The organism is Streptomyces sp. NPDC019531 (assembly GCF_044903305.1).
Lineage (GTDB): Bacteria > Actinomycetota > Actinomycetes > Streptomycetales > Streptomycetaceae > Streptomyces.
Window position 1 is genome coordinate 1 of the sequence record NZ_JBJDQL010000053.1, and the last position, 57113, is coordinate 57113.

General features: G+C 71.2%; 48 protein-coding genes and 3 pseudogenes. 20 read left to right on the plus strand and 31 right to left on the minus strand.

Annotation, left to right across the window (positions count from 1 at the left end; translation table 11 throughout):
* The first annotated feature begins 103 nt into the window (after positions 1–103).
* A complete protein-coding gene (locus ACI2L1_RS38795) occupies positions 104–985 on the plus strand; it encodes a GNAT family N-acetyltransferase (RefSeq protein WP_404744154.1) in 882 nt (293 codons plus the stop codon).
* Here the strand turns inward: ACI2L1_RS38795 and ACI2L1_RS38800 are convergent, their stop codons facing one another.
* Both ACI2L1_RS38800 and ACI2L1_RS38805 read right to left on the minus strand, forming a co-directional pair.
* Positions 986–1921 (minus strand): NAD-dependent epimerase/dehydratase family protein, encoded by a 936-nt coding sequence (locus ACI2L1_RS38800; protein ID WP_404744155.1) that lies wholly within the window; start codon positions 1919–1921, stop codon positions 986–988.
* Between the two features lie 54 nt (positions 1922–1975).
* Positions 1976–2758, minus strand: a complete 783-nt coding sequence (locus ACI2L1_RS38805; protein WP_404744156.1) for a GNAT family N-acetyltransferase — start codon at positions 2756–2758, stop codon at positions 1976–1978.
* A 142-nt stretch (positions 2759–2900) separates the two neighbouring features.
* Between ACI2L1_RS38805 and ACI2L1_RS38810 the strand changes: the two genes are divergently transcribed.
* Together ACI2L1_RS38810 and ACI2L1_RS38815 are read left to right on the plus strand one after the other, a co-directional pair.
* Positions 2901–3380, plus strand: coding sequence for a nucleoside deaminase (locus ACI2L1_RS38810; RefSeq protein WP_404744203.1), 480 nt, complete (start codon positions 2901–2903; stop codon positions 3378–3380).
* 113 nt (positions 3381–3493) lie between these two features.
* Positions 3494–3595 (plus strand): annotated as a pseudogene (locus ACI2L1_RS38815) (class I SAM-dependent methyltransferase); the annotation flags it as partial.
* A 180-nt stretch (positions 3596–3775) separates the two neighbouring features.
* Here the strand turns inward: ACI2L1_RS38815 and ACI2L1_RS38820 are convergent.
* A complete protein-coding gene (locus tag ACI2L1_RS38820; RefSeq protein ID WP_404744157.1) occupies positions 3776–4435 on the minus strand; it encodes a chaplin in 660 nt (219 codons plus the stop codon).
* Between the two features lie 245 nt (positions 4436–4680).
* Here ACI2L1_RS38820 and ACI2L1_RS38825 point away from each other — a divergent pair, with 245 nt between their 5' ends.
* Positions 4681–6270 carry an alpha/beta hydrolase gene (locus ACI2L1_RS38825; RefSeq protein ID WP_404744158.1) on the plus strand — a complete coding sequence of 530 codons (1590 nt, stop codon included), beginning with the start codon at positions 4681–4683 and terminating at the stop codon, positions 6268–6270.
* A gap of 11 nt (positions 6271–6281) precedes the next feature.
* Here the strand turns inward: ACI2L1_RS38825 and ACI2L1_RS38830 are convergent, their stop codons facing one another.
* A complete protein-coding gene (locus tag ACI2L1_RS38830; RefSeq protein WP_404744159.1) occupies positions 6282–6710 on the minus strand; it encodes a MarR family winged helix-turn-helix transcriptional regulator in 429 nt (142 codons plus the stop codon).
* 67 nt (positions 6711–6777) lie between these two features.
* On the opposite strand from ACI2L1_RS38830, the gene ACI2L1_RS38835 reads away from it, so the two are divergent.
* Both ACI2L1_RS38835 and ACI2L1_RS38840 read left to right on the plus strand, forming a co-directional pair.
* Entirely contained in the window at positions 6778–7206 is a 429-nt protein-coding gene (locus ACI2L1_RS38835; protein WP_404744160.1) for a PaaI family thioesterase, read from the plus strand.
* 76 nt (positions 7207–7282) lie between these two features.
* Positions 7283–8380: a chemotaxis protein gene (locus ACI2L1_RS38840; protein ID WP_404744161.1), complete on the plus strand. Its 1098-nt coding sequence runs from the start codon at positions 7283–7285 to the stop codon at positions 8378–8380.
* 32 nt (positions 8381–8412) lie between these two features.
* On the opposite strand, the gene ACI2L1_RS38845 is transcribed toward ACI2L1_RS38840, so the two are convergent.
* Positions 8413–8826 carry an SsgA family sporulation/cell division regulator gene (locus ACI2L1_RS38845; RefSeq protein WP_404744162.1) on the minus strand — a complete coding sequence of 138 codons (414 nt, stop codon included), beginning with the start codon at positions 8824–8826 and terminating at the stop codon, positions 8413–8415.
* 453 nt (positions 8827–9279) lie between these two features.
* On the opposite strand from ACI2L1_RS38845, the gene ACI2L1_RS38850 reads away from it, so the two are divergent.
* Entirely contained in the window at positions 9280–10710 is a 1431-nt protein-coding gene (locus tag ACI2L1_RS38850; RefSeq protein ID WP_404744163.1) for a PP2C family protein-serine/threonine phosphatase, read from the plus strand.
* Between the two features lie 39 nt (positions 10711–10749).
* On the opposite strand, the gene ACI2L1_RS38855 is transcribed toward ACI2L1_RS38850, so the two are convergent.
* Positions 10750–12243: a hypothetical protein gene (locus ACI2L1_RS38855; protein WP_404744164.1), complete on the minus strand. Its 1494-nt coding sequence runs from the start codon at positions 12241–12243 to the stop codon at positions 10750–10752.
* A gap of 242 nt (positions 12244–12485) precedes the next feature.
* Here ACI2L1_RS38855 and ACI2L1_RS38860 point away from each other — a divergent pair, with 242 nt between their 5' ends.
* Entirely contained in the window at positions 12486–13625 is a 1140-nt protein-coding gene (locus ACI2L1_RS38860; RefSeq protein ID WP_404744165.1) for an aminoglycoside phosphotransferase family protein, read from the plus strand.
* Positions 13626–13895: 270 nt separating this feature from the next.
* Positions 13896–15848 (plus strand): N-acetylmuramoyl-L-alanine amidase, encoded by a 1953-nt coding sequence (locus ACI2L1_RS38865; protein WP_404744166.1) that lies wholly within the window; start codon positions 13896–13898, stop codon positions 15846–15848.
* Between the two features lie 171 nt (positions 15849–16019).
* Here the strand turns inward: ACI2L1_RS38865 and ACI2L1_RS38870 are convergent, their stop codons facing one another.
* The 6 genes from ACI2L1_RS38870 to ACI2L1_RS38895 form a co-directional block, all read right to left on the minus strand.
* The gene (locus tag ACI2L1_RS38870; RefSeq protein ID WP_404744167.1) at positions 16020–16517 is read right to left on the minus strand and encodes a hypothetical protein; all 498 of its coding nucleotides are present in this window, start codon (positions 16515–16517) and stop codon (positions 16020–16022) included.
* Positions 16518–17977: 1460 nt separating this feature from the next.
* Complete coding sequence (locus tag ACI2L1_RS38875) at positions 17978–18220, minus strand: DUF397 domain-containing protein (protein ID WP_328744573.1); 243 nt, start codon at positions 18218–18220, stop codon at positions 17978–17980.
* A gap of 95 nt (positions 18221–18315) precedes the next feature.
* Complete coding sequence (locus ACI2L1_RS38880) at positions 18316–19482, minus strand: thiolase domain-containing protein (RefSeq protein ID WP_404744168.1); 1167 nt, start codon at positions 19480–19482, stop codon at positions 18316–18318.
* The gene (locus ACI2L1_RS38885; protein ID WP_404744169.1) at positions 19479–20522 is read right to left on the minus strand and encodes a thiolase domain-containing protein; all 1044 of its coding nucleotides are present in this window, start codon (positions 20520–20522) and stop codon (positions 19479–19481) included. Before ACI2L1_RS38885 ends, ACI2L1_RS38880 begins: the two co-directional genes overlap by 4 nt.
* Positions 20519–21463, minus strand: coding sequence for a Zn-ribbon domain-containing OB-fold protein (locus ACI2L1_RS38890; RefSeq protein ID WP_404744170.1), 945 nt, complete (start codon positions 21461–21463; stop codon positions 20519–20521). Before ACI2L1_RS38890 ends, ACI2L1_RS38885 begins: the two co-directional genes overlap by 4 nt.
* 116 nt (positions 21464–21579) lie before the next feature.
* Complete coding sequence (locus ACI2L1_RS38895) at positions 21580–22380, minus strand: crotonase/enoyl-CoA hydratase family protein (RefSeq protein WP_404744171.1); 801 nt, start codon at positions 22378–22380, stop codon at positions 21580–21582.
* 177 nt (positions 22381–22557) lie between these two features.
* Here ACI2L1_RS38895 and ACI2L1_RS38900 point away from each other — a divergent pair, with 177 nt between their 5' ends.
* Together ACI2L1_RS38900 and ACI2L1_RS38905 are read left to right on the plus strand one after the other, a co-directional pair.
* Positions 22558–24174 (plus strand): acyl-CoA synthetase, encoded by a 1617-nt coding sequence (locus ACI2L1_RS38900; RefSeq protein ID WP_404744204.1) that lies wholly within the window; start codon positions 22558–22560, stop codon positions 24172–24174.
* A 144-nt stretch (positions 24175–24318) separates the two neighbouring features.
* Complete coding sequence (locus ACI2L1_RS38905; RefSeq protein WP_404744172.1) at positions 24319–26190, plus strand: sulfatase; 1872 nt, start codon at positions 24319–24321, stop codon at positions 26188–26190.
* Positions 26191–26236: 46 nt separating this feature from the next.
* On the opposite strand, the gene ACI2L1_RS38910 is transcribed toward ACI2L1_RS38905, so the two are convergent.
* Positions 26237–27733 (minus strand): acyl-CoA synthetase, encoded by a 1497-nt coding sequence (locus ACI2L1_RS38910; protein WP_404744173.1) that lies wholly within the window; start codon positions 27731–27733, stop codon positions 26237–26239.
* A gap of 59 nt (positions 27734–27792) precedes the next feature.
* On the opposite strand from ACI2L1_RS38910, the gene ACI2L1_RS38915 reads away from it, so the two are divergent.
* Positions 27793–30189, plus strand: coding sequence for a penicillin acylase family protein (locus ACI2L1_RS38915; RefSeq protein WP_404744174.1), 2397 nt, complete (start codon positions 27793–27795; stop codon positions 30187–30189).
* Positions 30190–30192: 3 nt separating this feature from the next.
* On the opposite strand, the gene ACI2L1_RS38920 is transcribed toward ACI2L1_RS38915, so the two are convergent.
* The 7 genes from ACI2L1_RS38920 to ACI2L1_RS38950 all read right to left on the minus strand — a co-directional run bounded on the left by ACI2L1_RS38920 (position 30193) and on the right by ACI2L1_RS38950 (position 39506).
* Entirely contained in the window at positions 30193–31746 is a 1554-nt protein-coding gene (locus tag ACI2L1_RS38920; RefSeq protein ID WP_404744175.1) for an acyl-CoA synthetase, read from the minus strand.
* The gene (locus tag ACI2L1_RS38925; protein ID WP_404744176.1) at positions 31743–32852 is read right to left on the minus strand and encodes a nitronate monooxygenase; all 1110 of its coding nucleotides are present in this window, start codon (positions 32850–32852) and stop codon (positions 31743–31745) included. Before ACI2L1_RS38925 ends, ACI2L1_RS38920 begins: the two co-directional genes overlap by 4 nt.
* Positions 32853–33019: 167 nt before the next feature.
* Entirely contained in the window at positions 33020–34591 is a 1572-nt protein-coding gene (locus tag ACI2L1_RS38930) for a phytoene desaturase family protein (RefSeq protein WP_404744177.1), read from the minus strand.
* A 54-nt stretch (positions 34592–34645) separates the two neighbouring features.
* Positions 34646–36895 (minus strand): tetratricopeptide repeat protein, encoded by a 2250-nt coding sequence (locus ACI2L1_RS38935; protein ID WP_404744178.1) that lies wholly within the window; start codon positions 36893–36895, stop codon positions 34646–34648.
* A 62-nt stretch (positions 36896–36957) separates the two neighbouring features.
* The gene (locus ACI2L1_RS38940; protein WP_404744179.1) at positions 36958–37803 is read right to left on the minus strand and encodes an oxygenase MpaB family protein; all 846 of its coding nucleotides are present in this window, start codon (positions 37801–37803) and stop codon (positions 36958–36960) included.
* A 9-nt stretch (positions 37804–37812) separates the two neighbouring features.
* Complete coding sequence (locus tag ACI2L1_RS38945; protein ID WP_404744180.1) at positions 37813–39024, minus strand: acyl-CoA dehydrogenase family protein; 1212 nt, start codon at positions 39022–39024, stop codon at positions 37813–37815.
* Between the two features lie 107 nt (positions 39025–39131).
* Positions 39132–39506, minus strand: coding sequence for a ferredoxin (locus ACI2L1_RS38950; protein ID WP_404744181.1), 375 nt, complete (start codon positions 39504–39506; stop codon positions 39132–39134).
* A gap of 96 nt (positions 39507–39602) precedes the next feature.
* On the opposite strand from ACI2L1_RS38950, the gene ACI2L1_RS38955 reads away from it, so the two are divergent.
* Positions 39603–39980 (plus strand): DUF6479 family protein, encoded by a 378-nt coding sequence (locus ACI2L1_RS38955; protein WP_404744182.1) that lies wholly within the window; start codon positions 39603–39605, stop codon positions 39978–39980.
* 49 nt (positions 39981–40029) lie between these two features.
* Here ACI2L1_RS38955 and ACI2L1_RS38960 read toward each other — a convergent pair whose 3' ends face one another.
* Both ACI2L1_RS38960 and ACI2L1_RS38965 read right to left on the minus strand, forming a co-directional pair.
* Positions 40030–41763, minus strand: a complete 1734-nt coding sequence (locus ACI2L1_RS38960) for a glycoside hydrolase family 15 protein (RefSeq protein WP_404744183.1) — start codon at positions 41761–41763, stop codon at positions 40030–40032.
* A 203-nt stretch (positions 41764–41966) separates the two neighbouring features.
* Positions 41967–43601 (minus strand): MFS transporter, encoded by a 1635-nt coding sequence (locus tag ACI2L1_RS38965; RefSeq protein WP_404744184.1) that lies wholly within the window; start codon positions 43599–43601, stop codon positions 41967–41969.
* Between the two features lie 150 nt (positions 43602–43751).
* Here ACI2L1_RS38965 and ACI2L1_RS38970 point away from each other — a divergent pair, with 150 nt between their 5' ends.
* Positions 43752–44747, plus strand: a complete 996-nt coding sequence (locus ACI2L1_RS38970) for an Lrp/AsnC family transcriptional regulator (protein WP_404744185.1) — start codon at positions 43752–43754, stop codon at positions 44745–44747.
* 168 nt (positions 44748–44915) lie between these two features.
* Here the strand turns inward: ACI2L1_RS38970 and ACI2L1_RS38975 are convergent, their stop codons facing one another.
* Entirely contained in the window at positions 44916–45797 is an 882-nt protein-coding gene (locus ACI2L1_RS38975; RefSeq protein ID WP_404744186.1) for an LLM class flavin-dependent oxidoreductase, read from the minus strand.
* A gap of 180 nt (positions 45798–45977) precedes the next feature.
* Here ACI2L1_RS38975 and dhaK point away from each other — a divergent pair, with 180 nt between their 5' ends.
* From dhaK to ACI2L1_RS38990, 3 genes are read left to right on the plus strand one after another with little or no spacing between them, the layout of a single operon-like run.
* On the plus strand, positions 45978–46970 hold the full coding sequence (gene dhaK / locus ACI2L1_RS38980; protein WP_404744187.1) for a dihydroxyacetone kinase subunit DhaK: 993 nt from the start codon (positions 45978–45980) through the stop codon (positions 46968–46970).
* Between the two features lie 37 nt (positions 46971–47007).
* Positions 47008–47607: a dihydroxyacetone kinase subunit DhaL gene (dhaL, locus tag ACI2L1_RS38985; protein WP_404744188.1), complete on the plus strand. Its 600-nt coding sequence runs from the start codon at positions 47008–47010 to the stop codon at positions 47605–47607.
* Positions 47600–48010 carry a PTS-dependent dihydroxyacetone kinase phosphotransferase subunit DhaM gene (locus ACI2L1_RS38990; RefSeq protein WP_404744189.1) on the plus strand — a complete coding sequence of 137 codons (411 nt, stop codon included), beginning with the start codon at positions 47600–47602 and terminating at the stop codon, positions 48008–48010. The genes dhaL and ACI2L1_RS38990 overlap by 8 nt, the downstream gene beginning before the upstream one ends.
* A 207-nt stretch (positions 48011–48217) precedes the next feature.
* Here ACI2L1_RS38990 and ACI2L1_RS38995 read toward each other — a convergent pair whose 3' ends face one another.
* Positions 48218–48850 (minus strand): TetR/AcrR family transcriptional regulator, encoded by a 633-nt coding sequence (locus tag ACI2L1_RS38995; RefSeq protein WP_404744190.1) that lies wholly within the window; start codon positions 48848–48850, stop codon positions 48218–48220.
* Positions 48851–49002: 152 nt separating this feature from the next.
* On the opposite strand from ACI2L1_RS38995, the gene ACI2L1_RS39000 reads away from it, so the two are divergent.
* Entirely contained in the window at positions 49003–49764 is a 762-nt protein-coding gene (locus ACI2L1_RS39000; protein ID WP_404744191.1) for an SDR family NAD(P)-dependent oxidoreductase, read from the plus strand.
* Positions 49765–49807: 43 nt separating this feature from the next.
* On the opposite strand, the gene ACI2L1_RS39005 is transcribed toward ACI2L1_RS39000, so the two are convergent.
* Positions 49808–50503, minus strand: coding sequence for a glycoside hydrolase family 75 protein (locus ACI2L1_RS39005; RefSeq protein ID WP_404744192.1), 696 nt, complete (start codon positions 50501–50503; stop codon positions 49808–49810).
* Between the two features lie 350 nt (positions 50504–50853).
* Between ACI2L1_RS39005 and ACI2L1_RS39010 the strand changes: the two genes are divergently transcribed.
* On the plus strand, positions 50854–51840 hold the full coding sequence (locus ACI2L1_RS39010; protein WP_404744193.1) for a fibronectin type III domain-containing protein: 987 nt from the start codon (positions 50854–50856) through the stop codon (positions 51838–51840).
* A gap of 166 nt (positions 51841–52006) precedes the next feature.
* The gene (locus tag ACI2L1_RS39015; RefSeq protein ID WP_404744194.1) at positions 52007–52558 is read left to right on the plus strand and encodes a hypothetical protein; all 552 of its coding nucleotides are present in this window, start codon (positions 52007–52009) and stop codon (positions 52556–52558) included.
* A gap of 37 nt (positions 52559–52595) precedes the next feature.
* On the opposite strand, the gene ACI2L1_RS39020 is transcribed toward ACI2L1_RS39015, so the two are convergent.
* The 6 genes and pseudogenes from ACI2L1_RS39020 to ACI2L1_RS39045 all read right to left on the minus strand — a co-directional run.
* The gene (locus ACI2L1_RS39020; protein ID WP_404744195.1) at positions 52596–53138 is read right to left on the minus strand and encodes a PadR family transcriptional regulator; all 543 of its coding nucleotides are present in this window, start codon (positions 53136–53138) and stop codon (positions 52596–52598) included.
* Positions 53139–53160: 22 nt separating this feature from the next.
* Entirely contained in the window at positions 53161–55176 is a 2016-nt protein-coding gene (locus ACI2L1_RS39025; protein ID WP_404744196.1) for an FAD-dependent oxidoreductase, read from the minus strand.
* A gap of 630 nt (positions 55177–55806) precedes the next feature.
* Positions 55807–56175: a hypothetical protein gene (locus ACI2L1_RS39030; protein ID WP_404744197.1), complete on the minus strand. Its 369-nt coding sequence runs from the start codon at positions 56173–56175 to the stop codon at positions 55807–55809.
* A 107-nt stretch (positions 56176–56282) separates the two neighbouring features.
* Entirely contained in the window at positions 56283–56552 is a 270-nt protein-coding gene (locus ACI2L1_RS39035) for a DUF3040 domain-containing protein (RefSeq protein WP_404744198.1), read from the minus strand.
* Between the two features lie 28 nt (positions 56553–56580).
* Positions 56581–56862, minus strand: a pseudogene (locus ACI2L1_RS39040) (cation/H(+) antiporter); the annotation flags it as partial.
* Between the two features lie 5 nt (positions 56863–56867).
* Positions 56868–57028 (minus strand): annotated as a pseudogene (locus ACI2L1_RS39045) (cation/H(+) antiporter); the annotation flags it as partial.
* Positions 57029–57113: the final 85 nt, after the last annotated feature.

The following is a 57113-nucleotide window of genomic DNA, read 5'->3' on the forward strand; positions in this document are numbered from 1 at the left end:
GCGCCGCCATGCGCGGCACCGCATATCCCGTTGCGCCGGTCGGACCCCGGGGGCTAGCTTCAACCGCTCGCCGTTCCCACCCGCGCTGTGACGGAGACCCTGCTTGTCCTTCCACATCACCTCGCTCGCCGATCCCCAGGCGACCGCCTCCAGCCGCCGTCTGGCCTGGCTTGCCTCGGACGACGACGGCGTGCCGCTCGGCTCCGCCTTCCTGCGGCTGTTCACCAAGGAGGGGCAGGAGCACCTCGCCGAGCTGGAGCTGGCGGTGCACGGCGCCGAGCGGCGGCGGGGTGTCGGGACCCGGCTGCTGGACGCCGCCGTCGGCGCGGCGAAGGCGGAGCGGCGTCGGTCGGTGATCGCGCAGGCCGTACAGGGCTCCCCCGCCGATCTGTTCCTGGCCGCGCGGGGCTTCCGCCAGGTCCTGGCACTCACCTACGCCCGGCTGACGCTGGCCGACCTGAACAGCGCGGCAATCGATGCCCTCGTCGAACTCCCGCACCCCGGCTACCGGTTGACCGACTGGGCGGGCATCGTGCCGGACGCGCTGGCACGGTCGTTCGCCGACTCGCGGCGCGCGATGGACGACATGCCGATGGAGGGCACCGACTTCGGCACGGTCGCCTGGGACGTGGACCGGGTCGTCGCGGCGGCCGAGGCGGTCGCGCGGCGCGGGGAGCTGCTGCACACGGTGGCCGCCGTGGACGAGACGGACGGCAGCGTGGTCGGTTTCTCCGAACTGGTCGTGCCCGGCGACGGGTTGGGCAACGGCCGGCACTACGGCACCGCCGTGCTGCCCGGGCATCGCGGCCGTGGACTCGCCCGCTGGATGAAGGCCGCCTCCATCCGGCACGCACGCGAACGGCACCCGGAACTCGCCGCATTGTGCACCGACACCGCGGAGAGCAACGCGCCGATGCGCGCCGTCAACGACGCCCTCGGATACGTACCGACGCACAAGGCCGTGGAGTACCAGCTCGACCTGTGATCACCGGGTCGTCGCCGCCCGCAGTGCGGCCAGACCGTCACGGCTGGACGGGTATGCGGGTGTCCAGCCCAGCTCCCGCTCGGCCTTGGCGGCAGACACCCTCATGTTCGCCTGGAACATGGTGTGCGCGTACGACATCGGCCTGGTCAGCCACAGCGGTACGGTCATCGGCTTCGGCAGCCCGAACTCCTCGGCCACCCACAGCAGATGGCCGCGGAATCCGATCGGGGTGCGGTCCACGATGTTGTACGCCTGGCCCGGGCGCCCGTGTTCGACGGCGGCGGCCACCGCCCGGCCCGCGTCGGTGAGCTCGACCCACGGCAGGACCCGGTCGTGGTCGGCGGGGACGGGCAGCTGCCGCTTGCGCAGCAGCTCCAGGATGGTGTCGGTGCCGCCGGGGCCGTAGAAGGCTCCGAAGCGGAGTGCGACACCCTCCAACCCCGGTGTCCCGAAGGTGAGCTGCTCCTTGGCGCGCATCCCCGCGAGGTGCCGCTCCAGCTCCGGAGTGGTGCCCCGGGGGCCGTAGTCGTCCTCCTCGGTGATCAGGTGGTCGCCGAAGTCGCCGTAGCCGTATCCGAAGACCATCGACTCGGCGACGAAGCGGCGGGCCCCGGTGAGCTGGGCGGCCTCGATCAGGTGGGCGGTGCCCTCGGTCCGCAGGGCGTCGGTGGCGTGCATGTCGCGGTGACGCATGGGCGGCTTGCGCAGGGCGGTCGCCGCGTGGATGACCGTGTCGAAGTGCTGTCCGTCCACGGCCCGCAACAGTGCGTCACGGTCCGTGAGGTCGGCCTGGACGCCGTTGCCCCTGCTCCGGCCGAGTCCGGTGACCTTGTGGCCCGCGTCGGTCAGGGCCTTGGCGATGTGGCGGCCGAGGACGCCACTCGCGCCGGCGAGGAGGATGTTCTGGTTCTGGTTCTGGTTCTGGTTTGTCGCCATGCCGATGCGACGGATCGGGCGGCCCCGGATGTGACATCCGGGCCGTAAGAATTCTCAGCGCCGGGGCTGGTACACGTGCGGCTGCGTCGTCGTCAGCGGTTCGAAGCCGAGGCGTTCCAGGATGGGCCGGCTCGCGGCCATGGCGTCGACCTGGAGATAGCGGTATCCGCGTTCCACGGCGGCGCGGGCGCGGTGGGCGACCAGGGCCCGGTAGATCCCGCGGCCGCGCCAGCCCTCGACGGTGCCGCCGCCCCACAGACCAGCGAAGCGGGTGCCCGGCACGAGCTCCATGCGGGCCGCGCTGACCGGCACCTCACCGGCGAGCGCCACGACCGCGACCACCGTGTCCGGATCGTCCTGAAGACGGGCGAGCAACTGGTGCCGCAGCCGAGAGCTGTCGGTACCGAAGGCCTTCTCGTGCACGTCCGCCACGAGATCGACGCCCGCCTGATCGGTGACCGGAAGGAAGCGGATCCCCTCGGGCGGCTCGACGTCCAGACTGAGCCCGGCGACCTCGGCGATCATCAACGTCTCCTCGGGCTCGGCGGTGAACCCGGCCGCCCTGAGCCGTTGTGCCAGGTCGAAGGGCAGGTCGTGACCGTACAGCTTCCACTCGAACTCGCGTCCGAGCTCCGTGTAGTACGCCACCTGCTCGGAGATCGCCCGATCGGCGCTCGTCTCGTCCAGGTCGGACCAGACGACGCCGTTCCAGCCGTGCTCGGCGGCGACCTGGCGGACCACCCCGCCGGTCCGCTCCACTCGGGCACCGGGACCGTCCGGCTGTGCGCCTTCGCGCATGTCCCGGTCGAAGAGAGCGAGTACCGCAACATGATCCATGTGCCCACTTCATCACCCGGAGGCCATGGCGGCAATGTTGTTCCCGGTCGCCGGGCACACGGACGGCCCGCTGTCCGAGGGGACGGCTGCTCGGGTGCCGGTGGTTCCGGCCATAGGCTCGTCGCGAGGAGGGCCGTACATCGTGGTCGTGAAGGACACCGAACTGCCGTATCTGTACCGCTGCGTGGAACTGGCCGCCGAAGCGCTGGAAGCCGGGGACGAACCGTTCGGTTCGGTCCTGGTGGGCGCGGGTGGCGAGATCCTCGCCGAGGACCACAACCGCGTGGCCTCCGGCGACCGCACCCGGCACCCCGAGTTCGAACTGGCCCGCTGGTCGGCGGCGCACATGACGCCCGAGGAGCGGGCCGCGGCCACCGTGTACACCTCCGGCGAGCACTGCCCGATGTGCGCGGCCGCCCACGCCTGGGTGGGCCTCGGACGCATCGTCTACGTCGCCTCGTCCGAGCAACTGACCGAGTGGCTCACCCAGTTGGGCGTCCCGGCACCGCCGGTACGGACCCTGCCGGTCAACGAGGTCGCCCCGGGAGTGGTCGTGGAGGGCCCGGTGCCCGAGCTGACGGAGCGTGTGCGGCGGTTGCACCGTCGGTTTCACGGCCAGTGACGACGATCTCGCGGGATGCAGCTCCGCCGCCCCGGTGCCTGCGATCGATATGGATCCCGGACCAGGTCGAAGGCCCGATCTCCTCCAACCGGGGGAGGCGCTTGCCCGTGCAGTCCGCGCTCATGGAGAACATGCCGACGTACCGCATCGGAGGGACCTCGCGTTGGCCCGGCTGTCCCGTGACATCGGACGCCGTCACGGAGGTCTTCCCCCCTCACGCTGCGGGGACTCCGGGATGGTGCTGCTCACGGCGGTGACGGCAGGCAGCCGGGGGTTAAGGGCGGTCGTACCACGAAGGCCCGCTGGGGTGGGCTCGTCGTACGGCCAAGGCGTCACCCGTCGTCGTACGGCCGAGGCCCGGCCGGTGGTCGTCCGGTGGGGCCTTCCGTCGTGCGTCAGCGCGTCCCTAGTGGGCGGAAGCGCCGGTAGACCGCGGCCCCGCCGAGGACCAGGGCGGCGCCGCCGACTCCGGCGGGCAGGATCTGGTCCGTACCGGTGTGGGCGAGGGCGCGCCCGGCCTGCGGCAGGTCGGGGGCGGCCGGTGCCGGTCCGGGGCCGGGCTTCGTCGGCCGTTCGGGGGCGTCGGGGAGGTCGGGGAGGTCGTCCCCGGGCGTGTTCACGGACTCGTTGCCGTCGGACGCGTTGCCGACGCCGACCACGTTCGCCGAGTTCCCGCTGACGTTGAGCGGCAGATGGACCGGGAGCCGCACCTCGTTGCCGGAGAGCACGCCCGGTGCCTCACCGACGTCGCCCGCGGCCTTCGCGCCCTCGCCCGCCGGCATGCCTCGGGACACGGACCGGCCCTCGCCGTGGGAGTCCTCGTTGACGCATGCGTTGCCCGCGGCGGGGTTCAGCAGCCCCACCACGTCCACGGTGTTCCCGCACACGTTCACCGGAACGTGCACCGGGAGCTGGACGGCGTTGCCGGAGATCAGCCCGGGCGAGCCTGCCGCGGCGCCGTCCGCCGCACCTCCGGCGTACGCCGGCATCGTCACGGCCATCGCCCCGGACGCGGCGGCGACGGCGATCACACCGTTTCGGGTGACCCGTCTCATAGGTTCCCTGCCTTCCAGACATGGACGCGGGCAATCGCCCGCACCGCATAAAACGCAGGTGAACCATCGGAGTTATGGCTCATCGGCCTTTCACCCCATCGAGCGACATGGTTGTCGAACGTGCGGCAAAGCAGACTCATCGGCATCGAGCGGGCACAGTCCGTGATCCCCCTCGCCCGGAGGCGTGCCGCCGGGAGGCCGCTTATCGTGATCGAGGGCGCCGATGGGCGTCCTTGGAGGCATGGATGCTCGCCAAGGTGACGAGGCGGCGATGCGCTCTCTCCGGAGCCGTGGGACTCGCCCTGCTCGGTGCCGGACTGCCGACCGTGGCCGCGGACGACTCCGGTCCCGACCTGTCGCGCTTCTACCGTCAGAAGATCAGCTGGTCGAAGTGCGTGGGCATGGAGACCCCCGCCGACCTCCAGTGCGGAAAGGTCACCGTCCCCCTCGACTACTCCCGGCCGCGTGCCGGGACCCTCGACCTGGCCCTCGCCCGCTACCGGGCCACGGCCAAACACAAGCGGGGCTCGGTGGTACTGAACTTCGGCGGTCCCGGCGGCGCGGGCGTGCCAGGACTCGCGGCCGGCGGCGACGACTTCATGGGCCTCACGGACGAGTACGACGTGGTGTCCTTCGATCCGCGCGGCGTGGGCCGGTCCTCCCCCGTCAGCTGCGGCGACGGCACCGACGAGGCGCTGGCGGCCACGGACGAGGAGGCGGCCCTCGACAGGGACCCGCGGACCGTCCTGGGGAGGTTGCGCAAGGCCGCCGCCCAGTGCGCCGAGCACTCCGGGCCCGTGCTCCCGCACATCGGCACGGTGAACGTCTCCCGTGACCTGGACGTCATCCGTCAGGCCCTCGGCGACAAGAAGCTCAACTACCTGGGCTTCTCGTACGGCACCCGGCTCGGCGCGGTGTACGCGGCCCAGTTCCCGAAGAAGGTGGGCCGGTTGGTGCTCGACGGTGTCGACACGCTCACCGAGCCGGTGTCCGAGCAGGGCGTGGCGGGCGCCGCCGGGCAGCAGACGGCGCTGGAGGACTTCGTCGACTGGTGTGTGAAGGACATCGCCTGTCCCTTCGGCACCGATGCGCGCGGCGCCCGGGAGCAGGTCGTACGGCTCGTCGCGTCGCTGGACGAGGACCCTGTGCCGACGGGAGTCGGGCCGGCCTTCACCGGACAGGACCTGGTGGGCGCCATCAGCCAGGCCCTCTACAGCCAGGAGCTGTGGCCCTCGCTGGAGCGGGCGCTCGCCGAGCTGGTGGAGCAGGGGGACACCACGGGCGTGCTCGGCTTCGCGGGCGGCGGCTCGTTCCCGTTCTTCCGCGGCTCCGACTCCCCCACCGGTGACCCGACGAACAGCCCCCTCACCGACGCGGAGGACGTGCCGTTCGACAATCTTGCGGCGGCGCTGATGGCGGTCAACTGCGCGGACGACCCCGACCGTCCCGGCGCCGACCGGATCACCGGGGACCTCGCCCGGCTGCGGGCCGCCTACGAGGAGGCGTCACCGGTCTTCGGCCGCTACCGGCTCACCGAGTACCTGTTGTGCTACGGCCGCCCGAAGGGCAGCGACTTCATCCGCGAGAAGGTGCGCGACGTCCACACCCCGAAGATGCTCCTCGTGGGCACCCGCGGCGACCCGGCGACACCGTACCGCTGGGCCGTTGAGACCGCGAAGCGCCTCGGTGACTCGGCCGTGGTCCTCGACAACAAGGGTGAGGGGCACACCGGTTACGGCTCCTCCAAGTGCGTGCACCGCAAGGTCGACGACTTCCTGCTGTACGGCAGCCTCCCGCCGAACGGCAGCTCCTGCGGGCCCGAACACGACGACTGAGGGGCGCCCGCTCAGGGCTCCCAGTGAGCGAGCCGGTTCATGGCCGCGGCCGCTCCGGCGAAGCCGTCGGCGCCGAGCAGCCCCCTCAGTTCGGCGTTGAAGCGGTCGATCTCCGGCTGGGCGGCGCGCAGGGCCTCGGCCCCCGCTTCGGTCAACTCCAGGACCACCGCCCGGTGTTCGCGCGGATGCGGCTCCTTGGCGACCAGCCCCGCCGCGGTCAGCCGCCCGACCAGCCCGGTCACGGCCGACTCACGCAGTCCGAGCGTACGGGCGAGCCGCTGCTGGGTGACACCCGGCTCGTCGCGCACGGCGAACAGGGCGCCGAGCTGGGCCGTGGTGATCCCCGCGGCGGCCAGGCAGCGCCGGTCCGCGGTGGTGCGCAGACGGTGTGCGGCGCGCTGGAGCAGGAAGTAGAGGCGCTGGTCGTCGGGGGCGGGCATGGGCCGATGTTGACAGAGGCGGCGGATTCGCGCCAGGCTCACTTCATCAGTGAAGTGAGGTGTGAGGATGAATCAGACCCTGGATCTGGAGCTCGCCAGGAAGGTCCTGGCGGCCCAGCCCTTCAGCACCCTGGTCGGCGCCCGCCTGACGGCCTTCGGGGACGGTGGGGCGATCCTCGAATGCGACATCCGCGGCGACCTGCTCCAGCAGCACGGCACCGTGCACGGCGGGATGCTCGGCTACGCGGCGGACAACGCGCTCTCTTTCGCGGCGGGCTCCGTGGCCGGATCCGCGGTGACCACCGCCGGTTTCAGCATCGACTTCCTGCGCCCCGCCCGCGGCGCACTGCTGCGGGCCCGCGCCCAGGTCGTACGGGCGGGCCGTACCCGTGTCGTGTGCCGCTGCGACCTCAGCACCGTGGACACCGAGGGCACCGAGACCCTGTGCGCGGTGGCTCAGGGTTCGATCGCGGTACTGGAGCCGATCCGGGCATGAGCCGCCGGAACTCGACCGGATGCCCGATCAAGTTGCCCCAAATGCCTGATCGGTGAATCGGTCCTATGGTGCTCTTATGGAGCACGCACTCAGCCCTGCGACCCTCTCCGAACTGCGGCGCCCGCGCGCCTACCCGGCGGTGTCCGTACTGACGCCGACACACCGCCGTGAACCCGAGAACACCCAGGATCCGGTCCGGCTGCGCAATGTGGTGGCCGAGGCCAAGAAGCAACTGGAGACCGACCCGGCGGTCCCCCGCGAGCGGCGCATCGACGTCGCCAGCCAGCTCGATCAGGCTCTCGCCGAGGTCGACCTGGCGCACGCCGAGGACGGGTTGGTGATCTTCGCCGCTCCCGGCGAGCACCAGGTGTGGTCCCTCGCCCGTGCCGTACCGGAGCGCGTGGTGCTCTCGGACACCTTCCTGACCCGCAACCTCGTCTCCGCCCAGGCGTCCGAGCGGCCGTTCTGGGTGCTTTCGGTCTCCGCGGACCGGGCCACTCTGTGGAACGGCGGAGTCGACCGGGTCACCGAGCACCGCGCCGGCGGCTTCCCTCTGACCAGGACCCGCGAGAACTTCGACGCCGAGCGCCTGGAGCGGATCGGCGACATGCCGAGCACCTTCCGGGACGAGGGCACGCGGCATTTCCTGCGCGAGGCCGACACCGCGCTGGGGAGACTCCTGCCCGAGGACCCGCGGCCGCTGTACGTCACCGGCGAGACCGCGGCCCTGTCCGCGCTGGACGACGTCGGCAGCGTCACGAAAGACGCCGTGCATGTCCCGCACGGCGGACTCGCGCACGGCACCCCGGACGCGGTGTGGCAGGCGGTCCGGCCGCTGGTCGCCGCGGAGGCCCGCAAGAGCACCGACGCAGTGACCCGCGAGCTCGAATCGGCGCGCGGGCGGCGGGCGTTCGCGGCCGGTGTCGACGAGATCTGGCAGAGCGCCCGGCAGGGCCGCCTGCGCCTGCTGGCCGTCGAGGAGAACTACCGGGTGACGGTCCGTGACCAGGGCGGCGACCACCTCGTACCGGCCGAGAGCGGCGACCTCGACGCCCGTGAGGACATCGTGGACGAGATCGTCGAGCAGTGCCTGGAAACCGGCGCCGACGTCCGCTTCGTACCGGACGGCACGCTGGGCGGCGCCGACGGCATCGCGGGGGTACTGCGGTACTGAAGGGCACCGCAGACCAGGACGCCGTAGGCCGCTCAGACGCTCCCGAAGAGAGCGCTGAGCCCCCGCTCGACGGCCTCCTCCAGGTTCTCCTGTCCGGCGCCCACCACGGCGTAGGTCCGCAGCAGGAAGCGGCGCAGGGTGGGCGTGTCGAACTGGAGGAGAGCCAGTCCGTAGGGCGAGTGGAACTCCACGACCGTGGTGTCCCGGCCGCACGGCCAGATGTGCACGTCCCCGCCGCCGGCCGGACCGCTCAGCCCCTCCTCCAGCAGGGCACGGGCGAAGGTCCAGGTCACCCCCTGCCCGTCCAGGGACACCTCTGACGGGAAGTCGACGCACACGGCAAGCGGGTCGGCGGAGCAGTAGCGCAGCGTGGCGGGGACGGGCAGTTCCTGGTCCTCCGCGGTGACGAGTCGGGCGCGGGCGGGCTGCTCGAAGGTCGTGTCCATGGTCGGTCTCCACTGCGGGTGAGAGGTCGGCCGGTTGTGCCGATGTGTTGTTACGACCTCGCAGGTGCCGTTTGCATTACGCCCGAGCGGGGGTGAATTCATGTGACCTGCGTCACGTTGATATTCCCGGCCGCCCGCGATCCGCGCCCCCTGGCACGGTCCGATCTCCCTGTGCCAGACTCCTTAGAACACAGGGCCGTCGAACACATAAATGAGCACCGGGTCGACCACCCCGACGATCCGTCAAGTCACGTATGCCGCCTACGACTTGAGCCACCGAACGGCGTAGACAACACGCCCCGCGCGAGCACTCCGTGAAGACTGTGGCATATGCCAGAAGCACCACCGAATCGGGTGTTGCCGAATCCCTTACAGCGCGTCGCGGCCTGTGCAACAGTCGTAACGGTCCCTCCGTCCCGCCTTGGTCGAACCGTCCCCGCATCGGAGTGCGTCATGCCGTCCCACCTCTCCGCGGACCGCCCCGCCGCCCAGCCGCCAGGACGCGGCTCGGTCGACGCGCTCATCTCGCAGGCGCGGCGGCTCAAGGGTGACGTGGACGCCGTACGACGGGACGCGCCCAGCGACGGTTCGGACCCCCAGGAGCGCTGGCAGCGCGCGCTGTACGACCTCGCGATGCATCAACTCAGCGACCTGGACGCACACTTGGCGCAGTTGAGGGACGGCCCGCCGCCCGTGCCGTCGGCCCCGGGGGCGGAGTCCGCCGCGCGAACCGCGCCGTCCGCTCCCCGGCGCCGTTCGTTGCTCAGCCGGGTCGGCAGCGCGGAGTGGAACCTCCTTACGGACGAGGCGAGTTGGTCCGGGGAGCTCTACCAGATCCTGGGCCGCGACCGCGGCGCTCCCCCGCTGACCCTCGACGAACTCCCGTCCCTGGTCCTCGACGAGGATCGGCCGAGACTGACGGCCATGGTCACCGACTGCCTCGTGGACGCCCAGCGCATCGACGGGGAGTTCCGCGTCGTACGCCCGGACGGCGAGGTGCGCACCGTCCATATGATGGGCGAGCCCGTGCTCGACGCCGACGGCAGCACCGCCTCGATGTGGGCCGTACTGCGGGACGTCAGTGAACTGCGCCGCAGCGAGCGGGCGGTGAGCGAGACCCACAACTCGTTACAACGCCACCGACAGCGCGCGCAGAGCGAGCACCGGCTCGCGGTCGAGCTGCAGGAGTCCGTGCTGCCGCCGTGGCGCGGCTCCCTGCGGCTCCCGCACCGGGGCACCGAGACCCTGGACCTGGCCGCCCACTATCTGCCGTCCTCGACGAGCGCGCTGATCGGCGGCGACTGGTACGACGCGCTGGAACTCGCCGATGGCGACACCCTCCTCAGCGTCGGCGACCTCACCGGTCACGGCGTCGCCGTCACCTCGGGCATGGCGACCCTGCTCGGCGCCGTACGCGGAATGGCGATGGCGGGCACCCAACCCGGTCAACTGATGGCCCTGCTCAACCAGTTGCTCGACGCCACCGTGCAGCCGGCCCTCGGCAGCGCCGTCTGCTGCCGCTACCGACCCGCCACCCGCACCCTGGTCTGGGCGCAGGCCGGTCACCCCGCCCCGCTGCTCTTCCGAGGCGGGACGGGGCGCAGGCTGAACTCACCCGACGGCGTGCTCCTCGGTGCGACCTCCGGAGCCGTCTACGCGCAGGCCGAGGAGACCCTCGAACCAGGCGACCTGCTCCTGCTGCACACGGACGGACTGGTGCGAGGGCGCAGCGGTGGGGCTGCCATGAACCAACTCCTCGAACTGGCCCCCCGTTTCGGCGGGGCACGCACCGCGCAGGACTGTGTGCGTTTGGTCATGGAGGAGTTCGGCGAGACCGAGCGCGAGGACGACGCCTGCGTACTCATCGCCAAGGTGATGTCATAAAGGGATTGTTACGACAGCACGGGACCCCTGTGCCCGTGCTCACGCCCGTGCGCTGTTGCCGCCCCTTCCCTTCGGCTTCGGAAGCGCCAGCCGGATCTCCTCGCGCAGTTCGTTGATCTTCGGGTAGCTGGAGTACTCGGCGGTGAGCCGGTACATCTGGCGCAGCCGGTCCCAGGTGCGGTGGGAGGAGTTGGAGCCCATCGACACCAGCGCCAACCGGGCGTACCGGTCCGCCTGTTCGGGGTCGTCGGCGATGAAGCAGGCCGAGGCCATCGACAGGAAGTCGAAGATCTTCGACCGCTGCCGGCCGTCGACCCGCAGGGCGAGGGCCTTCTCCGCGTAGTGCTGCGCGTGCGCGGCCGCACCCGGCTCGTGCTCCGCCAGTGTGCGGTAGGCCAGGGCCTGCATGCCGTACAGATCCTCCTCCTTGAAGGTCTGCATCCAGCTCGGCGGCGGTACGTCGCTCCGGTCCGAGACGAAGAGGTCCTCCGCCTGTCCGAGGGTGCGGCGCATGGCCTGGCCTTTGCCCATGGAGGCCTGTGCCCAGGCCTCGATGGTGTAGAGCATCGCCCTGGTGCGGGGCAGCACCTGTTCGCCGGAGCCGGACTGGGCGAGTTTCATCAGGTCGAGTGCGTCGTCGGGCCGGCCCAGGTGCACCATCTGGCGGGCCGCCCGGGAGAGCGCCTCGCCGGCGCGGGGCCGGTCACCGCCCTCTCGCGCGGCATGGGCGGCGATGACGAAGTACTTCTGGGCCGTGGGTTCGAGGCCGACGTCGTGGGACATCCAGCCCGCCAGGACGGCGAGGTTGGCGGCGACGCCCCACAGGCGCCGCTGGAGATGGTCGGGGTGCCGGTAGGCGAGCATGCCGCCCACCTCGTTGAGCTGGCCCACGACCGCCTTGCGCTGCAGGCCGCCGCCGCGGGCCGCGTCCCAGGCCCGGAACACCTCGACCGAGCGCTCCAGTTCCTCGATCTCCTGCGACCCGATGGGGGCGGCCTCGTAGCGGTCGAACCCAGCGGGGTCGGCATGCAGGGGATCGTCGAACTGGGGGGCATCGGCGGTGAGGGTCGGATCGATGTGCAGCCAGTCGTGCATGGCGCTGCTTAGTGCGGATCCTGCGGTGAGCGCGACACCCGCGCCCACCAAGCCGCGTCGGTTGAGCATGAGGTCCATTCCCGTGAATTCGGTGAGGACCGCGGCGGTTCGGTCGGGCGCCCACGGCATGCCGTCGGGATGTTCCGCACTCCCGTCGCCCTGCCGTTTCCCCGTACGCCCGTGCCGGACCAGACCGAGGTCCTCGATGGTCACGACACGGCCGAGACGCTCGGTGAACAGAGCCGCCAGCACCCGCGGCACGGGATCACGCGGGATCTCTCCCATGTCGATCCACCGCCGCACCCGCGAGGTGTCGGTCGAGAGCTGGGGGTGGCCCATGGCCGCCGCCTGCCGATTGACCAGCCTCGCGAGTTCACCCTTGGACCAGCCGGCCAGGCCGAACAGGTCCGAAAGTCGGGTGTTGGGTTGTCCGCTCACGTCAAGCCCCCAGGTTCTCGGCTGAGTTGACAGTAGCCCCGTGTCAGTTGCTCCGGGACTATTCGCCAGGGTTCGCCAGGGTGCGCCAGATGGTGTGCCACTGCACATCTGGTGTCAGGTAGGAACGCGCCACCCCGACCCGGTCACCGACGGACATTCCCCAGGGTGCACCTGAGGGGCCGGGCCGGGTAGCGCGTGTGGTTCTCAGGCACAGCAGGCACACGAAGGGATCTGTCTCGCCCATGTACGCAGCATCGTCCTCCGTGTCCGCCCCGCCCCGGTCGCCGCTTCTCCGCCCGGCGGGCGGCGGCCCCTACCTCGACCCCGCGCGGCCGGCGGCCCCCGTACCGGGTACGGGCAGGACGCGGCGCGTACCGGGGCTCGGCACCCAACCGCTCAGCGGGAGACTCGACTTGTCCGGCCCACAGGGCGCCCAGCTGCGCACGGCGATCGCGTCGGTGCACCGGATCTGCCCGGAGTTCGCGCCGGTGCAGGTGCTGCGCCGCAGCGGACGCTCCGTGCTCCTGGTCGGTACGACGGGACGCAGCACAGCCGTCGCCAAGTGTTTACTCGACCATTCCCCGGTGTGGGCCGAGCGGATCCGGCACGAGATAGCCGCCTACCGCTCGTTCGTCCGGCACCGTCCTCCGGTGCGCGTCCCCCGCCTGATCGCGGCGGACCCGGACAACTGCACCCTGGTCATCGAGCGGATGCCCGGCCGGGTGGCGGCCCTGCACCGGCACCCTGCGGAGGCTCCGCCGCGGGCGGACGTCAGGGCGGCACTCGGCGCGGTCTGCCGGCTCAACGCCTGGCGGCCTCCGGCGGGCACCTTCGACGCCCCGCTCGACTACGCGGCCCGGATCTCCCGCTTCCACGAGCTGGGTCTGCTCACCGACCGGGACATGGGGGACCTCCAGAAGCTGCTGCACGGCATCGCGGCGACCGCGGGCCGGCAGGGCATGGGCCAGTTCTGTCACGGCGATGCTTTGCTCTCGAACATCCTGCTCTCACCGGCCGGTCCAGTGCTGGTGGACTGGGAGCACGCGGGCTGGTATCTGCCGGGGTACGACCTGGCGACGCTGTGGTCGGTCCTCGGAGACGCCCCGGTGGCCCGCCGTCAGATCAGCCAGATGGCCCAGTCGGCGGGTCCGGTCTCACGGGACGCCTTCCTGGTGAACCTGATGCTCGTACTGACCCGTGAGATCCGTACCTACGAGACGGCCGTGCAGCGTTCGATGCACGACACGACCCCGGCGGCACCGGGCGTGGCCCACCCGGGTGCTGCGCCGTCCGGCGAGGAACAGCGGCTGCTGCTGAGGCGGCTGCACGACGACTGCCAGCTGGCCCGTCGGGCCGTACGCGCGGCGGTCGGCACTCGCTGACGGGGACGGTGGTCCGCGGTGCGCCCTGTGAAGCGGCGCACCGCGGACCTTCGTATGTGCGGGGTACCTTCGCGAATCCCGGTCAATGGTGTACGCCACTGACGCTCCGCAGGCCCACGGGGTCGCCGCCACGAAACTCCCGTGCACCTCGATTGACATGGGAAATCACCTGCCGCTGGGCATGATTGACGGATCGTCGGCAAGCCGGTAGCACTGACGCACGCCCGGCCCCGCACGACTCATCGTGTTCGATCGTCCCAGGAGGCTGCCTTGCGAGGATCCGTCACCGACACCGACAGAGCCACCCGGAGAGTGGTCGGCGCGCTGGCCGGCACCGTCCTTCTGCTGCCCCTGCTCGGCGCGGCCCCGTCGCAGGCCGGGGACGCCTCGGCCGGGCTGCAGCGGGCCTTCGCCTCGGCGGCCGCCGAGTACCACGTGCCGCAGAGCGTGCTCCTCGGCGTCTCCTATCTCCAGTCCCGCTGGGACGGTCACGCCGGGGCGCCCAGTGTGACCGGCGGCTACGGCCCGATGCATCTCACCGACGCCCGTACCGCGCTCGCCTCGGCACCGCACCATGGCGAGGGCACGGAGGACGCCCGCGGTGACAGCGCCCGCGCCGCCCTGCTCCCCCGGACGCAGGTGCCGGCGACCACCGACATCCCGGCCCGCCTGGAGACCCTGCCGAAGGCGGCCGGGCTGACCGGCCTCAGCGCCGAGGAACTGCGCAGCGACCCCGCGTCGAACGTCGCCGGCGGTGCCGCGTTGCTCGCCGCCGCCCAGAAGGACCTCGGCGAACCGCTGAGCCAGGACCCGGCGGACTGGTACGGCGCGGTGGCCCGCTTCTCCGGCGCGGACGACAGCGCGACGGCGGCGGCGTACGCGAACGATGTGTACGACGTGCTGCGCACCGGCGAGGAGCGCACCACCGACGCGGGCCAGCAAATCGCCCTGGCCGCCCAGCCGGGCCTCGCCCCCGACACCGCGCAACTCGCCGGGGCCGGACTGCGGAAGCCGAAGGCGGGCGACACCGAGTGCCCGAAGACGGTGTCGTGCGAGTGGATCCCGGCGCCGTACGAGCAGTTCGGGGACAACGACTACGGCAACCACGATCTGGGTGACCGTCCGGCCTCGCAGAGCATCAAGTACATCGTCATCCATGACACGGAGGGTGCCTGGGAGGGTGTCCTCAACCTGGTGCAGGATCCGACCTATGTGTCGTGGAACTACACGCTGCGCTCGACCGACGGTCACATCGCCCAGCATGTGAAGGCCAAGGACGTGGCCTGGCACGCGGGCAACTGGTACGTCAACGCCAAGTCGATCGGTCTGGAGCACGAGGGCTTCCTCGCGAACCCGGACGCCTGGTACACGGAGGCGATGTACCGGTCCTCGGCGCGGCTGGTGACGTACCTCTCCGCGAAGTACGGCGTCCCGCTGGACCGGCAGCACATCCTCGGCCACGACAACGTACCCGGTCCCACGACCTCGACCGTCGCGGGCATGCACACGGATCCCGGCCCGTACTGGGACTGGCGGCACTACTTCGAGCTGCTGGGCCACCCGTTCAAGACGACGTCCACCAGGCTGGGCGGCCTGGTGACGATCCGCCCGGACTACGCCACCAACCAGCCGCGGTACACAGGCTGCGTCACCAGTGGCGAGCCCTGCGCTTCCCACGGTTCGAGCGAGGTACGGCTCTACTCGGCCCCCGACGAGAGCTCTCCCCTCATCGCGGACATCGGCATCGGCAGGGCCCCCACCATCGACGTCAACGACCTGTCGTCGCGGGTCTCCACCGGTCAGCAGTACGCGGTCGCCGATCGCGACGGTGACTGGACGGCGATCTGGTACCTGGGCCAGAAGGCCTGGTTCAAGAACCCGCAGAACGACCCGACGGCGGTGAGCGCGGCCGGCCTCGTCGTGACGCCGAAGGAGGGCCTGGACAGCGTCCCGGTGTACGGCCGTGCCTACCCGGAGGCCGCCGCCTATCCGACGGGTGTTCCGGCACAGGCGGTGTCGCCGCTGCCGTACAAGGTGCTCAAGGGCCAGTCGTACGTCGTCGGTGACAAGGTGCCGGGTGAGTACTACTACGCGGTCACCTTCACGGCGGATTCGCACCAGGTCGTGGTCGGGCAGGACCTGTACTACGAGATCCAGTACGGCCACCGGGTGGCGTTCGTGCGGGCGGCGGACGTCGACGTGAAGCCCTCGGCCCGGCGCTAGTCAGGCAGCTTCGCCGGTACGGGACGTCCGGCAGGTGGCGGCTCCACTCCTCGTGGGTGAGGCCGCCACCGGCACGTCGGCAGACGGTCTCGGCGGCGCCGTCCGCTCCGACCGGGTAGGTCTGCAGGGGAGCCTACGGCGAGGTGTCCCGTGAGGGTCGCGAGCGGAGGATCAGCCCTGCTGGAACAGCTCCGCCGGCAGCGGCTTGAGGAGGGCGTACAGGTCGTCCGTGATCGGGCGGTCCCAGGCGGCGATGGTCACCTGGACGTTGTCGCTGCGGTCGAACTGGACGCAGGAGATCCGGCTCTCCGAGAGCTTGAGGCGGCGCACGATCAGGAGGTTGTCGCCCTGCATCACCGGCATGTCCTCGGCGCCGACGACGGTCACCTCCTCGTCGTTCTCCAGCGCGATCAGCAGTTGCGCCACCTCGAAGGGGACCTGGCCCTCGGGGACCTCGCGGGCCGGGGAGCCCTCGGGCAGATTGCCGATGATCATCGCGGGGCCACGGCCGCCGAAGAGGTCGTAGCGCAGGAAGACGCCCTGGCAGGTGCCGTCGGGGGCGGGCAGGAGCCCCGCGCCGAGGTTGCCGGGCCAGTCGCCCGGGTCCATGGCCAGGACATCGAAGTCGGGGCCTGCGGGGGTTGCGCTACGGCGGCGGAGGAACGACATGCGCCCATGGTAATGGGCGGTGACGTGGTCGTGCGGGGGGAGGTGAGGGCTGATCGCGCCCCTCAGCTGGGACCACTCACCGCACCCAGACCGGTACGGTCCGTTCCCGGTTTGCGGTATACCGCCGACAGCAGGCGCACCGCTGTCGGCTTTCCCACGCTCATCTCCTTCGCGATCCCTGCCTCCGAACAGCCCTCCGCCGCCAGGTTGGCCGCCGTACCCTCGCGTGCCGTGAGCGTGTCCGTTGCCGCGCTGTGCAGGCGGCGCGGGCGCATGCCTGCCGCGGCCAGTTCGTCGCGAGCCGATTCGATCAGGCCGTCGGCGCCGCACTGTGCGGCCGTGTCCAGGCCGCGGTAGAGGTTCTCGGCCGCCTCCCGGGAGCGCCCCGTACGGCGGAGATCCGTGCCCAGGGCACCGGCGCACAGGCGAGCCCGTACGCGGCCGGGGAGCGTGCCAGGTGGGCCACGGACTCCTCAAGGAGTTTCATCCGGGCCGAGCCCGAGGAGACCTCTGCGGCCGGTCGCAGTGCCTGGCCCACGGCGGACGGTGCTCCGAACTGACGTGCGCGGGCGCCCGCTTCGAGGGCGGTGGTGACGGCACGTTCGGGGGCGTCGTGGCTCTCGGCGCGGGGCGAGGTGGAGCTGCCAGGGGCACCATGCGGGGTTGCGCATGCCGCGTGGTTCCGTACGAGGCGGGCGAACGGCGACGGCGCTGAGCGGTTCCAGGTCGAGCGGGTGTCAGCCGGCCCGGCCGGGAAGTGACCTGAACAGCTCGACGTGGTCGGGTAGTTCGTCGGGCCGATAGGCGGCGACGACCAGTAGCGGGAGTTGCTCGGCGCGGGGCGCGAACGCGGCCGGCCGGCCGGCGCAGTGATTCGGGGTCGGCCCAGTGGGCGTCGTCCAGCACCATCGGGGCGCGCAGGACGGCGAGATGGGTGAGCACCCAGTCGAGTCCGTCGCGCAGGCCCTGCGGGTGGGGCGGTGCTCCGTCGTGCAGGCCCTGCTATCAGGAGTTGGCGGGAGCCATGGGAGGCGACCCGCTGTTCCTGGTCGCGGCCGCGGGCGGACAGTACGGTGCAGCCCCGGGAGGCAGCGCGGCGGCGGACCTCGGCGAGCAGGGTGGTCTTGCCGATGCCGGGCCGGCGCCGGCCTCGGCGAGCAGGGCACCGCGGGAACGGCCCGTACGGTTCGGCGCCGTCCGTGCGCAGCCCGGTGAGCTCCCCCAACGCCTCGTCGACGGCGGCGAGTTCACTCTCCCGTTCCAGGAGAGTTCTTCTGTTCCACGGGCACACACCGTGACCTACAGGCACCTCAGGGTACGTCTCCGGGGTGCCGGGCGGGCCTTTGTCGACCCACCCCGGCTTCACCTCCGGAAGCCGCCCCTTCCCTTCCCGGGGCCGGCCTCGCGCTCAGGCGTCGGCTCCAGGAGGGGACTCAAGGCCGCGTGTCCGGGGACGTGGCTCAGGTGAGGTCGAACTCTCCTTCCCGCGCCCCTGACACGAACGCGCCCCACTCCGCGGGGGTGAAGATCAAGGAAGGGCTCTCAGGGCGGCCGCTGTTGCGCATCGCGATGAACCCCTCGACAAAGGCGATCTGAACATCCCCCCGACCGCGGCTGCTCGAGTGCCAATCGGCGTTGCTCAGGTCCAGCTCCGGCTTGTCCCAGCCCATGAGCGGCTGCTGCTGGATGGTGGTCTCGGCCACGTCCGTGCTCCTCCCGATTGCGTCGTCCGCGGCCAGCCTAGCGATCCACTTCGGCCGCCGACAGGCCACGTGAGGGGGACCTTTCCGGAGGCTTTTCACGCATCTGGGGGTTCGGACCCCACGAGCCACATGGAGAAGAACTGGGATCCGCCGCCGTAGGCGTGTCCGAGCACCCTGCGGGCGCCGTCCACCTGGTGTTCCCCGGCCTGTCCGCGGGCCTGGAGCGCGGCCTCGGCGAAGCGGATCATGCCGGAGGCGCCGATCGGATTGGTGGACAGGACCCCGCCCGACATGTTGACGGGCAGGTCCCCGTCCAGCTCGGTGACCCCGGCCTCGGTGAGCTTCCAGCCCTCGCCCTCGTCGGCGAAGCCGAGGTTCTCCAGCCACATCGGCTCGTACCAGGAGAACGGCACGTACATCTCGACGGCGTCGATGTCCCGGCGCGGGTCGGCGATCCCGGCCTGCCGGTACACATCGGCCGCGCAGTCCTTGCCGGCCTGCGGCGACACGGCGTCCTTGCCCGCGAAGAGCGTCGGCTCGCTGCGCATCGCGCCGCCGAGCATCCAGGCCGGGGGGCGGGGCGCGCGGGCGGCTCCGGCCCGGTCGGTGAGCACCATCGCGCAGGCGCCGTCGGAGGAGGGGCAGGTCTCGGAGTAGCGGATGGGGTCCCAGAGCATGGGCGAGGCCTGGACCTTCTCCAGGGTGATGTCGTGTTCGTGCAGATGCGCGTACGGGTTCTTGAGCGCGTTGCGGCGGTCCTTGTACGCCACCAGCGAGCCGACCGTGTCGGGCGCGCCGGTGCGTCGCATGTACGCGCGCACGTGCGGCGCGAAGAAGCCGCCGGCCCCGGCCAGCAGGGGCTGCTGGAAGGGGATCGGCAGGGACAGGCCCCACATGGCGTTGGACTCGGACTGCTTCTCGAAGGCGAGGGTGAGCACGGTGGAGTGCACCCTGGACGCCACCAGGTTCGCGGCGACCAGTGCCGTGGAGCCGCCCACGCTGCCCGCCGTGTGCACCCGCAGCATCGGCTTGCCCACCGCGCCGAGCGCGTCGGCCAGGTACAGCTCCGGCATCATGACGCCCTCGAAGAAGTCGGGCGCCTTGCCGATCACCACGGCATCGATGTCGGCCCAGGTCGACTCGGCGTCGTCGAGCGCCCGCACGGCCGCCTCGCGGACGAGCCCGGCGATCGACACGTCCCGGCGGGCCGCGACGTGCTTGGTCTGGCCGATGCCTACGACGGCCACGGGCTCCTTGCTCATCGGGGATCCCCTTCGAGTACGGCGACCAGGTTCTGCTGGAGACAGGGCCCGGAGGTGGCGTGGGCGAGGGCCCGGTCGGACTCGCCCCGGTGGATACGGGCGGCGGCCTCGCCGATGCGGGCGAGTCCGGCGGCCATCATCGGATTGGCGGCGAGGGCACCGCCGGAGGGGTTGACCCTGGTGGAGTCGTCAAGGCGCAGCGCCTTGCGCAGGACGACCTCCTGCGAGGTGAAGGGCGCATGCAACTCGGCGGTGTCCACGGGCCGTTCGAAGGCCCCGGCCTTCTCTGCGGCCAGCCGGGTGGAGGGCGAGTCGGTGAGGTCGCGGACGCCGAGCGAGTGCGCCTCGATGCGGTGGTCGATGCCACGGATCCAGGCGGGCCGCTCACAGAGCTCCCTGGCCCTTTCGCCCGCCGCGAGGACCACGGCGGCGGCCCCGTCGCCGATGGGCGGGCAGTCGCCGGTACGGAGCGGTCGTACGAGGTAATCCCCCTGCGGGACCGGGCCTTTGAGCTGTGCGCGGGGGTTGTCGGTGGTGCGGCTGCGGGCGCCGATCGCCGCCAGCTCCGGCTCGTCCGTGTCACCCGCGTCGATGAGTGCCTGCGCCTGGAGGGCGGCGAGGGCCACGGAGTCCGGCCACAGGGGAGCGACGTAGTACGGGTCGAGCTGCCGGGTGAGCACGTCACGCAGGGAGCCGGGCGAGGACTTGCCGTAGGAGTAGACGAGCGCGGTGTCGGCGTCACCGGTCAGGAGTTTGATCCAGGCCTCGTACAGCGCCCAGGCCCCGTCCATCTCGACGTGCGACTCGGAGATGGGCGGCCAGGCGCCGACGCCGTCGAGGGCGAGGGTGAAGGAGAAGGCACGCCCCGCGAGGTAGTCGCTGGAGCCGGAGCAGGTGAAGCCGATGCCGGCGGTCTTCAGGCCGGTCTGCGCGAGGGCGTCGTGCAGGACCGGCATGAGCATCTCCACCTCGGACAGTTCCGCGGTGGAGCGCAGGGTGTCGGACTGGGCGAAGGCGACAACCGCGATGTCACGCGTCACAGCAGCTCCTTGTAGGTGTCGTACTCCGCGTCGGGTTCACCGGTCGGCCGGTAGTGGTCCGGATAGCGTCCGCCCTCGGTCCACACCGGCTCGACCCTGAGCCCCATGCGGACCTGGTCGTACGGGATCCCGCCGATCCGGCCGTGCAGCGCGAGGTCGGCGCCGTCGAGGGCGATGTGGGCGTAGACGTACGGCACCTCGATGTCGAGGTTCTTCGCCTTGATGTTGACGATGCAGAAGGTGGTGACTGTGCCGCTGGGCCCCACTTCCACTTGTTCCGCTGTGGCGACGCCACATGTGGGGCAGGCACCCCTGGGTGGCACGTAGACCTTGCGGCAGACGGGGCAGCGCTCGCCCACGGCCCGCCGTTCGGTTTCCAGGGCCTTGATGTAGGCGGTCTGGGCGCGGCCCGGTGAGTAGGTGTAGTCGAGGCGGGCCTGGGCGACGATGCCGTGTACCGGGTCGTCGAACTCGCCCGCGTGTACGCGGACTTGGGATTCGTCCCCGTCGTACGGCTCGAAGCAGGCGATGTCGGTGATCGCGCCGACGCGTTCCTCGGCCCAGCGGACACGGACGCGCATGCCGGTGTGCACGGCGTCGGGGCCGGGGGTATCGAGGGCGTGCAGGAGGGCGGTGTCGGCGTTGTCGAGCTTGACCAGAACCCAGGCGAAGGGCGTTTCCAGTGGCTGGCCGCGGCGCGGTTCGTGGTTCCAGGCCCAGGTGGTGACGGTGCCGGTGAGACCGACGTGGACGAGCTCGCGGATCTCCTCGGCGGTGACCGGGTCGTACTCGACGGGCGGAACCAGGGTCCGACCGTCGCGGGTCTTCACCCCGAGGATCACACGCTCCCGCAGACCGGTCAGAAAGGCGCTCTGGACGGGCCCGAGGGACCGGGTGAAGGGAAATTCGACGACGAGCGGCGCCTTGAGTACTTCAGCCATCGGCGCGGGTCTCCTTTGGAGATCGGGTGCGGGAGGCGCCCCGTCAGGGGCGCGGGGAACTGCGCGATGAGCCACAGACGGCCGACAGCCTTGACTCGGCCCGAGCCGCCACGGCGCTACGTACGCTTGTAAACAGGCGACCGCTTCTCCGCGAAGGCGCGCGCCCCCTCCTTCGCATCGGCGGTATCAAAGATCGGCCACCCCCGCTTCAACTCGGCGGCCAGCCCATCGGTCTCCGTCATCTCCGCCGTCTCGTACACCGAAGCCTTCACCGCCTCGACGGCCAACGGACCGCACCCGTTGATCAGTTCGGCGATCTCCAGAGCCTTGGCGCGAGCCGTGCCATCCGGGACGACATGCCCGACCAGCCCGATGTCGGCGGCCTCCCGCGCGGTGTACGGCCGCCCGGTGAGCAGCATCTCCAGCGCGTGGGTGCGCGGTATCTGGCGCTGCAGCCGGACCGTGGAGCCGCCGATCGGGAACAGGCCGCGCTTGACCTCGAACAGGCCGAAGGTCGCGGACTCCCCTGCGACCCGGATGTCGGTGCCCTGGAGCATTTCGGTGCCGCCCGCGACGCAGTAACCCTCGACCGCCGCGATCACCGGTTTGCGGGGGCGGTGGTGGCGCAGCATCGCCTTCCAGTGCAGGTCCGGATCGGCGGTCAGCCGATCCCGGTACTGCTCGCCTCCGGAGCTCTTGCCGGCGAGGGCCTTGAGGTCCATGCCGGCGCAGAACGAGCCGCCCGCGCCGGTGAAGACGACCGAGCGGATCGAGTCGTCCGCGTCCGCCTCCACCCAGCCGTCGTAGAGGCCCACCAGCATCGGCAACGAGAGCGCGTTCTTCGCCTCCGGCCTGTTGAGCGTGAGCACCAGTGTGGCGCCCTCGCGCTGGATGTCGAGGTGTTCCGTCCCACCCATCGCCCGTCTCCCCTCTGCCGGAACGAGAACAGGTTGCAGGAGGCGCCGATGCACTTCAAGGGTTTTCTGACAGTCAGTCAGATTTCTTCGCGCGAACTCTTCACAGTCACGCCGCCCTTTGCTCTGATGACCGGCGAACCGTCCAGCAGCCAGGCCGCGTCGGGTCAGGAGGAGCCGGTGGAGTACAACCTTGCCGACCTGTTCGAGTCGGTCGTCGACGTGGTGCCGGAACGTGAGGCGCTCGCGTACATCGACATCCCGGGTACGGGTGCGGAGCGCCGTCTGACGTACGCGGAACTGGACGCGGCGGCCAATCGCATCGGGCACCATCTGCTCGACAGCGGCATTCGCGCCGGTGAGCACGTCGGGCTGCACCTCTACAACGGCGTGGAGTACGTACAGGCGCTACTGGGGTGCATGAAGGCACGGATCGTCCCCGTGAACGTCAACTACCGTTATGTAGAGGATGAGTTGGTCTATCTCTACCGGGATGCCGATCTCGCGGGGCTGGTCTTCGACGCGGAGTTCACGGACCGGGTGACGGCCGCGCTGCCGCTCGCGGAAGGGCTGCGCCATCTGGTGCGGGTGGGGAACGGGGAGCCGGATGACGGGCTGCCAGCGGTGGATTTCGCCGAAGCGGAGGCCTCCGGTTCGCCGGAGCGCGGGTTCCCGGTGCGGTCCGGCGACGACCAGTTCATCATCTACACCGGCGGCACCACCGGGATGCCCAAGGGCGTGATGTGGCGCCAGGAGGACCTGTTCTTCTCCGGATTGGGCGGTGGAGCGCCGACCGGGGAGCCGGTCAAGAGGCCCGAGGAGCTCGCCGAGCGGGTCGCGGCGGGCGGAGCCGGGATCACCTTCTTCCCCACTCCCCCACTGATGCACGGCACCTCCACACTCACCGCGCTCATCGGCTTCAACTTCGGCCAACGGGTCGTACTGCACCGCAAGTTCGTGCCCGAGGAGGTGCTGCGGACCGTCGAGGCGGAGAAGGTCAACGCGATGTCACTGGTGGGCGACGCGATGCTGCGGCCGCTCATCGACGCGCTGGAGGGGCCGATGAAGGGCACCGACATGTCGTCGGTGTTCAGCGTGTCCTCGTCGGGCGCGATCATGTCGGACACGGTGAGCCGGCAGTTCCGGGCGCTCGTCCCGAACGCCATGCTGCTCAACAACTTCGGCTCCTCCGAGTCCGGTTTCAACGGGACGGCGACGGAGGACTCAGGGCCCGAGCGGGGTTTCCGCGTCCGGGTCAACTCCCGTACCCAGGTGGTCGATCCGGCCATGCACGAGCCGGTGGCCGTGGGCGAGGTGGGGCGGGTCGCGCAGTGCGGGCATGTGCCGCTCGGCTACTACAACGACCCACGGAAAACCGCCGAGACCTTCTTCGAGAAGGACGGTGAGCGGTGGGTGCTGCTGGGTGACATGGCCACCGTGGACGAGGAGGGGGTCGTCACCGTCCTCGGGCGGGGCTCGCAGTGCATCAACACGGGTGGCGAGAAGGTGTACCCGGAGGAGGTCGAGCAGGCACTGAAGGCCCATCCGGACGTGTACGACGTGCTCGTCGCCGGGGTGCCGGACGTGAAGTGGGGACACCACGTCGCCGCCGTGGTGCAGTTGCGCGAGGGTGCCGGACAGATGTCCCTGGACGAGCTCCAGACGCACTGCCGGTCGCGGCTCGCGGGATACAAGGTCCCCCGCCAGCTGGTTCTCGCGGAGTCCATCCGCCGGTCCCCGAGCGGCAAGGCGGACTACCGGTGGGCGCAGAAGGTGGCGGTGGCTGCGGACGGGTGACCACGGAAAACCGGCTGCGTGCGATTGAACAGAACCTGACGTGCGAACGTACTGGTGGTGGCAGGCTCGGTCAGCGGGCCCTGTTCGTCATGCCGTCGAGGCAGGACCGCACGCCATCGCAAGACCGCACGGAAGGACCACCGAGTGTCGCTCTTCACTCGCTCTCGTCAACTGCCCGGTACCGCTGGGGGCGAGGCGGAGGCGGATGGTGGGGGTGCGACGGGGGAAGAGGTGACGGAGGAGGTCGTAGAGGACTCCGGGGCGGCCGAGTTCACCGAGGACACGGAGCTCCCCCGGGCCACCGAGGACGCGGAGACCTCCGGGGCCGGTGACGAGCCCGGTTCCTCCGACGACTCACCCGCCTCCCCGCGCCCCGGCTGGTTCGGCTGGCGCCGCCGCTACCCCCGTACGGCCCGTGGTGTGTCCGTCGGGACCAGCGTGCTGGCCGGGGTGTTGGTGCTGCTCGTGCTGCTCTTCCCGAACCGACTCGACCACATGAACCTCCGGTCGTTCTTCCGGCTCCCCGTCGAGGCGATCGTCCTCGCGGCCGTCCTTCTCGTGCTGCCGCCGAAGGCACGCCGGATCGCGGCGGTCCTCTTCGGGATGTTCCTCGGTCTGTTCACCCTCCTGAAGTTCCTGGACATGGGCTTTTACCAGACCCTGGCCCGGCCGTTCGACCTGGTCTTCGACTGGATCATGCTGGGCAACGCGACGGACTGGCTCAGGGAGTCGTTCGGCCGCACGGGCGAGGTGCTCGCGATCACCGGGGTGATCGTCCTGATCGTCGCGGTCCTCGCGCTGTGCACGCTCGCGGTGCTGCGTCTGACGAACCTCATGTCCCGGCACCGTCCCGTGGCGGTTCGCACCACACTCGTCCTCGGAACCGTGTGGGTCACGTGCTTCACGCTCGGCGTCCAGTTCGGCGGGGTCTCCTTCGCCACCAAGGGCAACACCGAGTTCCTCGCCAACCGCGTGCAGCACGTGCGCAACGGCCTCGGGGACGCCAAGGTCTTCGAGAAGGAGTCCGCCGTCGACGCCTTCGCCGCCACCCCTCCCGACCAGCTCCTGACCGGACTGCGCGGCAAGGACGTGCTGTTCACGTTCATCGAGAGCTACGGCCGGGTGGCGATCGACGATCCGGCGATGGCACCGGAGATCGACGCGACGCTCAAGGAGGGCGACGCGCGGCTCAAGGCGGCCGGCTTCGCCTCGCGCAGCGGCTGGCTGACGTCCCCGGTGACGGGCGCCGGCAGCTGGATGGCCCACTCGACGTTCCTGTCCGGCCTGTGGGTCAAGAACCAGCAGCGGTACCTGAACCTCACCAGCAGTGACCGCGCGACCCTCACCAGCTACTTCCAGAAGACGGGTGACTGGCGCACGGTCGGCATCGTGCCAGGTGTGCGGAAGTCCTGGCCGGAGGGCAAGTACTTCGGCCTCGACCACATCTACGACTCCACGCACCTCGGCTACAAGGGCCCCTACTTCAGCTGGACGCCGGTGCCGGACCAGTTCAGCCTGGAGGCCTTCCAGAAGCTGGAGCACGGCAAGAAGAACCGTGACCCGATCATGGCGGAGATCATCCTGGCCTCCAGCCACAACCCCTGGTCGCCGATCGCCCACACCATCGACTGGGACGACCTCGGGGACGGGTCGATCTTCGAGCAGATCAAGAAGGAGGGCACCGACCCGACCGAGGTCTGGAAGAGCCAGGAGCGGGTGCGCACCGAGTACCGCAAGGCCATCCAGTACTCCGTGGACAGTCTGACCCAGTGGATGCAGCGCTATGGCGACGAGAACACGGTCCTCGTCTTCCTCGGCGACCACCAGCCCGTCCCGACGGTCACCAAGGGCTCCACCAGCAAGGACGTGCCGATCACGATCGTCGCCAAGGACCCGAAGGTCCTTGACCGGGTCGCCGACTGGAACTGGACCGAGGGCCTCAAGCCCGCCGACAACGCGCCTGAGTGGGGCATGGACAAGTTCCGGGACCGCTTCATGACGGCGTTCGCGAAGTGAACCGCGGCAGTGCGGTCGGCCCGGCCAGGGCCGCACGCGCGACCCGCTAGTCGGCGAACCGGTCCCTCAGCTCCCGCTTCAGGATCTTCCCGCTCGCGTTCCGCGGCAGCTCGTCCACGAACAGCACCCGCTTAGGTGCCTTGAAGTGGGCGAGCTTCTCGCGTGCGTGGTCGAGGAGTTCGGCCTCGGTGACCTCGCCGCGCGGGACGACGACCGCCGTGACGGCCTCGATCCACCGCTCGTCGGGCAGGCCGATCACGGCGACCTCGGCGACGGCCTCGTGCGTGTACAGGGCGTCCTCGACCTGGCGTGAAGCGACCAGCACACCACCGGAGTTGATGACGTCCTTGACCCGGTCGACGATCGTGAAGTAGCCGTGCGCGTCCCGCACCGCGAGGTCTCCGGAGTGGAACCAGCCGTCCCGGAAGGCCGCTTCCGTCTCCTCGGGCTTGTCCCAGTAGCCCTCGCACAACTGCGGTGACCTGTAGACGATTTCGCCGGGCGTGCCGTCGGGCACGTCCTTGCCCCCCTCGTCGACGACCCGCGCGTCGACGAACAGGACGGTCCGGCCGCAGGAGTCCATCCGCCCCTTGTGCTCGTCGGGCGCGAGGACCGTGGCCAGCGGACCGATCTCGCTCTGCCCGAAGCAGTTGTAGAAGGCCAGCTTCGGCAGACGCTCGCGCAGTCGTTCAAGGACGGGCACCGGCATGATCGAGGCGCCGTAGTACGCCTTGCGCAGTCCGCTGAGGTCGCGGGTGGCGAAGTCGGGGCGGTTGGACAGGCCGATCCACACGGTGGGCGGGGCGAACAGGCTGTCCGCGCGGCCTTCTTCGATCAGGTCGAAGAGGCGGTCGCCGTCGGGCGCGTCGAGGATGACGTTGGTCGCGCCGACCGCCAGGTAGGGCAGCAGGAAGACGTGCATCTGCGCGGAGTGGTACAGCGGCAGCGAGTGCACGGGCCGGTCGCCCGCGCTCAGATCGCAGGCCGTGATCGCACTCAGGTACTCGTGCACCAGGGCGCGGTGGGTCATCATCGCGCCCTTGGGCAGGGCCGTCGTCCCGGAGGTGTACAGCAGTTGGACGAGGTCGTCGGTGCGCGGCTCGGGGCCGTCGTACGGCTCTGTCGCGTCCAGGTGTGCCAGCAGTGAGTCGTCGGCGTCCCGCAGGGGCAACGTGCGTACGCCGTCCGGGAGTCGGTCCGCGAGGCCGGGATCGGCGAGGACGAGTGTGCTGCCCGACTGGCCGACGATGTAGGCGAGATCGTCGCCGGTGAGATTCTGGTTGACCGGGACGTGCACCAGCCCGGCGCGGGCGCAGGCGAGGAAGCCGATCAGATACGCGTCCGAGTTGTGGCCGTAGGCGCCCACCCGGTCACCGCGGTCGAGGCCCTGGCCGAGGAGCAGGTTCGCCGCACGCGACACGGCGTCGTCGAGTTCCTCGTACGTCCATGAGCGCTCGCCGTACTCCACCGCGACGCGCGCGGGGGTGCGCCGGGCGCTGCGCCGCAGCACCCCGTCAACCGTACTGCCGTGTCCAGGCGTCATACGCAACAACCTACCGGTACGCTCAACCGCCCCTTCCCTCAATGATGTTGGGAGGCACGATGCGCACCCGCACCAGACGCACCGTCGTCGCGGCCGTGGCCCTGTTCACCGCCACCGGCGTGCTGCCGGCCGCAGCGGCGCAGTACCAGGACCGACAGCAACATCCGTCCCACGGCGGTCTGTCCGCCACCATCCGCTACACCGAGTACGGCATCCCGCACATCCTCGCGAAGGATTACGCGGACCTGGGCTTCGGCACCGGGTGGGCGCAGGCCTCCGACCAGGTGTGCACGCTCGCCGACGGTTTCGTGACCGTGCGCGGTGAGCGTGCGCGGTTCTTCGGGGCCGACGCGGCCTCCGACTCCGCGCTCTCCTCGGCCACGAAGAACCTCTCCAGTGACCTGTACTTCCGCGGGGTGCGGGAGGCGGGCACGGTGGAGAAGCTCATGGCCACGCCGGCGCCGCTCGGTCCGAGCCGGGACGTCAAGGAGCTCATGCGGGGCTTCACGGCGGGCTACAACGCCTGGCTGAAGAAGAACCGGATCACCGACCCGGCGTGCAAGGGAGCCGCCTGGGTGCGTCCGGTGACGGTCCAGGACGTGGCCGCGCGCAACTACGCGCTGGCGGTGCTCGGCGGTCAGGGCCGGGCCGTGGACGGCATCACGGCCGCGCAGCCACCCACCTCGACGACGGCCGGGGCAGGCGCGCCCGACGCCCAGGGCACCGCCCGCGCCGCCCGTGAGCTCTTCGCCACCGACTCCGCCGACATGGGCTCCAACGCCGTGGCGTTCAGCGGGGCCACGACGGCCAACGGCCGCGGGCTCCTCCTGGGCAACCCGCACTACCCCTGGCAGGGCGGCCGCCGCTTCTGGCAGTCGCAGCAGACCATCCCCGGCGAACTGAACATCTCCGGCGGGTCGTTGCTCGGTTCGGCGACGATCTCCATAGGCCACAACGCACAGGTGGCCTGGAGCCACACCGTGGCCACCGGCGTCACCCTCAACCTGCACCAGCTGACCCTGGACCCGGGCGACCCGACCACCTACCTGGTGGACGGCAAGGCGGAGCACATGACCGAACGCAAGGTCACCGTCGCCGTGCAGGACGGCCAACCGGTCACGCGAACCCAGTGGTGGACACGGTACGGCCCGGTGGTCACCTCACTCGGTGCCGCGCTGCCGCTTCCCTGGACGGCCACCACGGCGTATGCCGTCAACGACCCGAACGCCGCCAACCTGCGCGCCTCCGACACCGCGCTCGGCTTCAGCAAGGCCCGCGGCACGGACGACGTGCTCGACACTTTGAAGCGGACACAGGGCCTGCCGTGGGTCAACACGATCGCCGCCGACTCGCGGGGGCACACCCTGTTCACGCAGTCCCAGGTGCTCCCCCGGATCACCGACGCGCTGGCACAGCGCTGCTCCACTCCCCTGGGCAAGGTCACCTACCCCGCCTCGGGGGTGGCGATCCTCGACGGCTCGCGCGGCGACTGCGCGCTGGGCAGTGATCCGGACGCCGTACAGCCGGGGATCTTCGGGCCGTCGAAGATGCCGGTCCTCAAGGACGCTCCGTACGCGGAGAACTCCAACGACAGCGCCTGGCTGGCCAATGCGGATCATCCGCTGACCGGGTACGAGCGGGTCTTCGGCACCGTGGGCACTCAGCGCTCGATGCGCACCCGTGGTGCTCTGGAGGACGTGTCCGCGATGGCGGCGCGCGGGCGGTTGACCGTACGAGACCTTCAGGCGCAGCAGTTCGCCAACCGGGTGCCCGCGGGCGACCTGGTGGCGGCCGACGCGGCGAAGGCGTGTGCCGCCCTGCCCGGTGGCATGGCAACGGGCAGTGACGGCAAGGCCGTTGACGTCGGGGAGGCCTGCGGGGTGCTCGCGGCCTGGGACCACTCTGCGGACACCGGCAGCCGGGGCGCGCTGCTCTTAGACCGGCTGTGGCGCAAGCTGCCCACGGCCCAGCTGTGGAAGGTGCCGTTCTCGGCGGCCGACCCGGTGGGCACCCCGAACGCGCTCAACACGGACGCGCCGGTCTTCGCGACGGCCCTCGCGGACACCGTCGCCGAGCTGAGGGCGGCGGGCATCCCGCTGGACTCCCGGCTCGGCGAGCACCAGTTCGTCGTACGGAACGGAAAGCGCATCTCCGTTCCGGGCGGCACGGAGTCGCTGGGCGTGTGGAACAAGGTCGAGCCGGTGTGGGACCCTGCCGGCGGCGGATACACGGAGGTGTCGACCGGGTCCAGCTACATCCAGGCGGTGGGCTGGGACGGCGGCCGCTGCCCGGTGGCCCGGACCCTGCTGACGTACTCCCAGTCCTCGGACCCGAACTCGCCGCACTTCAGCGACCAGACGCGGCTGTTCTCGGCGGAGAAGTGGGTGACGTCCCGCTTCTGCGAGAAGGACATCCTGTCGTCGCCGGCGCTGAGGGTCGTCCGGGTCCGTTCCTGATGCTCACACCGGCCGTGAGCGTCCCTCCCAGTACGGATCCCGAAGGCGTCGCTTGTACAGCTTGCCGTTGGGATCGCGGGGCATCTCGGTGATGAAGTCGACGCTCTTCGGGCGTTTGTAGCCCGCGAGTTGCGCGGCGCAGTGGGCGAGGAGGTCGGCGGCCAGGTCCGGCCCGGGTGTGTGGCCCGGGGCCGGTTCCACCACGGCCTTGACCTCCTCGCCCCAGTCGTCGTGCGGGATGCCGAAGGCGGCGGCGTCGGCGACGGCGGGGTGCTGGAGCAGGACGGACTCGATCTCGGCGGGGTAGATGTTGACGCCGCCCGAGATGATCATGTCGATCTTGCGGTCGCGGAGGAAGAGATAGCCGTCCTCGTCGAGGAGGCCGAGGTCGCCGACGGTGAAGAAGTCGCCGATGCGGTTCTTCTTCGTCTTGGCCTCGTCCTTGTGGTAGGCGAAGCCGCCGGTGTTCATCTTCAGGTACACGGTGCCGAGTTCACCGGGCGGCAGCCGGTTGCCGTCGTCGTCGAAGATCGCGAGCTCGCTGATGGGCCAGGCCTTGCCGACCGTGCCGGGCTTCTTCAGCCAGTCCTCGGCGGTCGCGAAGGCTCCGCCGCCCTCGCTGGCCGCGTAGTACTCCTCCACACAGGGGCCCCACCAGTCGAGCATCGCCCGCTTGACGTGGTCGGGGCAGGGAGCGGCGCCGTGGATGGCGTGCCGCATGGACGAGACGTCGTAGCGCGCCCGGACCTCTTCAGGCAGGGCCAGCAGGCGGTGGAACTGGGTCGGGACCATATGGGTGTGGGTGCATCCGTGGGCGTCGATCAGCCGCAGCATCTCCTCGGGCGTCCACTTGTCCATCAGGACCAGCCGGTGACCGATGTGCAGGGACGCGGCGGCGAACTGCAGGACGGCCGTGTGGTAGAGCGGCGAGCAGACGAGGTGGACGTTGTCGCCGAAGGGCCGGATGCCGAAGATGCCGAGGAAGCCGCCGAGATACGCCTCCTCCGGCAGCTTGCCGGGCAGGGGCCGGCGGATTCCGCGCGGGCGGCCCGTCGTGCCCGAGGTGTAGTTCATGACCCAGCCGAGCTCACGGTCCGCGGGCGCCGACTCCGGTTGTCCGTCGAGGAGTTCGGCATACGGCCGGAATCCGCCGACCTCGCCGACGGCGTACCGGTGGGTCGCGGGGAGGCCGGCCTCGTCGGCGGCCTGGCGTGCGGTGTCCCCGAACCGCTCGTGAGCGACCAGCACCTTCGCACCGGAGTCGGCGACGATCCAGGCGATCTCGGGGGCGACGAAGTGGTGGTTGATCGGGACCAGGTAGAAGCCGGCCTGGCTGGCGGCGAGGTGCGCGGTGAAGAACTCCGCGCTGTTGGGCAGGACGACCGCGAAGGCGTCCCCGCGTTCGAGTCCGGCGGCGCGCAGGCCGTGGACGAGCTGGTTGGCGGCGGTGTGCAGCCGGCCGGCGGTCCAGGGCGAGCTGTCGGGGGCGATGAGGACCGTCCTGGAGGGGTCCTGGGTGGCCTGGGCCCAGAAGCCCGCGGGAGGTGTGCTCGTCACTGGCCGCTCCTTCCGGCGATGCGGTTGATGCGATCGACGGCTTTCTCGAAGCCGCGGGTGAGGTCGTCGAAGACGGCCTGGACGCTGCGTTCGCTGGTCATCCGGCCGACGATCTGGCCGACGGGTGTGCCGAGAAGGGGCTCGACCTCGTACTTCTGGATGCGCGAGACCGCCTCGGCGACCAGCAGTCCCTGCAAGGGCATGGGGAGGGTGCCGGGCCCGTCGGCGGAGTCCCAGGCGTCGGTCCATTCGGTACGGAGCTGGCGTGCGGGTTTCCCGGTCAGGGCGCGGGAGCGGACGGTGTCGCCGGAGCCCGCGGCGAGGAGCTTCTCGATCAGCTTGGGTGAGGGCAGTTCGGCCTCTGTGGTGGTCAGCCATATGGAGCCCAGCCACACACCTTGGGCGCCGAGTGCCAGTGCGGCCGCCGCCTGCTGCCCGCTCCCGATGCCCCCCGCGGCAAGTACGGGCAGGGGGTCCACGGCGTCGACAACCTCCGGGGTGAGAACCATGGAGGCGATGTCACCCGTGTGGCCGCCTGCCTCGTAGCCCTGGGCCACCACGATGTCGATGCCCGCCTCCTGGTGCTTGACGGCGTGCCGGGCGCTGCCCGCGAGGGCGGCGACGAGCACGTTCCGCTCGTGGGCGCGGTCCACGACGTCGGCGGGCGGGGAGCCGAGGGCGTTGGCGAGCAGCCGGATCGGGTAGTCGAAGGCGACGTCCAGCTGGTTGCGGGCGACCTGCTCCATCCAGCCCGTGATGCGCCACCCGGAGGCCTCGCCCTCGGCGAGTTCGGGCACCCCGTACTTGGCGAGGGTGTCCTTGACGAACTGCCGGTGCCCCTCGGGGATCATGGCCTCGACGTCCGCCTCGCTGACGCCCTCGACCTTCTTGGCGGGCATGACGACGTCCAGGCCGTAGGGCTTGCCGTCGACATGGGCCTCGATCCAGTCGAGGTCGCGTTTGAGTTCGTCGGGGGCCGTGTAGCGGACCGCGCCGAGCACTCCGAAGCCGCCGGCCCGGCTGATGGCCGCGGCGACGGCGGGGAACGGCGTGAAGCCGAAGACGGCGTGCTCCAGTCCCAGTTTCTTGCTCAGCTCCGTCTGCATGGGCGCAGGATGCCGCAGTCCTCCGGACGACGGAAGAGTTTTTCTGATGCTCCGTCAGATTCAGGTCGACGACTGGGAGGCCGCTGTCCGCTCGTACGTCACCGGGGCCCTGCTCCAGGTCGACGGTGGCAGCCGGGGCTGAGTGAACGGGCACGCGCGCGTGGCGGTCAGTCGCCCAGCTCTTCCAGCACGGCCATCGCGGCGTTGTGCCCCGGCACCCCGCTCACCCCGCCGCCGCGCACGGCGCCCGCCCCGCACAGCAGCACGTTCGGGTGCCGGGTCTCCACGCCCCAGCGCCCGGCGTCCTCCTGGGCGTACGGCCAGGACAGCTCGCGGTGGAAGATGTTGCCGCCGGGCAGCCGCAGCTCCCGCTCCAGGTCGAGCGGGGTCTTGGCCTCGATGCAGGGCCTGCCGTCCGCGTCGGTGGCCAGGCAGTCGGCCAGCGGCTCGGCGAGGTGGGCGTCGAGCTGGGCGAGGGTCGACTTGAGGAGTGCGTCGCGTACGGCGTCGTTGTCCCGTTCGAAGAGCCGGGCCGGGGTGTGCAGGCCGAACAGGGTGAGCGTCTGGTAGCCCTGCTCGACGAGGTCCGGGCCGAGGATGGTCGGGTCGGTGAGCGAGTGGCAGTAGATCTCGGAGGGCGGGGCGGTGGGGAGTTGTCCCGCGTCGGCCTGGGCATGGGCGGTGGCCAGCTGTTGGTAGCCCTCGGCGATGTGGAAGGTGCCGGAGAACGCCTCGCGGGGATCGACCTCGGTGTCGCGCAGCCGCGGGAGCCGCTTGAGGAGCATGTTGACCTTGAGCTGGGCACCCTCGGCGGGGGCGGGCGGCCGGTCGCCGGTGAGAGCGGCGAGTTCCTGCGGGGAGGCGTTGACGAGGACGTGCCGGGCGCCGACCACTCCCTCGCCGTCGGCGGTGCGGTACGTGATCTCCGCCGATCGGCCGTCCGTGGAGATCCCCACGGCCTCGTGCCCGGTGGCGAGGACCGCGCCCGCGTCCCGTGCCGCTTTGGCCAGGGCGTCGGTGAGGGCACCCATGCCGCCGACGGGGACGTCCCAGGCTCCGGTGCCGCCGCCGATCACGTGGTAGAGGAAGCAGCGGTTCTGGCCTAGCGAGGGGTCGTGGGCGTCGGCGAACGTCCCGATGAGGGCGTCGGTCAGAACCACGCCCCGGACCAGGTCGTCGGAGAAACGGTCCTCCACGGCCACCCCGATCGGCTCCTCGAACAGGACCCGCCATGCCTCCTCGTCGTCCACCCGCAGCCGCAGTTCGTCACGCGTGGGCAGGGGCTCGGTGAGTGTGGGGAACACCCGCTGGGCCACCCGGCCCGTCATGTCGTAGAACCGCTGCCAGGCGGCGTACTCGAGCTCGCCGCCGGTGAGTCGGGCGAAGGCCTCCCTGGTACGCCGCTCACCACCGCCGACGAGCAGTCCGGTGGGGCGTCCGTCGCGTTCCACGGGGGTGTACGACGACACGTTCCGCGTCCGGACGCGGAAGTCGAGGCCGAGATCCCGGACGATCTTCCTGGGCAGCAGGCTGACCAGATACGAGTACCGCGACAGCCGTGCGTCCACCCCGGCGAAGGGCCGCGTGGAGACCGCGGCACCGCCGGTGTTCCCGAGCCGCTCCAGCACCAGCACGGACCGGCCGGCCCGGGCCAGATAAGCGGCGGCGACCAGTCCGTTGTGGCCCCCGCCGACGATGACGGCGTCGTAGCCGCGGTGACGTCCCTCGAGTGCAGGCATGGTTCTTCGTAACACGGGTGATCCAGGTCGGCCAGAGGGGGGACGGCACCCAGGTCACTGCGCGCCCGACGCCCTCTGTTGGCGCAGGACCGCGACCCTTCGGTAGAGCTCCACCGCCTCGGCGCCTCGTCCGAGCTGTTCCAGGCAGTGGGCCTCGTCGTTGCGGCTGGCCAGGGTGTCGGGGTGGTCGGCGCCGAGGACGCGTTCGCGGGCGGTGGCGACCCGTCGGTACTCGGTGAGGGCGTCCGCCCAGCGACCCAGCCAGCCGAGGCCCACGGCGACCTCGCGGCGGCTGACCAGGGTGTCCGGGTGGTCGGGACCGAGGACGCGCTCGCGGATCGCGCACACGTCGCGGGACTCGGCGAGGGCCTCCTCCCAGCGGCCGAGGCGGCCGAGGTTGACGCCGAGGCCGTGGCGGGCGCGGAGCGTCTCCGGATGGGCCGGGCCCTGGATGCGGGTGCGGTCCTCGATCAGGTCGCGGTAGAGCTGGAGCGCGTCGGCGCTGCGGCCGAGGCGGCCCAGGCTGATGCCGACCTCGTAGCGGGCGGAGAGGGTGTCCGGATGGTCGGGACCGAGGGCCTGGGCTCGGGCCTCGGCGACCTCGTGGTACGTCTGCAGGGCTTCTGTCCAGCGGCCCAACTGACCGAGAGCGTAGGCGACTTCGTAGCGGGTGACCAGTGTGTCGGGGTGGTGCGGGCCGAGTACCCGGGCGCGGGCGGCGGCCACCTCGCAGGCCATCCGGTACGAGTCCTCCAGACGGCCGAGTCTGCTGAGGTTGAAGGCGAGGTTGTGGCGGCAGCGCAGGGTGTCGGGGTGGTCGGGGCCCATGCCGCGCTCGCGGGCGGCGAGCACCGAGTTGTAGACCTGGTGGGCGTCGAAGTGGCGGCCCAACTGGCCCAGTACGTACGCCATTTCCTGGCGGGCGGCGAGGGTGTCGGGGTGGTCCGCGCCCAGGGCGCGGGTTCTGCTCGCGGCCACGTGTTTGTACTCGCGCAGGGCGTCGGCGGCGCGGCCGGTGCGGCTGAGGGTGAAGGCGACCTCGTAGCGGCTGGCCAGCGTGTCCGGGTGGTCGGGGCCGAGCAGGTGTTCGCGTTCGGCGGCGACCGCGCGGTGCACCTCTCCGGCCTCGGCCCAGCGGCCCAGGCGCCCGAGGCTGAGCCCGGCGTTGTGCCGTCCGGCGAGCGCGGTGACCGCCTGCGCGGAGGGCACGGGCGGCTCGTCCGGCACGGGCGCCTCGGTACGGCCGGTGGCGGAGCGGGCGATCCACTCGCCGGTGAGACCGGCTCCCGCGTCCGGGGGTGTGGTGGTGAGACCCGCGCCGGTCGCCTTGTGGCCGGTGGTCATACCGCGAGTCCAGGACGGCAGCCGGGTCTCCTGGGGGCGGGCGGGGTCGGGCAGCTCCTGCCTCCGGAAGTCGGGCTGCGGCGTCACCACGGTGGGCACATACGCCGGTGTCGTACGGCCCAGAGTGATCCGGCGGCCCAACTCACGGGCGTCGTGCGGGCGTTGTTCGGGCTGTTTCGCCAGCAGGTCGAGGATGACCTTGTCGAGGTACTCGGGGAGCTCGGCGCGGTGGCTGCGCGGCGGCCGGGGCGGGGTGTCGCGGTGACCGACGAGGATCGCCCAGGCGTCCTCCAGGTCGAAGGGCGGTGCCCCGGTGGCGATCTCGTACAGCACGCATCCCAGGGAGTACAGGTCGCTGCGCTGGTCGACCTCGGAACCCCCTATCTGCTCCGGCGACATGTAGTGCGGGGTGCCCATGGCGATGCCGGTGCCGGTCAGCCGGGAGGTGAAGTCGACGTCGTGGCCGAGGCGGGCGATGCCGAAGTCGCAGATCTTCACGGTGCCGTCGGTGAGGCGGACGATGTTCGCGGGCTTGAGGTCCCGGTGCACGATGCCCTGCCGGTGGGTGTAGGCGAGCGCCGCGGCCACCTGGTCCGCGATCTCGACGACGTCCGCGACGGGCAGCGGGTGTTGTTTGTTGTCCTCCAGGAGCTGGCTGAGGTTGCGGCCGTCCAGGAGCTCCATGACGAGGTAGAGCACCCCGTCGGACTCGCCGAAGTCATGGACGACGGTCACCCCGCGGTGGCTGAGGGCCGCGGCCACTCGCGCCTCGCGGCGGAACCGCTCCCTAAGGACCCGGGTGAACGTCTGGTCGTGCTGCCCGCCCAGCGGCTTGAGGCACTTCACGGCGACGTGGCGGCCCAGCGACTCGTCGCGGGCCCGCCACACCTCGCCCATGCCCCCGCGTCCGATCAGATCGAGCAGTCGGTACCGCCCCTGGATGAGCCTGCTGTCCCCCATCTGCTGCGACCGCCCCCGTAAAAGTTCGCCCCGCCCTCCCCTGGCCCGTCCAGTATGGCGACCTATCGTCCGAGTTTGTACGGGGCAGGCCGGGAGCCCGGGCCGAGCCGTGTCATGGCCCGGAGGATGTGTTTGGGCGGGAGTTGCCAGCGCAGACGTGCGGGAACACAGCGCAGCAGGGTGCCGGTGGCGCGCAACTGGCGGGTGACGGTGGTGGGTTCGGGGGCTTTCCTGCCGTACAACTCGTGGGCGTACGGCGGCAGGGCGGCGTATGCCAGGTGCGCCACGCGCCGCCACAGCACCTCGCGCGCCGGGACGAGGAGGGGGTGCGTCGGCGGGCGGAGGAGGAAGTCGTCCACTTCGCGGGCCTCGGGCGTAGCGGCGAGTTCGGGGCGCACCTTCTCGAAGTAGGCGGCCATCTCGGCCTGGTTCGCCGGTACGGCGTCCGGGTCCAGGCCCACCAGGCGGGCGCTGACCCGGTGTTCGGCCAGGTAGCGGTCCGCCTGCTCGTCGGTGAGGCGGAAGCCGGAGCGGCGGGCGACCTGGAGATAGGAGTCGATCTCGGCGCAGTGCACCCAGAGCAGGAGTTCGGGTTCGTCGACTCCGTAGCGTTCGCCGGTGTCGGGGTCGGTCGCCCCGAGCATGGTGTGGATCTTCCGGACCCGGGCACCGGCCCTCTCGGCGGCCTCGGCGGTGCCGTAGGTCGTGGCGCCGACGAAGTTGGCGGTGCGCATCAGCCGGCCCCAGGCGTCCTGCCTGAAGTCGGAGTTCTGCATGACTCCGCGCACGGCACGGGGATGCAGTGCCTGGAGGTAGAGCGCGCGGACGCCGGCGACCCACATCATCGGGTCGCCGTGCATCTGCCAGGTCACGGACGATGGACCGAACAAGCCCGGATCACCGGTCATGTCGGCAGGCTAACGCCGTACGCGCGGCATACCCAGGCCGATCCACGAGATGATCTCCCGCTGGATCTCGTTGTTTCCGCCGCCGAAGGTGAAGATCACCGCCGAGCGGTAGCCGCGTTCCAGTTCACCGTGCAGGACGTCACCGGCCGAGCCCTCCTTCAGCGCGCCGGCCGCCGCGACGATCTCCATGAGCCACGCGTAGGCGTCCCGGCGGGCCTCGGAGCCGTAGACCTTGACGGCGGAGGCGTCCTGTGGGGTGAGAGTGCCGTCCTGGACGGCGTTCACCATCCGCCAGTTGAGGAGTTTGAGCGCGTCGAGGCGGGTGTGGGTCTGGGCGAGACGGCGGCGCACCCAGGGCAGGTCGATCACACGTCGGCCGTCGGCGAGCTTGGTCTCGCCCGCCCAGCGCTGCACGTTCCGCAGGGCGCGAATCGCCATGGTGCCGTGGGCGGCGAGGGTGACCCGCTCGTGGTTGAGCTGGTTGGTGATCAGCCGCCAGCCCTGGTTCTCCGCGCCGACCCGGTGGGAGACCGGGACGCGGACGTTCTCGTAGTAGCTGGCCGTGGTGTCGTGCGAGGCGAGGGTGTTGATGACGGTGCAGGAGTAGCCCGGGTCGGTGGTCGGCATCAGGAGCATGGTGATGCCCTTGTGCGGCGGGGCGTCCGGGTCGGTGCGGACGGCGAGCCAGACCCAGTCGGCGGTGTCGCCGTTGGTGGTCCAGATCTTGTGGCCGTTGACGACGTACTCGTCGCCATCCCGCACCGCGCGCGTCTTCAAGGAGGCCAGGTCGGTGCCCGCGTCGGGCTCGCTGTAGCCGATCGCGAAGTCGATCTCGCCGGAGAGGATGCGCGGCAGGAACCAGGATTTCTGTTCCTCGGTGCCGTACTGCATGATCGTCGGCCCGACGGTGTTGAGGGCCATCAGCGGCAGCGGTACGCCTGCCTGGGCGGCCTCGTCGAAGAAGATGAACTGTTCCATCGCGGTCAGGCCGCGGCCGCCGTACTCCTTGGGCCAGCCCACGCCGAGCCAGCCGTCCGTGCCGAGGCGGCGGATGGTGTCGCGGTAGAAGCGTTTCTGGGCGTCCCGGTCGGTGATGGGGGCACCTCCCACGCCTTTCGGGCTGTGGGGGAGGGCGTGCGCGTTGTCGGGGACCAGCTCCGCGAAGTAGGTGCGCAGTTCGGTGCGCAGCCGTCGCTGCTCGGGGGTGTGGTCGAGATGCACGGCGCCTCCAGGCTCCCAGGCCGGTCCTGACGGCGCACACGGTAGAACGTGTTCCAGAAATTGGGAACGGTCAGGAGAGGGTCCGTGTCGGGCGCGGGAGGGCTGTTTCAGACCAGGGTCGCCATGAAGTCCGTGCACGCCTGGGCGCACTCACGGCACGCCTTGGCGGCGTCCTCGTTGCCGTCGTGCCGGTCGAGGACCTGTGCGCACTCCAGGCAGACCGAGCGGCACCACTCCAGCTGGACGCGGATGCCGGCCTCGTCGAGATGGTTCTCCTCGGACAGCACGCGGCAGGTCGCGTCGCACACCTCCGCGCACATGATGCCCTTGCGGCGCAGTAGTTCCTGCTCCTCGGTCCCGTCCGGATCGACCAGGCTCGCACGCAGCGCGCAGGCCCGCGCACACTCGGTGCAGGCCTGGGCACACGCGAAGCGGTCCTCAAGAAACCGGAAGAGCTCCTGTTGGGAAGTCGTCGTCGTCACACCGGCCGGGTAGCCGTGCGCGGAAGGGCCAAACCCTGACTTTCGCGACGCCGGGGCGGCTCGGTTCACCCCGGGTGCCAGGGGTACTCGCGTGGCATGAACCAAGCCGTGAACACCGAATGGATGAACATGGCCGCGGGCCGGGGCGCCCTCGCGGTCGGCGTGATCGTCGCGGGTGTGGTGGTCGTGGCGGTCCTGATCGGCGCCTTCTGGCTGGGCGCCCGCGTCAGGCGCCGGGAGTCGCCCCCGCCCACGCCCGAGGAGCAGCCGAGGCTGCCGGAGAGCGGTCCGGTCCGTGAGGTCAGGGAGAACCGGGAACCCGACGAGGTGCCCAGGAGCGAGACCCGGCTGACCCCTCACGAACTGCCGAACCACGGCAACAGTCCGACCCGGACGGGCCCGCCGCGAGAACGGCCTCGTTGGAACGAGGGCGGCAGCGGCTCGTTCGGCAGCGGTGGGCCGGGGCGCGGCTGACGCCCACGGCCCCCCTGCCACGTACTGCCTGCTGGAGGCGGGCGCCCGGTCACTCACCGAGCCGGGCGGCCGTCTCCAGCAGCAGTGCGTGGACGAAGGCCTGCGGGAGGTTGCCGCGCAGCTGACGCTGGGCGATGTCGAACTCCTCGGCGTACAGGCCGGACGCCCCGCAGGCACCGCGGTTGCGTTCGAACCAGCGGTACGCCTCGACGGTCCGGCCCTGCTGGTGCTCGGCGAGCGCCATGACGAACCCGCACAGCAGGAAGGCACCCTCCGCCTCCTCCAACGGCCTCTCGTCATGACGGAAGCGATAGAGGAAGTGGTCGTCGGCCAGTTCCCGACGGCACGCGGCGAGGGTGGCCCGGGTGCGCGGATCGGCGGCGGGCAGCGCACCACGTACACCGGGCAGCAGCAGGGCGGCGTCCACCGACGGGTCGTCGGGGGTGCGCTGCCAGTGCCCGTCGGGGTGGAGACAGGACCGCTCGGCGGCGTCGAGGAGCGTGTCGGCCAGGGCGGTGCAGGTCTCGGCGAGCGGGTGGCGGGGCGCCGCGGCGGCCACGGCACGCAGGCCCGCGACGCAGATGAGCCTGCTGTGGGTCCAGTGCCGTTCCTTCAACTCCCAGATTCCCGCGTCCGGTTGACGCCACCGGTCCGCGACGGCCCGTACGGCGATCTCCACGGCCTTCCAGTGGCCCTCGTCGAGCCGCCCGTGGCGTTCGGCGGCGGCCAGCAGCAGGAGCGCCTCGCCGAAGCAGTCGAGTTGGAACTGGTTTCCCACCTGGTTGCCGACGCGGTCGAAGCCGCCCGGATAGCCGGGCAGATCGAGGTCGCGCTGGGCGGGAACCGGATCGCCGTGCACGGTGTAGGCGGGCACCAGGCGTGCCCCGTCAGCGTGCAGGCGTGCGGTGACGAAGCCGACGGCCGCGTCCAGCAGGTCGTGGGCCCCGACGGCGGCCGCGGCCTGTCCTGCGAAGCTCTGGTCGCGGATCCACACGTACCGGTAGTCGTAGTTGCGGCCCTCCTCGGCCCGCTCGGGCAGGCTGGTGGTCGCCGCCGCGACCATGCCGCCGCCCTGTGTGGTGAGGCCGCGCAGGACGGCGTACGCCCGCCGCGCGTCACCGGGGGCCACCGTGCGGTCGAGCGCGGGAACCGTCTCCTGCCAGGCCGCCTCGGTGGCCGCCCAGGCCCGCTCCGGCCGCGGCGGCTCGGCGGGCAGTGGCGCTACGGCGCACTCCAGGACGAGGTCGTGTCGCTCGCCGGGTTCGAGCTCGATGTCGGCGGTGAGGCCGCGTTCGTCGGCGACGGCGTGTGCGGCGCCCTGCCAGCGCAGGCGGTGCCTGCCGGTCCGTAGCTCCCACACCCCGTCGTCGCCGCGGCGGACGGAGTCGGGAGAGGCCGCGCCGTAGTCACTGCGCGGGTCCAGGACGACGGACAGACGGGCGGGCCCGTCGACCGCCCTCAGCTGCCGCAGCAGTACCAGCCTGTCCGGGTCGCCGGGAAAGGCCAGCGCCTCACGGCACTCGACGACTCCGCCGTCGGTGACCCAGCGGCTGCGCCAGATCAGCGAGCCCTCCTCGTAGTAGCCACCGAAGACGCACCGGCCCCTGGGGGTGATGGCGTACCCGCCCCGCCCGCCGACGAGCGCGGCGAACACCGCGTCGTCGTGCCAGGTGGGCGCGCACAGCCAGCCGACGACGCCATCGGGCCCGATGAGCGCCCCGCGCTCGCCGTCGGCCAGCAGCGCGTAGTCGTGCAGCGCGTGGGGCGGGAAGGGGGTGATCATGGCGTACGGGTACCCAGAGGGCGGCGAGGCCAACGGAGGGTGGCGTGCGGCGGGTCGAGGAGGGGCCGGGCGGACGGTCCGACCCCCGGATCCCACGGATCGGAACTCCGGGGGTCCGGGTGACCGAAGCCTGGGGCTGCCTGGTTGACCGAAGCCCGGGGAAGCCCGGTGGACTGCCCACCTCCGCTCGTCACTGAGGTCTGTCAGGCCTCCCGGCGCCCCTCGCTCCCGGCCACCGCCGTACTCACCCCGGCGGTGATCGCACCGGCCGCCGAGCTCGACGCCGCGACCTGCGTGGCCCCGGCAGCCCCACCACGGGGCCGACGCAGCAGCACCACCGCCACGACCGCGGCGAGCAGTGTGAGGGATCCGGCCACCGTCAGGCACAGCCGCAGCCCGTCCAGGAAGGCCTCGCCCAGGGCGCCCATGACCCGCCCCGTGTCCGGCCCGAGGTCGATCCCGGCCACCGCGCCCAGGCCCCCCTGGTCCGCTGCAGCGACGGCCCGTTCCCCCGTCGCCCCGGTCACCCCGGCGTCGGCGAGATGACCGGGGAGGGTGTCCAGTGCCCGGGTGGTCAGCAGCGCGCCCAGGACTGCCGGTCCGAGCGCGCCGCCGACCTGCCGGAAGGCGTTGTTGCCCGCCGCGGCCATACCGGCGAGGTGGTGCGGCACGGAGGCCACGGCCGTCGCCGTCATGGGGGTCATGACCGCGCCGAGGCCCAGCCCCAACGGCGCCAGCCGCCAGGCGAGGGACAGGAAGGAGGTGTCCGCGTCGACGCCGATCAGCGAGAACAGCGAGGCGGACACGACGAGCAGACCGCCCGCGATCAGCACGCGTGCCGATATCCGGTGCATGAGGCGACCCACGGGTCCGCCGACGAGGATGGCGCACGCGGTCACCACCAGCAGCCGCCAGCCCGCCTCCAGGGTGTCGAGCCGCTGCACCATCCCGAAGTAGAGGCTCAGCAGGAAGAAGAAGCCGATCAGCGCGAGGAAGGTGATCATCGCCACGAGCGTGGTGGCGGTGAAGGCCGGGCTGCGGAACAGCGCGAGGTCGAGCATCGGACTGTCACTGCGCCGCTCGGCGAGCACGAAGGCGGCGCCGCCGACTACGGCCACCGCCAGAGCGGCCAGCACCTTCGGGGCGGCGAAGGAGTCGGCTCCGCCCTCGATGACGCCGTAGACCAGTGCGGTGACCGCCATCGTGGCGGTGATCTGACCGGGCCAGTCGAGGCGTCGCTCGAAGGGCGCGCGCGAGTCGGTCAGCAGCCGGGCGGCGAAGACGGTCGCGAGCAGGGAGACAGGGATCGCCGGCAGGTAGATCCATCGCCAGGAGAAGTGGTCGAGAATCACTCCCGCGACGATCGGGCCGACGGCCAGCGCCAGCATGAGCGAGGCGGCCCACAGTCCGATGAACCTGCCGCGCTCGCGGTGGTCGGGCACCACGTGGCTGATCAGCGCGAGCGTGGTGGGCAGCAGCGTGGCCGCACCGAGTCCGGCGAATGCCTGCCCGATCCACAGCACCTGCACCGACTGCGCGGAAAGCGCGACGGCGGCGCCGGTCGCGGAGAAGAGCAGACCGGCCTGGAACACCTTCTTGCGCCCGTGGACGTCACCGACGACACCGGCGGTCAGGATGAACGCCGCCATGGGAAGGACGAACGCGTCCTGGACCCATGACAGTTGGGCGGTCGTCGCGTCCAGCGCCGACTGGATGGCGGGCAGGCTGACGGCGACCGTGGTGACCGGCAGATAGGCGACGAAGACGCCGAGGCAGGCCATGACGAGCGTGGCCGCCCGCCGGTCGGCCGGCCCGCTTGCCGGGGTCGTGACATTCACGGGGACTCTCCTCTACGGCGACGCGCGCCGCGGTCGTTCACTGGTTCTCGGGCGCTCCAGCATCGGCGACGCCGGTACGGATCCCCAACGTCACAGCCCCAAGTGAATACAAACCTCCACACCACCGCCCACACCTGCCAGACTTCCCTCATGGCCGACGAGATCAACAGGAAAATCCTCCGCGCACTGCACTACTCCCCCCGCGCTTCCTTCCGGCTCATCGGTGAGGTCGCCGGGGTGTCGGAGCAGACCGCGGCCCGCCGCTACCAGGCCCTGCGGCGCGAGGGTGTGATGCGGGTGGTGGGCCTGGTCAACCCGGAGGCGCAGGGGCTGGCGCGCTGGATCACCCGCATCCGCTGCCGCCCCGACCGGGTCGCCCCGCTCGCGGACGCCCTCACCCGCAGGCCCGACATCGCCTACCTCGGTCTCGCCTCCGGCGGTTCGGAGATCATCTGCATGATCCACTCACCGGTCGACGCCCACCGCGACGACATCCTGCTGCGGCAGCTGCCCAAGGCGGCCTCCGTGCTGGACGTCAGCATCGACCTGCTGATCCACCCCTTCGGCACCGACGGCATCTCGGAGTGGGGCGGATACGGCGGCCATCTCACCCCCGCCCAGGTGGACCTGCTCACCGCGGACCGTCCGCCCGCGCCCACCGGCCCGCACGACCCGCCCACCGCCGAGGACACCCCGCTCCTCGACGCCCTCGCCGACGACGGCCGTACCACCCACACCCGGCTCGCCGAACTCACCGGCTGGTCCAAGGCACGCGTCGCCCGCCGGCTTGAGGCCCTGGAGTCCTCGGGCGTTCTCTCCTACGACGTCGAGCTGCTCCCCGAGCACCTGGGCCACCACCTCAACGCCACCGTCTGGCTGCGCGTCGCCCCGGCCCATCTCCACCGGGTCGGCGAGGAGTTGGCGGGCCATGACGAGGTGGCCTTCGCCGGCGCCATGAGCGGCGACCACAACATCATGGTCATCGTCACCTGCCGTGACGCGGAGGACTTCTACCGCTACCTCACCACACGCATGGCCGCCGTCCCCGGCATCGATGCCTACAGCGTCAGCATCCGCGTACGCCGTCTCAAGCAGGCCGCGTCACTCATCGCGCACGGCAGACTGGTCCCTCCGGGACCGGTGTGAGACCGCGTCAGCACCCACCCGTGTCCGAGGCCGGCTCCGAGGCGGGATGGGCCGAGCCGACCCCCGGTTCCGGCATCCGTACGTCGAGTTCAGCGTCCGAGGTACGGATGACACGGGCATGGGCCTTGAGCCACACCGAGTGACGACGGCGTCTCCAGCGAAGCGGAATCAATCCCGATGGCGCCGGAAGGCCTTCAGTACGGCGTCGAGCTGGCTCAGTGGTTCGGCGCCGACGACGCGGAGGACGACCGTGTCGGCGCCCGCCGCCGACAGGGCGTGGATGTCCTCGGCGGCCTCCGTCGCCGTACCCGAGACGGTGAAGACCTCCTCCTGAGGGCGGCCGAGCCAGCCGCCGTGGCCCTCGGTGTGGGGGTGAAGGGTGTGGGCGACCTGGGCGGGGTCGTCACCGACGTGGCAGAAGGCGAAGACGTTCAGGGTGTGGTCGGCGCCTGGGCCGCCCTTGGCGATGAGCGCACGGGCGTGCTCCAGGTCGCGTGGGCCGTGACCCTCGGCTATCAGGGTGCCGTCCGCGACCCGGCCGGAGAGTTCGAGGGAGCGGGGGCGGACGACACCGGCGACGACGGGCGGGACCTCCGCCGGAGGATGGACCAACTGGACGCCGTCCAGGCGTACTTCACGGCCTTCCAGTTCGACCTTCTCGCCCCGCAGCAGTGCGCGCACCGCGGTGATCGTCTCCTCCAGGAGGGCCAGGGGCGACTGCGGCGCCACCCCCACCTGCTCCATCCACTCACGCACGCCGTGCCCGACCCCGGCCACCAGCCGGCCCGGGAACACCCTTGCCAGAGTGGCCAGTTCCATCGCCAGCAACGCCGGACTCCGCAACGGCGCGGGCGCGATCCCGATGCCCACCCGCAGCCGCCGCGTCGCGCCCAGCGCCACGGCCGCCGCGGACACCCCGCCGTTCCAGCCGAGGTCCTCGACGACCCACAGGTCGTCCACCCCGAGCGCCTCGGCCTGCCGCGCGAAGTCCGGCAGCCCCTCCGGCGCCCAGCCGCGGTCGTGCATGACACCGATCCGAAGGTTCGTCATACCTCGGAACCTACGCGGCGGGTGAGGTGGCGATCAACGGTGTTCACGATGGTGCTCGCCCCCGACGCCGTATCGGGTCGGCCTCCGCAACGCCATCCGCCGGGCGTGACCTTCACTGTCCCAAGGTCGATACTGCCGAGAGCAGCTCATGAGCCGACGTACATCCACCAGGAGGTACCCATGAAGATGTTGATCAACGTTCCGGAAACCGTGGTGGCGGACGCGCTGCGCGGGATGGCGGCCGCCCATCCGGAGTTGACCGTGGATGTCGACAACCGTGTGATCGTACGGCGGGACGCCCCCGTCGCCGGGAAGGTCGCCCTGGTCTCCGGTGGCGGCTCGGGGCATGAGCCGCTGCACGGCGGTTATGTCGGACCCGGCATGCTGTCCGCGGCCTGCCCCGGCGAGGTGTTCACGTCTCCGGTCCCCGACCAGATGGTCCGGGCCGCGGCCGCGGTGGACAGCGGGGCCGGTGTGCTGTTCATCGTGAAGAACTACACGGGTGACGTGCTCAACTTCGACATGGCGGCCGAACTCGCCGAGGACGAGGGCATCCAGGTCGCCAAGGTTCTCGTCAATGACGACGTGGCCGTCACCGACAGCCTCTACACGGCCGGTCGGCGCGGTACCGGGGCCACCCTGTTCGTGGAGAAGATCGCGGGTGCCGCGGCGGAGGAGGGGCAGCCGCTGGAGCGGGTGGAGGCGATCGCCCGCCAGGTCAACGAGAACTCCCGCAGTTTCGGCGTCGCGCTCAGCGCGTGCACCACGCCCGCCAAAGGCAGCCCTACCTTCGACCTGCCGGCCGGCGAGCTGGAACTGGGCGTCGGCATCCACGGTGAGCCCGGCCGGGAGCGGCGGTCGATGATGACCTCGCGGGAGATCGCCGACTTCTCCGTGCACGCGATCCTGGACGACATGAGCCCTCGCAACCCCGTGCTCGTCCTGGTCAACGGCATGGGCGCCACCCCGCTGCTTGAGCTGTACGGCTTCAACGCCGAGGTGCAGCGGGTGCTCACCGACCGCGGGGTCGCCGTCGCCCGCACCCTGGTCGGCAACTACGTCACCTCGCTCGACATGGCCGGCGCCTCGGTCACCCTGTGCCAGGTGGACGAGGAGCTGCTGCGGCTGTGGGACGCGCCGGTGAGGACGCCGGGGCTGCGCTGGGGAGTGTGAGCAGGCGATCAACGAACCGACCACGCAAGGAGATCCAGTGCTCGACGCCGACTTCTTCCGCCGTTGGATGACGGCGACCGCCGCCTCCGTCGACCGCGAGGCGGAACGGCTCACCGCCCTCGACTCCCCCATCGGGGACGCCGACCACGGCAGCAATCTGCAGCGCGGGTTCACCGCGGTGGCCGCCACTCTGGAGAAGGAGGACCCGGGCGCCCCGGGCGCGGTCCTCACCCTGGCCGGACGGCAGCTCATCTCGACGGTCGGCGGCGCTTCCGGGCCCTTGTACGGAACGCTGCTGCGACGGACCGGCAAGGCGCTCGGGGAGGCGGCCGAGGTCAGTGCGGAGCAGCTCACCGAGGCGTTGCGGGCGGGGGTGGAGGCGGTCATGACGCTGGGCGGGGCCGCGCCGGGCGACAAGACCATGATCGACACACTGGTGCCGGCCGTCGACGCGCTCGATACCGGGTTCGCCGCCGCGCGGACGGCCGCCGAGCAAGGGGCCCTGGCGACCACGCCGTTGCAGGCCCGCAAGGGCAGGGCGAGCTATCTCGGCGAGCGCAGCATCGGTCACCAGGACCCGGGCGCGACGTCGGCCTCCTTGCTGATCGCCGCTCTCGCGGAGGCCGCCGGTGAGTGACGCGAAGCTGGTCGGGATCGTGCTGGTGTCGCACAGCGCGGAGGTCGCCGCGTCCGTCGCGGAGCTGGCGAAGGGGCTCGCGGGCGGCGGCACGGAGGTACCGGTCGCTCCGGCCGGCGGCACCGAGGGCGGCGGGCTCGGTACGAGCTCGGAACTGATCGCCGCCGCGGCCGCCTCCGTGGACCGGGGTGCCGGGGTCGCCGTCCTGACCGACCTCGGCAGCGCGGTGCTCACCGTCAAGGCGCTGCTGGCCGAGGGCGACGAACTCCCGGACGGCACACGCCTGGTGGACGCCCCCTTCGTCGAGGGGGCGGTGGCCGCGGTGGTCACGGCGGCCACCGGAGCCGACCTCACGACGGTGGAGGCGGCCGCCGCGGAGGCGTACAGCTACCGGAAGGTGTGACGGGCCACCGGCACAGGGGCGGCTGCCCCTCCTAGTCGGCCGCCGCTATCTGCCCCCCTCCGACGCGACGGCGAAGGTGCGGCGGTCACGGCGGCCACCGGAGCCGACCTCACCACGGTGGAGGCGGCCGCCGCGGAGGCGTACAGCTACCGGAAGGTGTGACGGACCACCGTCGCGGGGACGGCTGCCCATCCCCGCCGACCGCCGCTACCTGACCCCCTCCGACGCGACGGCGAGGGCGGCGCGCAGTGTCTTCATCAGTTCGGCCTCCGCCGTCGCCCGCTCTGTGTCGGCGGTGCGCCAGGCGTGGTGCTCCACCGCCGCACGCAGGGCCGCGTTGAACATGGCGGCCTGGATCGCCGGTTCGAGTCCGTCGGCGGGAAGCCCGGCACGCTCGGCCAGGGCGCGGGCGAACGCCGGCTCGGCCTCGTAGTACGTCTGGAGCCAGACGGCACGCAAGCCGGGTTCGGTGCGGGTCAGGCGCACCAGGTCGCCGACCGTGGCCCGCTCGGGCCCGCTGAGGATGCCGATCTCGGTCGCCAGGGTGCGGTCGAAGAGCTGCTCCAGCGGCTGGTCGGGCGCCCACTCCCGCAGCAGGGCCGCGATCCTGTCGATGCCCTCCGAGAAGAGCGGCCGGACACAGCTCTCCTTGCTCGGGAAATAGCGCCAGACGGTTCGCGCGGAGACGCCGACCGCCTGGCCGATCTGTTCACCGGTGGTGGCCGCCACGCCCTGGGCGACGAACAGCTCCACCGCGACCCGGGCGATCTCCAGCCGTATCTCGGCCTTGCGCTCCTCGGTCAGGGGCGGTCGTCCCGTGCGCCCGCGGGGTGCGGTCATCAGTTCCTCCGGCTCCGGCGATCACATGTCCGTGCTTCCGGAAATTCTCCACCAAGATTTTATGTCACTCGCAGACAATAAATCGTAGGGTGGCGACAGCGCAGGGCGGAGCGCTCGCGCGGGCACCAGGCACTGATCGACAGGAGCACCACATGGCCGGCGAATTCGACGGACGCAGCGTCATCGTCACCGGAGCGGGTTCGGGCATCGGGCGCGCGGCCGCCCTGGCCTTCGCCGCCCAGGGCGCCCGGGTTCTGGTCGCGGACCTCAACGCCGCGGGCGCGCAGACGGTCGTCAAGGAGATCGACGACGCGGGCGGCACCGCGGTCGCGGTGACCGGCGACCTCAGCGAGCAGGCCGCGGTGGACGAAGTGACCCGGACCGCCGTGGAGCGCTTCGGCGGAGTGGACGTCCTGGTGAACAACGCCGGGATCATGGACCGGATGTCGGCGCTCGCGGACGTCAGCGACGCCGAGTGGGAGCGCGTCCTCCGGGTCAACCTGACCGCGCCCTTCCTGCTCACCCGGGCCGTGCTCCCGCACATGCTGGCGGCCGGCCGGGGCGCGATCGTGAACACGGCGTCCGAGGCCGGACTGCGCGGCAGCGCGGCGGGTGCCGCCTACACGGCCTCGAAGCACGGCGTGGTGGGTCTGACGAAGAACCTCGCGGTGATGTACCGCAAGCAGGGCATCCGCACCAACGCCATCGCCCCGGGCGGTACGGCGACGGGCATCGTCGTGGACGCCGAGCCGGGCGCCCACGGTCCGGCGGCCCTCGGTCCGCACTTCGTGAACCTCGGCAGGGTGTCCCAGCCCGAGGAGCAGGCCGCCGCGATCGTGTTCCTCGCCTCGGACGCGGCGAGCAACATCAACGGCGTGGTCCTGCCGGTGGACGACGGCTGGTCGGCCGTCTGACCGGACGGGTGCGCCCCGGCGAGCGAGTCGCACCCTTCGCGGCTCATCCGCCCTGTACGAACTTGCGGGCCAGCTGCTCCCCGAACGTCACGGCGGCCTCGTGGTCCTCGATCGGCGTCACCTGCGTGTCCTTGAAGACGATGTAGGTGACATCGGAGTCCGTGCCGCCGCCGCGCGGGTCGGCACGGATACCGAGACCCTTCGCGGTGGCGTAGGAGGCCTCGCCGATGATGTTCTGCGGACCGACGTCCCCGACGACCGCGTACTGCACCCGGTCCTCGTGGACGACGGCCGCGAGCGCACCGCCGCGCACTCCGTTGTCCCGGTGGTTCCAGATCCCGCTCGGCGTCGGGACCACGATGTACGGCAGGCGTTCGGCACTCAGAAAGCGGCCGTCGGACTGCTGGAAGGCGGTGGTGCCGGAGAACAGCGGGTCGGTGCGGCGGTTGCAGATGCGGCCGGGACGGCCGTCGCAGTCGATGTCCATGTCGGCCTTCCAGAACACGGCGTCCCTGGTGCCACAGACCGGAATGGTCGCGGGCATGTCTTCGTCCCTGCGGTAGCGGCCCGACGAGACGGGGGTGCAGTCCCGCACCCTGGCCAGCAGGTCGGCGGCCCGGACATCACCCTCGCCCTGGGCCACGGGCCCCGTCCGGGCGGCGAGGCCCATGGCGGGGGACAGCGTCGGGGCGAGCAGGGCGGCGGTTGCCGCGGCCAGCGTCAGCGACTGGGCACGCACGATGAGGGACCCTCTCCTGGGGGACGGTGACGCACACTCAGCCCAATCTGATGCTGGTTCAGCAGTGCGGCCACCACAGGAGGTCCGGACGGGGCAGGGGCCGGGGGGCCGAGCCCCCGGCGGACCCCGGCCTCCCGGCCACGCGTACCGGCGTGGGAACAGCGACGACAGCGGCCCACGCCACCGGCCCGAACTCCTCTTCCCCCAAAGAGAGTTCAGCCCTGAAGGGCTTCAGCATACGTAACTCCCCCGGGCTGGACCCACACAGTCCGCCCTCTTGAAGCGAGCACACCTTCGGCGCCATATTGGTCCGGACCATTGCCGCGGTGTCCTCCCCGGGAGGCAGAGACGTGCGAGTCGTTCCCGTTCCCCTCTGGCTCTGCGCCGCACTCGTGCTCGTCCCCTCCTGCGCGTGGGAGGGGCAGGACGGTGACGAGAGCGGTCGCCCGCCCGCCGCACCGGTGGGCGTCACCGCCGCCGCGGGCAGCGCGACCAGCGTGCACGTGATGTGGAACGCCGTGTCCTCGGAGGAGGGCGTCCATCGTTACGAGGTATATCGCGGCACCACGAAGATCGAGGCTGTGCCGGGTTCACAGCACATGGTGGATGTCACCAGGCTCAGGCCCTCCACCCCGTATGTCTTCACCGTGCGCGCCCGTGACACCGAGGGACGCCTCGGCCCACCCAGCCGCGAGGTGCGGGCGACGACTCCCGCGGTCTCGGTGGCGGACCGTTCGGCCCCGAGCCGCCCCGGGAAACTGCAGGGCCGAGCCGCGGGCAGCCGGGCCGTCCAGCTGTTCTGGTCCGCCTCGACGGACGACCGGGACGTGGTGTCGTACGACATCTACCAGGGCGGTATCAAGATCCACAGTGTGGGCGGCAACCAGACGGCGGCCGTGGTCACCGGGCTGCGTCCGGGCACCCGCTACGCCTTCACCGTCCGCGCCCGGGACGCGGCCGACAATCTCTCGTCGGCCGGAGCCACCGTCCACCTGACCACGCCGGGCAGCGACGACGGCCACGACACCGCGCCGACGGACTTCCGCGCCACGACACGGCTCGACGGTGACGGCGCGTACTACCTCGACCTGGCCTGGGTGCCGCCCCGCGCGGACGGTGTCGTCACGGAGTACCAGGTCCACCTCGACGGGGCGGCGGCCACCTCGCTCGTGTTCGGCGGAACGCCTCCGCGTGGGAGGACGACGTACAGCTTCTATCTGGGCCATGAGACCGGGGAGAGCCACCGGGTACGGATCCGGGCCCGGCTGCCCGACGGCACCTGGGGTGGCCTGTCGGCGGAGCGGAGGGTGACGACGGGCGCTGCCGCGGCGCCGTGACCGGACCCGCGCTTGCGCCGGACGAAGGACTCCGTCACCTGCACGGAGGCGCTCCGCGTGCGGGCCGGACCGGGGGCACGTTGGATTTCCGTGAGGCAGCACGGGCCTTCCCCCACCCAGGCGGCACCACGGATGTACCGCCAACCGTGCCGCCGGAGGGCAGTCCATGCGCACTACTCAGCCACTTCTCCGCTCCGGCCTGACCGTCGCGGCCGTCGCCGCGCTGCCGCTCGCCCTGACCGCCGGGCCGGCCGCCGCCGCTCCGGGTATCTCCGTGAGCACCTCCGGATCCACGGTCTCCGTCACCACCACGGCCTGCTCCCGCACCGCCACCAACGGCGGCTGGGGCACCGCCTCGCTCCTCACCAGCAGTCAGGCGAACTTCAGCCAGGGCCGCCAGGTGGCCCTGTCAGGTACCACCTCGCTACAGTCCGGGGCCTGGTCGGGCGTGAGCCCCGGGACATACACGGTCATCGTGATGTGCGCCTTCGACAACAGCACCGCGGGCACCCAGTCGATCATCGTCTCGGGGTCCGCGACGCCCACCATCTCGGCGACGGCCTCCGCCTCCCCGTCCCGCGGTGTCATGGGCGGTCTGGGCGGCGCCACCGAGGACTACGGCACCCTGACGCTGGCGGCCGGCGGCGGACTGGTGGCGCTCGGCGCGCTGGCCACGGCATGGTTCCTGCGTCGCCGTTCGCGGCCGTACCGCCTCTGAGGGCCGAGTTCCTGAGAACGGCGGTTCGCCGGACGCCTCAGCTGTCGGGGAGCTCGGCGAACTCCTCCAGGGCCTCGGTGAGCCACTGGGTCCAGAAGGTCTCCAGTTCGATGCCCGCGCGCAGGACCAGGTGCTGGAGCCTGGCCTGCGCGCTGTCGTTGCCGGGCGGGAAGTCGCGCTGCTGGATCTCCTCGTACTCGGCCAACTGCCGTCGGTGCAGGTCGAGATGGCGGCGCAGGTCGGCTTCGAGGCCGGCCGTGCCGACGACGGCCGCCGCGCGCAGCCGCAGCAGCATGGCGTCCCGGTGCGGCTTGGGGTCCTGCGCCGCGGCCGTCCAGCGTTCGAGTTCGGCGCGGCCGGCGGGCAGGACCTCGTAGCTCTTCTTCTGCCCCCGGGTCGGCTGGGCCGTGGGGATGGCCCGGATGTAGCCCTCGGCCTCCAGCTTTCCCAGCTCGCGATAGATCTGCTGGTGCGAGGCCGACCAGAAGTAGCCGATCGACCTGTCGAACCGACGGGTCAGATCCAGCCCCGCCGACGGCCTTTCGAGGAGAGCGGTGAGGATCGCGTGCGGGAGTGACATGCGGTCATCCTAGGTACGCCGCCTAGAGCGCGGCCGCGATCTCGGTGCCCTGCTTGATCGCCCGCTTGGCGTCCAGTTCGGCGGCCACGTCGGCCCCGCCGATCAGGTGCGCGCTGCGACCCGCGGCCAAGAGCTCCTCGTACAGGTCCCGGCGCGGTTCCTGCCCGGTGCACAGCACGATGGTGTCGACCTCCAGGACGGTGCTGTCCTCGCCGACGGTGATGTGCAGTCCGGCGTCGTCGATACGGTCGTAGCGGACACCCGGGACCATGGCGACACCCCGGTGCTTGAGCTCGGCGCGGTGGATCCAGCCGGTGGTCTTTCCGAGCCCGGCGCCGACCTTGCCGGTCTTGCGCTGGAGGAGGTGCACGGTGCGCGGCGGGGCGGGGCGTTCGGGGGCGACGAGTCCACCGGGGGCCGTGTAGTCCATGTCCACGCCCCACTGGCGGAAGTACGTCGCCGGGTCCTCGTTCGCCTTGTCGCCGCCGTCGGTGAGGAACTCGGCGACATCGAAGCCGATGCCCCCGGCGCCGAGGATCGCGACCCGGTCGCCGACGGGGGCGCGGTCCCGCAGGACGTCGAGGTAGCCGACCACGCTCGGGTGGTCGACGCCCGGGATGTCGGGGGTGCGCGGGGTGACACCGGTGGCGACGACGATCTCGTCGTAGGCGTCCAAGTCACCGGAGGTCACTGGGGTGTTGAGACGTACGTCCACGTCGTGGGCGGTGAGCTGGTGGCGGAAGTAGCGGATCGTCTCGTCGAATTCCTGCTTGCCGGGGACCTGGCGGGCGACGTTCAGCTGGCCGCCGATCTCGCTCGCAGCGTCGAACAGGGTGACCTCGTGGCCGCGTTCGGCGGCGCTCACCGCGCAGGCCAGTCCGGCGGGTCCGGCGCCCACCACGGCGACCCGCTTCCGCAGCCGGGTCGGGGAGAGCACCAGCTCGGTCTCGTGGCAGGCGCGCGGGTTGACCAGACAGGAGGTGATCTTCAGGCTGAAGGTGTGGTCGAGACAGGCCTGGTTGCAGCCGATGCAGGTGTTGATGGCCTCCGGCGTGCCGGCGGCGGCCTTGGCGACGAAGTCGGGGTCGGCGAGCATCGGGCGGGCCATGGACACCATGTCCGCGTACCCGTCGGCGAGCAACTCCTCTGCCAGCTCGGGGGTGTTGATGCGGTTGGTGGTCACCAGCGGGACGGACACCTCGCCCATGAGCCGCTTGGTCACCCAGGTGTAGGCGCCGCGCGGCACCGAGGTCGCGATGGTGGGGATGCGGGCCTCGTGCCAGCCGATGCCGGTGTTGATGATGGTGGCCCCGGCGGCCTCGACGGCCTTGGCGAGCGTGATCACCTCGTCGAGCGTGGAGCCGCCCGGGACGAGGTCCAGCATGGACAGCCGGTAGACGATGATGAAGTCCTCGCCGACGGCCTCGCGCACCCGGCGCACGATCTCCACCGGGAAGCGCATGCGGTTCTCGTACGAGCCGCCCCAGCGGTCGGTGCGGTGGTTGGTCTGCGCGGCGATGAACTCGTTGATGAGGTAGCCCTCGGAGCCCATGATCTCGACACCGTCGTAGCCGGCCTGCCGGGCGAGGCGGGCCGCCCGGGCGTAGTCCTCGATGGTCCGCTCGACGTCGGCGTCGGTGAGCTCGCGGGGCGGGAAGGGGCTGATCGGCGCCTGGAGGGGGCTCGGGGCGACGAGGTTCTGGTGGTAGGCGTACCGGCCGAAGTGCAGGATCTGCAGGGCGATCCGGCCGCCCTCGCGGTGCACGGCCTCGGTGACGGCCCGGTGCTGATCGGCCTCCGCGTCGGTGGTGAGTTTGGCGCCGCCCTCGTACGGGCGCCCCTCGTCGTTGGGTGCGATACCGCCGGTGACGATGAGTCCCACTCCCCCACGCGCGCGTGCGGCGTAGAACTCCGCCATGCGCTCGAAGCCGCGCTCGGCCTCCTCCAGGCCGACGTGCATCGAGCCCATGAGGACGCGGTTGGGCAGCGTGGTGAAGCCCAGGTCGAGCGGGTTCAGCAGGTGCGGGTAACGGCTCATCGGCCCCTCCGTGACGGTGTCGTGCCCCTCTGTTGTAGAGGACCGCTCCATCTTTGTGCAACTAGTTGCACAACCAGGTAGGAGTGATACGAACCACGCAGGGTTGCCTCAGCTGTTGGGTGTCCTCGTCGGCCGCTTCGGCTTCGGCTTCAGCTTCCGCGGAGAGGGTCTCGGCCGCGGCGAGACGGCCCGGCAGGGAGAGGACCTGCTCGACCCAGTTCGCCTACCAGCGCGTGCCGGAAGTGTTTGGTCTCGTGGATCTTCTGCGATCAGGGGGTGGGACCGCATGATCGGCGTCAGCCTGGCGCGGGCTGCTCCGCGTCGGCTCAGCGGGCGGACATCTCCGCTTCCCCGGCTGGTCCGTCTACTGCACCACCAAGGCGGCCGTAGCCCGCCTCACCCGTAACCTGCGCGGGGAACATCGAACCGGGCGCCACCAGCACAGAGTTGGGCGAGGACACGCAGGACGCCAAGACGCGGGCGCCCCTTTCCCCGTGCGCGCCGACCTCGGCCCCCCGACCGCACAGGACATCGCCGACGCGATCAACAGGGCTGATCCCAGAGTGGCTGGTCGCTCCCTACAGGGGCGCGGGGAACTGCGCGACCAGCCACGACGGCGCCGCCGACAGATCAACGACTCTCAAGGCGCACATGCAGCTCCCGCTCCTGGTCGCCCGACGCGGACGCGAGGTCCCGCACCGCGAACATCGAATCCAAGGTCGTCCGAAGCCTCTCGATGGCCCAGTACCCTCCCTGCGCATCGGCCTCCACAGAGGACGACAACCGCGCCGGCGGCGGACAGGAACGCGCCTCGGTCACCTCGAACGTTCCCAGCCACACCATCGGCCGCGTCTCATGGAGCTGCTGCGGCACCTCGTCGGCACCTCGGTCCGACTCGAAGCACGCGCTCAGCGTGTCGAAGACGATCCGGGCGTCCTCCTTGCTGCATCCGCTGATCTCCAGCGAGACGGACTCGTCGTGCGCTCGCTCACGATCCATCGTGGTCGCTCCTCTCATGGCGATGACCGGTACCGCCGGGTTCCCCGCGAACCGCGCCACACCCCCAGAAAAGCACCACCTTTCACCGAACACTACCGGCGGCGGCGTCAGCGTTGCGGACGATCCCGATGCGGATCGAACAACGGCACGGCGATACCCGCGAGCACCAGGCCCGCGGCCACGAGAATCCCCTCGGGCAGAGCCATTCCGACGACCAGGAGGGTCACGGCGAAAGCGAGGGTCCCCCAGGCGCCGGCGCGTCGGTACTCGCGGGGCCGGGCGGGACGGGCCGTCCTCAGCCCACGGGCGAGCCGTGGGTCGTGAGGCTCCAGCCGGGCCGCAAGATCGACCAGGTGTTCGTCGTCGGGCTGGCGCATGACTCCTCCTTCGCACGGCGAACGTCCGCTACCGTTCGGCGTCCGTCCCCAGCGCGACGGAGACCGGCTGCGGGGTGACCTCGCCCGCGGGCGTCCGGGCACGACGAACGGACCCCAGGGCCCGGGCCGGCAGATGGGCCCGCCCCGCGGCCACGGGACCGAGAACGGCCAGGACAAGGACATACCCGGCGAGGAGCGGCGCCAGACGTGCGTCGAGTCCCGCACCGGCCGCCATCACACCGAGGATCAGGGCAAACTCCCCACGGGCCACGAGGGTCGTGGCGATGTCGGCGGCGGGCTGGGCGCCGTAGCCGTCGCGGAGAGCATCTCGAAGTCGTGCGCGTCCTCGACCAGGACGAGGCCGGGGGTGTGCGGGCCGAGCAGCATGCCGGCGAGCATGAACAGCGGATGGTCGGTGGTCCGATCCGGCCGCCGAGGCGGGCGAGGAACGCGGCGGCAAGGAAGGCGCCGCCCATCACGAGCAGGCGTCAACACGTCCCACGGTTCACCTCCCGCGAGGACGCGGAAGGACGTACATGCCGTTCTTCACGGGGGTGGGTG

Coding starts and splice junctions, on each gene's coding strand:
- ACI2L1_RS38800 (WP_404744155.1), bottom strand. CDS start 1,921: ATGGCGACAAACCAGAACCAGAACCAGAACCAGAACATCCTCCTCGCC.
- ACI2L1_RS38805 (WP_404744156.1), bottom strand. CDS start 2,758: ATGGATCATGTTGCGGTACTCGCTCTCTTCGACCGGGACATGCGCGAA.
- ACI2L1_RS38820 (WP_404744157.1), bottom strand. CDS start 4,435: ATGAGACGGGTCACCCGAAACGGTGTGATCGCCGTCGCCGCCGCGTCC.
- ACI2L1_RS38825 (WP_404744158.1), top strand. CDS start 4,681: ATGCTCGCCAAGGTGACGAGGCGGCGATGCGCTCTCTCCGGAGCCGTG.
- ACI2L1_RS38830 (WP_404744159.1), bottom strand. CDS start 6,710: ATGCCCGCCCCCGACGACCAGCGCCTCTACTTCCTGCTCCAGCGCGCC.
- ACI2L1_RS38835 (WP_404744160.1), top strand. CDS start 6,778: ATGAATCAGACCCTGGATCTGGAGCTCGCCAGGAAGGTCCTGGCGGCC.
- ACI2L1_RS38840 (WP_404744161.1), top strand. CDS start 7,283: ATGGAGCACGCACTCAGCCCTGCGACCCTCTCCGAACTGCGGCGCCCG.
- ACI2L1_RS38845 (WP_404744162.1), bottom strand. CDS start 8,826: ATGGACACGACCTTCGAGCAGCCCGCCCGCGCCCGACTCGTCACCGCG.
- ACI2L1_RS38850 (WP_404744163.1), top strand. CDS start 9,280: ATGCCGTCCCACCTCTCCGCGGACCGCCCCGCCGCCCAGCCGCCAGGA.
- ACI2L1_RS38860 (WP_404744165.1), top strand. CDS start 12,486: ATGTACGCAGCATCGTCCTCCGTGTCCGCCCCGCCCCGGTCGCCGCTT.
- ACI2L1_RS38870 (WP_404744167.1), bottom strand. CDS start 16,517: ATGTCGTTCCTCCGCCGCCGTAGCGCAACCCCCGCAGGCCCCGACTTC.
- ACI2L1_RS38880 (WP_404744168.1), bottom strand. CDS start 19,482: ATGAGCAAGGAGCCCGTGGCCGTCGTAGGCATCGGCCAGACCAAGCAC.
- ACI2L1_RS38890 (WP_404744170.1), bottom strand. CDS start 21,463: ATGGCTGAAGTACTCAAGGCGCCGCTCGTCGTCGAATTTCCCTTCACC.
- ACI2L1_RS38895 (WP_404744171.1), bottom strand. CDS start 22,380: ATGGGTGGGACGGAACACCTCGACATCCAGCGCGAGGGCGCCACACTG.
- ACI2L1_RS38910 (WP_404744173.1), bottom strand. CDS start 27,733: ATGACGCCTGGACACGGCAGTACGGTTGACGGGGTGCTGCGGCGCAGC.
- ACI2L1_RS38915 (WP_404744174.1), top strand. CDS start 27,793: ATGCGCACCCGCACCAGACGCACCGTCGTCGCGGCCGTGGCCCTGTTC.
- ACI2L1_RS38925 (WP_404744176.1), bottom strand. CDS start 32,852: ATGCAGACGGAGCTGAGCAAGAAACTGGGACTGGAGCACGCCGTCTTC.
- ACI2L1_RS38930 (WP_404744177.1), bottom strand. CDS start 34,591: ATGCCTGCACTCGAGGGACGTCACCGCGGCTACGACGCCGTCATCGTC.
- ACI2L1_RS38935 (WP_404744178.1), bottom strand. CDS start 36,895: ATGGGGGACAGCAGGCTCATCCAGGGGCGGTACCGACTGCTCGATCTG.
- ACI2L1_RS38940 (WP_404744179.1), bottom strand. CDS start 37,803: ATGACCGGTGATCCGGGCTTGTTCGGTCCATCGTCCGTGACCTGGCAG.
- ACI2L1_RS38955 (WP_404744182.1), top strand. CDS start 39,603: ATGAACCAAGCCGTGAACACCGAATGGATGAACATGGCCGCGGGCCGG.
- ACI2L1_RS38960 (WP_404744183.1), bottom strand. CDS start 41,763: ATGATCACCCCCTTCCCGCCCCACGCGCTGCACGACTACGCGCTGCTG.
- ACI2L1_RS38970 (WP_404744185.1), top strand. CDS start 43,752: ATGGCCGACGAGATCAACAGGAAAATCCTCCGCGCACTGCACTACTCC.
- ACI2L1_RS38975 (WP_404744186.1), bottom strand. CDS start 45,797: ATGACGAACCTTCGGATCGGTGTCATGCACGACCGCGGCTGGGCGCCG.
- dhaK (WP_404744187.1), top strand. CDS start 45,978: ATGAAGATGTTGATCAACGTTCCGGAAACCGTGGTGGCGGACGCGCTG.
- ACI2L1_RS38995 (WP_404744190.1), bottom strand. CDS start 48,850: ATGACCGCACCCCGCGGGCGCACGGGACGACCGCCCCTGACCGAGGAG.
- ACI2L1_RS39000 (WP_404744191.1), top strand. CDS start 49,003: ATGGCCGGCGAATTCGACGGACGCAGCGTCATCGTCACCGGAGCGGGT.
- ACI2L1_RS39015 (WP_404744194.1), top strand. CDS start 52,007: ATGCGCACTACTCAGCCACTTCTCCGCTCCGGCCTGACCGTCGCGGCC.
- ACI2L1_RS39020 (WP_404744195.1), bottom strand. CDS start 53,138: ATGTCACTCCCGCACGCGATCCTCACCGCTCTCCTCGAAAGGCCGTCG.
- ACI2L1_RS39025 (WP_404744196.1), bottom strand. CDS start 55,176: ATGAGCCGTTACCCGCACCTGCTGAACCCGCTCGACCTGGGCTTCACC.
- ACI2L1_RS39030 (WP_404744197.1), bottom strand. CDS start 56,175: ATGGATCGTGAGCGAGCGCACGACGAGTCCGTCTCGCTGGAGATCAGC.
- ACI2L1_RS39035 (WP_404744198.1), bottom strand. CDS start 56,552: ATGCGCCAGCCCGACGACGAACACCTGGTCGATCTTGCGGCCCGGCTG.